The 55991-nt window shown below is 69.2% G+C and carries 52 protein-coding genes (2 of these 52 only partly in view); 25 read left to right on the top strand and 27 right to left on the bottom strand.

The genetic code is table 11. The annotated features are described in order from the left end of the window. Positions 1-1200 carry the 5' portion of a sugar ABC transporter ATP-binding protein gene (locus PARN5_RS0118030; protein WP_018001173.1) on the bottom strand. The gene continues 324 nt to the left of window position 1, outside the view, so the window shows 1200 of its 1524 coding nt (coding positions 1-1200); the start codon lies at positions 1198-1200; the stop codon falls past the left edge of the window. Next, the gene (locus PARN5_RS0118025; RefSeq protein WP_026155549.1) at positions 1197-1862 is read right to left on the bottom strand and encodes a DUF2291 domain-containing protein; all 666 of its coding nucleotides are present in this window, start codon (positions 1860-1862) and stop codon (positions 1197-1199) included. Before PARN5_RS0118025 ends, PARN5_RS0118030 begins: the two co-directional genes overlap by 4 nt. A 371-nt stretch (positions 1863-2233) precedes the next feature. Between PARN5_RS0118025 and PARN5_RS0118020 the strand changes: the two genes are divergently transcribed. From PARN5_RS0118020 to PARN5_RS0118005, 4 genes are read left to right on the top strand one after another with little or no spacing between them, the layout of a single operon-like run. Then, on the top strand, positions 2234-3790 hold the full coding sequence (locus tag PARN5_RS0118020; RefSeq protein ID WP_018001171.1) for an FGGY-family carbohydrate kinase: 1557 nt from the start codon (positions 2234-2236) through the stop codon (positions 3788-3790). Between the two features lie 3 nt (positions 3791-3793). Beyond that, positions 3794-5311: a glycerol-3-phosphate dehydrogenase gene (locus tag PARN5_RS0118015; RefSeq protein ID WP_018001170.1), complete on the top strand. Its 1518-nt coding sequence runs from the start codon at positions 3794-3796 to the stop codon at positions 5309-5311. Between the two features lie 7 nt (positions 5312-5318). Beyond that, positions 5319-6251, top strand: coding sequence for a TIM barrel protein (locus tag PARN5_RS0118010; RefSeq protein WP_018001169.1), 933 nt, complete (start codon positions 5319-5321; stop codon positions 6249-6251). Between the two features lie 60 nt (positions 6252-6311). Further along, a complete protein-coding gene (locus tag PARN5_RS0118005; protein WP_018001168.1) occupies positions 6312-7262 on the top strand; it encodes a sugar-binding transcriptional regulator in 951 nt (316 codons plus the stop codon). A gap of 94 nt (positions 7263-7356) precedes the next feature. Here the strand turns inward: PARN5_RS0118005 and fba are convergent, their stop codons facing one another. Genes fba through PARN5_RS0117980 form a run of 5 tightly spaced genes read right to left on the bottom strand, consistent with a single transcriptional unit; the run spans position 7357 to position 11425 of the window. Further along, positions 7357-8397, bottom strand: coding sequence for a class II fructose-bisphosphate aldolase (gene fba, locus PARN5_RS0118000; protein WP_018001167.1), 1041 nt, complete (start codon positions 8395-8397; stop codon positions 7357-7359). Between the two features lie 7 nt (positions 8398-8404). Further along, positions 8405-9382 (bottom strand): class 1 fructose-bisphosphatase, encoded by a 978-nt coding sequence (locus PARN5_RS0117995; protein WP_018001166.1) that lies wholly within the window; start codon positions 9380-9382, stop codon positions 8405-8407. A gap of 25 nt (positions 9383-9407) precedes the next feature. Further along, the gene (locus PARN5_RS0117990) at positions 9408-9872 is read right to left on the bottom strand and encodes an RpiB/LacA/LacB family sugar-phosphate isomerase (protein WP_018001165.1); all 465 of its coding nucleotides are present in this window, start codon (positions 9870-9872) and stop codon (positions 9408-9410) included. After that, a complete protein-coding gene (locus PARN5_RS0117985; protein ID WP_018001164.1) occupies positions 9869-10642 on the bottom strand; it encodes a triose-phosphate isomerase in 774 nt (257 codons plus the stop codon). The genes PARN5_RS0117990 and PARN5_RS0117985 overlap by 4 nt, the downstream gene beginning before the upstream one ends. 9 nt (positions 10643-10651) lie before the next feature. Then, complete coding sequence (locus PARN5_RS0117980) at positions 10652-11425, bottom strand: DeoR/GlpR family DNA-binding transcription regulator (RefSeq protein WP_018001163.1); 774 nt, start codon at positions 11423-11425, stop codon at positions 10652-10654. A gap of 149 nt (positions 11426-11574) precedes the next feature. Here PARN5_RS0117980 and tkt point away from each other — a divergent pair, with 149 nt between their 5' ends. Then, the gene (gene tkt / locus PARN5_RS0117975) at positions 11575-13605 is read left to right on the top strand and encodes a transketolase (RefSeq protein WP_018001162.1); all 2031 of its coding nucleotides are present in this window, start codon (positions 11575-11577) and stop codon (positions 13603-13605) included. 33 nt (positions 13606-13638) lie between these two features. Here tkt and PARN5_RS0117970 read toward each other — a convergent pair whose 3' ends face one another. After that, positions 13639-14544, bottom strand: coding sequence for a LysR family transcriptional regulator (locus PARN5_RS0117970; protein WP_018001161.1), 906 nt, complete (start codon positions 14542-14544; stop codon positions 13639-13641). Positions 14545-14634: 90 nt separating this feature from the next. Here PARN5_RS0117970 and PARN5_RS0117965 point away from each other — a divergent pair, with 90 nt between their 5' ends. Next, positions 14635-15078 (top strand): PACE efflux transporter, encoded by a 444-nt coding sequence (locus PARN5_RS0117965; RefSeq protein ID WP_018001160.1) that lies wholly within the window; start codon positions 14635-14637, stop codon positions 15076-15078. Here PARN5_RS0117965 and PARN5_RS0117960 read toward each other — a convergent pair. Beyond that, positions 15075-15959 (bottom strand): LysR substrate-binding domain-containing protein, encoded by an 885-nt coding sequence (locus tag PARN5_RS0117960; protein ID WP_018001159.1) that lies wholly within the window; start codon positions 15957-15959, stop codon positions 15075-15077. The two genes, PARN5_RS0117965 and PARN5_RS0117960, sit on opposite strands and share 4 nt — an antisense overlap. Before the next feature lie 103 nt (positions 15960-16062). On the opposite strand from PARN5_RS0117960, the gene PARN5_RS0117955 reads away from it, so the two are divergent. After that, on the top strand, positions 16063-16323 hold the full coding sequence (locus tag PARN5_RS0117955; protein WP_018001158.1) for a hypothetical protein: 261 nt from the start codon (positions 16063-16065) through the stop codon (positions 16321-16323). A gap of 3 nt (positions 16324-16326) precedes the next feature. Here the strand turns inward: PARN5_RS0117955 and PARN5_RS0117950 are convergent, their stop codons facing one another. Further along, complete coding sequence (locus PARN5_RS0117950; protein ID WP_018001157.1) at positions 16327-17334, bottom strand: glycosyltransferase; 1008 nt, start codon at positions 17332-17334, stop codon at positions 16327-16329. 256 nt (positions 17335-17590) lie between these two features. On the opposite strand from PARN5_RS0117950, the gene PARN5_RS0117945 reads away from it, so the two are divergent. From PARN5_RS0117945 to PARN5_RS0117935, 3 genes are all read left to right on the top strand, one after another. After that, positions 17591-18646 carry a DUF475 domain-containing protein gene (locus tag PARN5_RS0117945; protein WP_026155548.1) on the top strand — a complete coding sequence of 352 codons (1056 nt, stop codon included), beginning with the start codon at positions 17591-17593 and terminating at the stop codon, positions 18644-18646. 98 nt (positions 18647-18744) lie between these two features. After that, the gene (locus tag PARN5_RS0117940) at positions 18745-19683 is read left to right on the top strand and encodes a hypothetical protein (RefSeq protein ID WP_018001155.1); all 939 of its coding nucleotides are present in this window, start codon (positions 18745-18747) and stop codon (positions 19681-19683) included. A gap of 97 nt (positions 19684-19780) precedes the next feature. After that, positions 19781-20293, top strand: coding sequence for an AmiS/UreI family transporter (locus PARN5_RS0117935; RefSeq protein ID WP_018001154.1), 513 nt, complete (start codon positions 19781-19783; stop codon positions 20291-20293). Here the strand turns inward: PARN5_RS0117935 and PARN5_RS0117930 are convergent, their stop codons facing one another. From PARN5_RS0117930 to PARN5_RS0117920, 3 genes are all read right to left on the bottom strand, one after another. After that, positions 20294-22378 carry a Gfo/Idh/MocA family oxidoreductase gene (locus PARN5_RS0117930; RefSeq protein ID WP_018001153.1) on the bottom strand — a complete coding sequence of 695 codons (2085 nt, stop codon included), beginning with the start codon at positions 22376-22378 and terminating at the stop codon, positions 20294-20296. It lies immediately after the preceding gene. 9 nt (positions 22379-22387) lie between these two features. Next, the gene (locus tag PARN5_RS0117925) at positions 22388-23350 is read right to left on the bottom strand and encodes a glycosyltransferase (protein WP_018001152.1); all 963 of its coding nucleotides are present in this window, start codon (positions 23348-23350) and stop codon (positions 22388-22390) included. 90 nt (positions 23351-23440) lie between these two features. Beyond that, the gene (locus PARN5_RS0117920; RefSeq protein WP_018001151.1) at positions 23441-24622 is read right to left on the bottom strand and encodes an HPP family protein; all 1182 of its coding nucleotides are present in this window, start codon (positions 24620-24622) and stop codon (positions 23441-23443) included. Positions 24623-24798: 176 nt separating this feature from the next. Between PARN5_RS0117920 and PARN5_RS0117915 the strand changes: the two genes are divergently transcribed. From PARN5_RS0117915 to PARN5_RS0117900, 4 genes are read left to right on the top strand one after another with little or no spacing between them, the layout of a single operon-like run. Then, entirely contained in the window at positions 24799-25566 is a 768-nt protein-coding gene (locus tag PARN5_RS0117915; protein ID WP_018001150.1) for a 5-oxoprolinase subunit PxpA, read from the top strand. Further along, positions 25563-26354: a putative hydro-lyase gene (locus PARN5_RS0117910; RefSeq protein WP_018001149.1), complete on the top strand. Its 792-nt coding sequence runs from the start codon at positions 25563-25565 to the stop codon at positions 26352-26354. Before PARN5_RS0117915 ends, PARN5_RS0117910 begins: the two co-directional genes overlap by 4 nt. 2 nt (positions 26355-26356) lie before the next feature. Then, on the top strand, positions 26357-27910 hold the full coding sequence (locus PARN5_RS0117905; protein ID WP_018001148.1) for an urea amidolyase family protein: 1554 nt from the start codon (positions 26357-26359) through the stop codon (positions 27908-27910). Beyond that, positions 27907-29679, top strand: coding sequence for a biotin carboxylase N-terminal domain-containing protein (locus PARN5_RS0117900; protein ID WP_018001147.1), 1773 nt, complete (start codon positions 27907-27909; stop codon positions 29677-29679). Before PARN5_RS0117905 ends, PARN5_RS0117900 begins: the two co-directional genes overlap by 4 nt. Here the strand turns inward: PARN5_RS0117900 and PARN5_RS0117895 are convergent. Continuing rightward, positions 29676-31577, bottom strand: a complete 1902-nt coding sequence (locus PARN5_RS0117895; RefSeq protein WP_232419456.1) for a potassium transporter Kup — start codon at positions 31575-31577, stop codon at positions 29676-29678. The genes PARN5_RS0117900 and PARN5_RS0117895 overlap by 4 nt on opposite strands. A gap of 150 nt (positions 31578-31727) precedes the next feature. Here PARN5_RS0117895 and PARN5_RS0117890 point away from each other — a divergent pair, with 150 nt between their 5' ends. The 7 genes from PARN5_RS0117890 to PARN5_RS0117860 all read left to right on the top strand — a co-directional run bounded on the left by PARN5_RS0117890 (position 31728) and on the right by PARN5_RS0117860 (position 38866). Beyond that, positions 31728-33242, top strand: coding sequence for a DUF4118 domain-containing protein (locus PARN5_RS0117890; RefSeq protein ID WP_018001145.1), 1515 nt, complete (start codon positions 31728-31730; stop codon positions 33240-33242). 8 nt (positions 33243-33250) lie between these two features. Continuing rightward, a complete protein-coding gene (locus PARN5_RS0117885; protein WP_018001144.1) occupies positions 33251-33967 on the top strand; it encodes a response regulator transcription factor in 717 nt (238 codons plus the stop codon). After that, on the top strand, positions 33964-34533 hold the full coding sequence (locus PARN5_RS0117880; protein ID WP_018001143.1) for a HutD family protein: 570 nt from the start codon (positions 33964-33966) through the stop codon (positions 34531-34533). The genes PARN5_RS0117885 and PARN5_RS0117880 overlap by 4 nt, the downstream gene beginning before the upstream one ends. Before the next feature lie 108 nt (positions 34534-34641). Then, positions 34642-36426 (top strand): alkaline phosphatase, encoded by a 1785-nt coding sequence (locus tag PARN5_RS0117875; protein WP_036744993.1) that lies wholly within the window; start codon positions 34642-34644, stop codon positions 36424-36426. 57 nt (positions 36427-36483) lie between these two features. Continuing rightward, positions 36484-36930, top strand: a complete 447-nt coding sequence (locus tag PARN5_RS0117870) for a hypothetical protein (RefSeq protein ID WP_018001141.1) — start codon at positions 36484-36486, stop codon at positions 36928-36930. Continuing rightward, positions 36927-37616, top strand: coding sequence for an ATP-binding cassette domain-containing protein (locus tag PARN5_RS0117865; protein WP_036744992.1), 690 nt, complete (start codon positions 36927-36929; stop codon positions 37614-37616). The genes PARN5_RS0117870 and PARN5_RS0117865 overlap by 4 nt, the downstream gene beginning before the upstream one ends. After that, the gene (locus PARN5_RS0117860; protein ID WP_018001139.1) at positions 37616-38866 is read left to right on the top strand and encodes an ABC transporter permease; all 1251 of its coding nucleotides are present in this window, start codon (positions 37616-37618) and stop codon (positions 38864-38866) included. Before PARN5_RS0117865 ends, PARN5_RS0117860 begins: the two co-directional genes overlap by 1 nt. Here the strand turns inward: PARN5_RS0117860 and PARN5_RS0117855 are convergent. From PARN5_RS0117855 to PARN5_RS0117845, 3 genes are all read right to left on the bottom strand, one after another. Further along, the gene (locus PARN5_RS0117855) at positions 38863-40629 is read right to left on the bottom strand and encodes a monovalent cation:proton antiporter-2 (CPA2) family protein (RefSeq protein ID WP_018001138.1); all 1767 of its coding nucleotides are present in this window, start codon (positions 40627-40629) and stop codon (positions 38863-38865) included. The genes PARN5_RS0117860 and PARN5_RS0117855 overlap by 4 nt on opposite strands. 72 nt (positions 40630-40701) lie before the next feature. Beyond that, positions 40702-41721 carry an LLM class flavin-dependent oxidoreductase gene (locus PARN5_RS0117850; protein WP_018001137.1) on the bottom strand — a complete coding sequence of 340 codons (1020 nt, stop codon included), beginning with the start codon at positions 41719-41721 and terminating at the stop codon, positions 40702-40704. Further along, on the bottom strand, positions 41718-42785 hold the full coding sequence (locus PARN5_RS0117845) for a LysR family transcriptional regulator (protein WP_232419455.1): 1068 nt from the start codon (positions 42783-42785) through the stop codon (positions 41718-41720). The genes PARN5_RS0117850 and PARN5_RS0117845 overlap by 4 nt, the downstream gene beginning before the upstream one ends. On the opposite strand from PARN5_RS0117845, the gene PARN5_RS0117840 reads away from it, so the two are divergent. Then, entirely contained in the window at positions 42784-43728 is a 945-nt protein-coding gene (locus PARN5_RS0117840) for a ring-cleaving dioxygenase (RefSeq protein ID WP_018001135.1), read from the top strand. The two genes, PARN5_RS0117845 and PARN5_RS0117840, sit on opposite strands and share 2 nt — an antisense overlap. A gap of 55 nt (positions 43729-43783) precedes the next feature. Here the strand turns inward: PARN5_RS0117840 and PARN5_RS23685 are convergent, their stop codons facing one another. The 5 genes from PARN5_RS23685 to trpA form a co-directional block, all read right to left on the bottom strand. Continuing rightward, the gene (locus tag PARN5_RS23685; RefSeq protein ID WP_232419452.1) at positions 43784-44908 is read right to left on the bottom strand and encodes a Hint domain-containing protein; all 1125 of its coding nucleotides are present in this window, start codon (positions 44906-44908) and stop codon (positions 43784-43786) included. A gap of 269 nt (positions 44909-45177) precedes the next feature. Beyond that, a complete protein-coding gene (locus tag PARN5_RS0117830; protein ID WP_018001133.1) occupies positions 45178-45768 on the bottom strand; it encodes an NAD(P)H-dependent oxidoreductase in 591 nt (196 codons plus the stop codon). Between the two features lie 154 nt (positions 45769-45922). Next, positions 45923-47452, bottom strand: a complete 1530-nt coding sequence (locus PARN5_RS0117825; protein WP_018001132.1) for a VOC family protein — start codon at positions 47450-47452, stop codon at positions 45923-45925. Positions 47453-47462: 10 nt separating this feature from the next. Next, the gene (locus PARN5_RS0117820) at positions 47463-48080 is read right to left on the bottom strand and encodes a glutathione S-transferase family protein (protein WP_018001131.1); all 618 of its coding nucleotides are present in this window, start codon (positions 48078-48080) and stop codon (positions 47463-47465) included. Between the two features lie 102 nt (positions 48081-48182). Further along, positions 48183-48980, bottom strand: coding sequence for a tryptophan synthase subunit alpha (gene trpA / locus PARN5_RS0117815; RefSeq protein ID WP_018001130.1), 798 nt, complete (start codon positions 48978-48980; stop codon positions 48183-48185). 124 nt (positions 48981-49104) lie between these two features. On the opposite strand from trpA, the gene ychF reads away from it, so the two are divergent. Further along, positions 49105-50202 (top strand): redox-regulated ATPase YchF, encoded by a 1098-nt coding sequence (ychF, locus tag PARN5_RS0117810; protein WP_018001129.1) that lies wholly within the window; start codon positions 49105-49107, stop codon positions 50200-50202. Between the two features lie 44 nt (positions 50203-50246). Here ychF and PARN5_RS22565 read toward each other — a convergent pair whose 3' ends face one another. Beyond that, complete coding sequence (locus tag PARN5_RS22565; protein WP_018001128.1) at positions 50247-50687, bottom strand: hypothetical protein; 441 nt, start codon at positions 50685-50687, stop codon at positions 50247-50249. Between the two features lie 110 nt (positions 50688-50797). Then, positions 50798-51484 carry a GntR family transcriptional regulator gene (locus PARN5_RS22560; RefSeq protein ID WP_018001127.1) on the bottom strand — a complete coding sequence of 229 codons (687 nt, stop codon included), beginning with the start codon at positions 51482-51484 and terminating at the stop codon, positions 50798-50800. Between the two features lie 133 nt (positions 51485-51617). Between PARN5_RS22560 and PARN5_RS0117790 the strand changes: the two genes are divergently transcribed. Next, complete coding sequence (locus tag PARN5_RS0117790; RefSeq protein ID WP_018001126.1) at positions 51618-52967, top strand: glutamine synthetase family protein; 1350 nt, start codon at positions 51618-51620, stop codon at positions 52965-52967. Beyond that, positions 52964-54283 (top strand): FAD-binding oxidoreductase, encoded by a 1320-nt coding sequence (locus PARN5_RS0117785; protein WP_018001125.1) that lies wholly within the window; start codon positions 52964-52966, stop codon positions 54281-54283. The genes PARN5_RS0117790 and PARN5_RS0117785 overlap by 4 nt, the downstream gene beginning before the upstream one ends. Here the strand turns inward: PARN5_RS0117785 and cbbX are convergent. The 3 genes from cbbX to PARN5_RS0117770 all read right to left on the bottom strand — a co-directional run. Continuing rightward, positions 54280-55188: a CbbX protein gene (gene cbbX, locus PARN5_RS0117780; RefSeq protein WP_018001124.1), complete on the bottom strand. Its 909-nt coding sequence runs from the start codon at positions 55186-55188 to the stop codon at positions 54280-54282. The genes PARN5_RS0117785 and cbbX overlap by 4 nt on opposite strands. Before the next feature lie 69 nt (positions 55189-55257). Next, positions 55258-55647, bottom strand: a complete 390-nt coding sequence (locus PARN5_RS0117775) for a ribulose bisphosphate carboxylase small subunit (protein ID WP_018001123.1) — start codon at positions 55645-55647, stop codon at positions 55258-55260. An 11-nt stretch (positions 55648-55658) separates the two neighbouring features. Further along, on the bottom strand, positions 55659-55991 hold the final stretch of the coding sequence (locus PARN5_RS0117770) for a form I ribulose bisphosphate carboxylase large subunit (protein WP_198289632.1). Its footprint extends 1122 nt past the window's final position; the window shows 333 of its 1455 coding nt (coding positions 1123-1455); the start codon falls outside the window, past its right edge; its stop codon occupies positions 55659-55661.

The raw sequence follows: 55991 nt of genomic DNA, 5'->3' as shown, positions 1-55991 counted from the left end.
GCCGCCCGAGGTCTTGACGGTGACCTCGCGGATGCTGTCCTGGATCAGCTTCTTCTCGGCGCCGCGGCTGGTGAACAGCCCGCGGGTGAAGCGGCCGATCGAGGCCAGCGACAGGTTCTCGCCCACGGTCATGGTCTGCACCAGCCCGTCGCGCTGCCGGTCCTCGGGCACCAGCGCGAGGCCGCGCGCGATGCGCTCGGCGATCGACAGATGCGAGATCTCGCGGCCTTCCAGCACGATCTCGCCGCCCGAGGGCCGCAGCCGCCCGGCGCAGGTCTCCAGCAGCTCGGTGCGGCCGGCGCCCATGAGGCCGTAGATGCAGACGATCTCGCCCGCGCGCACGTCGAGCGACAGCTTGTCCACCAGGTTGAAGCCGGCCGGGTCGGGCACCGAGAGATTGCGGATCGACAGCGCCACCTCGCCGAAGCGGGTCGCGGGCGGCGCGCCCAGGTCGTAATTGTCGCCGACCATGTTGCGCACGATCCACTCCAGGTCGATCTCGGCGCGCGGCGCATAAGCCGTCATGTTGCCGTCGCGCAGCACCACGGCATGGTCGGTGATCGTCAGCGCCTCTTCCAGGTGGTGCGAGATATAGACGATGCTGACGCCCTTGGCGGTCAGGTCGCGGATGACCTTGAACAGCACCTCGACCTCGCCGGCCGAAAGCGCGCTGGTCGGCTCGTCCATGATCAGGATGCGGCTGTCCACCGACAGCGCGCGGGCGATCTCGACGATCTGCTGCTGGCCCAGGCGCAGTTCCTCGACCGGGGTCAGCGGGTCGATGTTTTCCTCCAGCTCCTCCATCAGGCGGCGGACCTGGCGTTCCTCTTCGGCGAAATCGACGCCGGTCGGGCCCATGATCTCGCGGCCCATGAAGATATTGTCGCGCACCGACAGGTTCGGGGCCAGGCTCAGCTCCTGGTGGATGATCGAGATGCCGCGGTCGCGCGCCTCGTTGGCGCTGGCAAAGGCCACGGGCTGGCCGTCCAGGATGATCTCGCCGCTGGTGGGCTGGATGACGCCCGACAGGATCTTCATCAGCGTGGACTTGCCGGCGCCGTTCTCGCCGAACAAGGTCGTTACCTGGCCGCGATGGATGTCGAAATTCACGCCCTTCAGCGCATGGACGCTGCCATAGGACTTGGCGACGTTGCGGGCGGCCAGGACGACCTCGCCGCGGGGGCTTGCGGCGCGGGTCATTTCACCACCACCTCGACCGGGGTGATCAGCCAGTTCTTGGGATTGATGAGGCGGAAGGCGCCCACGACTTCGACGGTCTTGCCGGTCAGGTTCGCGGCGTCGATCTTGTCCAGCACCTCGGCCTTCATGGCGCGGTTGATGCCCGAGCCGGCGTTCTGGTATTCGATCTGGTTCTTGAAGCTGCCGAAGGCGATGTCGCCGGGCGCGTCGCGCAGGTCGGTGCCGTTGATCGCCGGGCCGGTCTGGACGCGGACGGCGACGCCTTCGGGCAGGCCCTCGACCGCCAGCGGATAGATCCCGGCCTTGGGCTCGCCCGCCGTGCCGGTCACGCGCACCGAGAGGATCGCCCCGGTCGAGGCCGGGGTGCCGTATTTGGCGATGGCCGCGTCCTTGTCGGCGGCGATGGCGGCGGCGACCTCGGGCGCCTCGCCCGCCTTGGCCTTCACGGCGTCGCGGATACGGGGGAACTCCGTCTGGCCGTAGCCGTCGGGCGAGAAGGCCTGCTGACGCACGTCGGCTTCCGAGCCGATATGCACGATCTTGGTGTCAAGCGCGATGCCGGCCAGCACGACGGCCGCCGCGGCGATGCTCAGGAAAAGCCCGCGCCGCGATGCCGCGGGGGCCTTGGGGGCTTGGCCGGTCGGGGCAGTGCTCTGGACCATGTTCATGCCTCGGATCTGGTGAATGTTGCGCGGGCGGATACGAATCAGGCCGCCGGGCGGCGGGCATCCCGCGGGGAATATCTGGGATTTCCTTGCATTGTCCGGCCCCTCCTCTGGCTGGTCATGCCTGGCAGTCTCCTCCTGCCGGCGGGTGCGGGGCATCGCCCGAATCCTGCCGTCCGGATGACAGTAACTGAAATTTTTTGCTATGTCCGTAAAAAAATGCATTCCCGCGACGGGTAATCTGCGGTATGAAAATGACCGAGGAGTTCGCCACGCCCGTCCGGGCTGGCTTGCCGCCGCGGCCGTGGTCCGGGCGGAGGAGGGCACCATGCATCACCACCCCACCGACCCCCGCAGGACGGCGCGCCATGGCCGGGGCTGACATCCTGATCGGCATCGACGCCGGCACCTCGGTCATCAAGGCGGTGGCCTTCGACCTGGGCGGGCGGCAGATCGCCGCGGCCTCGGTGCCGAACCGCTATCAGGCCGGCGGCGACGGCTCGGCCACGCAACCCTTGGCGCAGACCTGGGACGACTGCGCCGCCGCGCTGCGGGGCCTGGGCGAGAAACTGCCCGATCTTGCCGCCCGCACCGCCGCGCTCTCGGTCACGGCGCAGGGCGACGGCACCTGGCTGGTCGGCCGCGACGGGCCAGTGGGCGACGCTTGGCTGTGGCTCGACGCCCGCGCCGCGCCGACGGTGGCGCGGCTGGCCGCCGGTCCGGCGAATCGCGCCCGGTTCGAGGCGACCGGCACCGGGCTCAACACCTGCCAGCAGGGCAGCCAGATGGCGCATATGGACGCGCATTGCCCGGAACTGCTGGACCGGGCCGAGGTGGCGCTGCATTGCAAGGACTGGCTTTATCTGAACCTGACCGGGGTGCGGGCGACCGACCCGTCCGAGGCCAGCTTCACCTTCGGCAATTTCCGCGACCGGCGCTATGACGACACGGTGATCGCCGCGCTGGGGCTGGAGCATCGCCGCGCCCTGCTGCCCGAGATCGTCGATGGCTCGCAGCTTACCCATCCGCTGACGCCCGAGGCCGCCCGCGCCACCGGCCTGCGCGCTGGCACGCCGGTCAGCCTGGGCTATGTGGACATGGTAATGACCGCGCTGGGTGCCGGGGTTTATGGCGGGGCGGGCGATGTCGCCTGCTCGACCGTCGGCTCGACCGGCGTGCATCTGCGGGCGGTGCGCGCGCAGGACGTGCATCTGAACGCGCAGGGCACCGGCTATGTCATCTGCCTGCCGATCCCCGGCGTCGTGACCCAGGTGCAGACCAATATGGCGGCGACGCTGAACCTGGACTGGATCCTGGGCATCGCGGCGGGGATCATGTCCGACCTGGGCCAGCCGGTCACGCATCGCGACCTGGTCGACCGGATCGAGGGCTGGCTGGCGCAGTCGAAGCCGGGCCAGATCGTCTATCACCCCTATATCTCCGAGGCGGGCGAGCGTGGCCCCTTCGTCAATGCCGATGCCCGCGCGGGCTTCGTCGGCCTGTCGGCCGGGCATCGCTATCCCGACCTGATCCGCGCCGTGGCCGAGGGGCTGGGCATGGCGATGCGCGACTGCTACGCCGCCATGGGTCCGCTGCCGGCCGAGCTGCGGCTGACCGGCGGCGCCGCGCGCTCGCGCGGCTTGCGCGGCATCCTCTCGGCCGCGCTCGACGCCCCGGTGCGGGTGTCCGGGCGCGACGAGGCCGGCGCGGCCGGCGCTGCGATGATGGCCGCCGTCGCCATCGGCGCCTATCCCGACATGGAATCCTGCATCGCCGAATGGGTCACGCCGCTTCTGGGCGCGGCCGAGGCGCCCGATCCCGAACTCGCCGCCGCCTATGCGCGGCTTTTCCCCGCATTTTCCGCCTCGCGGCAGGCGCTGCCGCCCGCATGGGACGCGCTGGCCCGCACCCGGACAGGAGATTGAGACATGGCCCAGGATCAAGAGATGATCGACCTTTTCGTCATCGGCGGCGGCATCAACGGCGCCGGCGTCGCGCGCGATGCCGCCGGGCGGGGCCTGAAGGTGGTGCTTTGCGAAAAGGACGACCTGGCGCAGGGCACCTCGTCGCGCTCGGGCAAGCTGGTGCATGGCGGGCTGCGCTACCTGGAATATTACGAGTTCCGCCTGGTGCGCGAGGCGCTGATCGAGCGCGAGGTGCTGCTGAACGCCGCCCCGCATATCATCTGGCCGATGCGCTTCGTGCTGCCGCATTCGCCGCAGGACCGGCCCGCTTGGCTGGTGCGGCTGGGGCTGTTCCTTTACGACCATCTGGGCGGGCGGCAGAAGCTGCCCGGCACCCGCACGCTGGACCTGCGTCGCGACCCCGAGGGCGCGCCGCTGCTGGACGAATACGTCAAGGGTTTCGAATATTCCGATTGCTGGGTCGATGACGCCCGCCTCGTGGTGCTGAACGCCGTCGATGCCGCCGAGCGCGGCGCCGAGGTGCTGACCCGCAGCCCCTGCATTTCGGCCCGGCGCGAGGACGGCGCCTGGACCGTGCAGACCCGCAGCGAGATCACCGGAGAACTGCGGACTTTCCGCGCCCGCTGCGTGGTGAACTGCGCCGGGCCGTGGGTGTCGGACGTGATCGGCCGGGTGGCGGGCGCGCAGTCCAGCCGCAACGTGCGGCTGGTCAAGGGCAGCCATATCATCGTGCCGAAATGGTGGGCGGGCGCCAATGCCTATCTGGTGCAGAACCACGACAAGCGGGTGATCTTCATCAACCCCTATGAGGGCGACAAGGCGCTGATCGGCACCACCGACATCGCCTATGACGGCCGGGCCGAGGACGTCACGGCCGACGAATCCGAGATCGAATACCTGATCGCCGCCGTGAACCGCTATTTCAAGCAGAAGCTGCGGCGCGACGACGTGCTGCACAGCTTTTCGGGCGTGCGGCCGCTGTTCGACGATGGCAAGGGCAACCCTTCGGCGGTGACGCGGGACTATGTCTTCGATCTGGACCAGACCGGCGGCGCGCCGCTGCTGAACGTCTTCGGCGGCAAGATCACCACCTTCCGCGAGCTGGCCGAGCGCGGCATGCATCGGCTGCGCGAGGTGTTCCCGGCCATGGGTCCGGACTGGACCGAAAGCGCGCCCTTGCCCGGCGGCGACATGGCCAATGCCGATTACGAAAGCTATGCGGAACTGCTGCGCGAGCTGAACCCCTGGATGCCGCGCGGGCTGCTGCACCACTATGGCCGGCTTTACGGCACCCGGACCCGCGACGTGGTGGCGGGGGCGCTGTCGCTTTCCGACCTGGGCCGGCATTTCGGCGGCAATCTCTACGAGGCCGAGGCGCGCTATCTGGTCGCGCGCGAATGGGCGCAAACGCCCGAGGACATCCTCTATCGCCGCACCAAGCATTACCTGCACCTGACCGAGGACCAGCGCCGCGCCTTTGCCGACTGGTTCGCCGGCTCGGACCTCGCCCAAGCCGCCTGAGGACACCATGGCCCTGACGCTGTCGCTGAACACCAATCCGCTGGTCAACCGCTTCGCCGAACCGGACGACCTGATCGACACCGTGGCGCGCGATCTGAAGATCCGCGACTTGCAACTGACGCATGAGTTCATCAACCCGAGCTGGCCCGCCCCGGTGATCCGCCGCCTGACCCGAACCATGGGCGCGGCGCTGGCCCGCACCGGCGTGCGCGTCACCAGCGGCATGACCGGGCCCTATGGGCGGCTCAACCACTTCGGCCATCCCGACCGCGAGGTGCGGCGCTATTACGTCGACTGGTTCAAGACATTCGCCGACATCATCGGCGACCTGGGCGGGCATTCCGTCGGCACGCAATTCGCGATCTTCACCTATCGCGACTATGACGACCCGGCCCGGCGCGAGGAGCTGATCCGCATCGCCATCGACGCTTGGGCCGAGGTGGCCGAGCACGCCAGGGCGGCGGGCCTGGCCTACGTTTTCTGGGAGCCGATGAGCATCGGGCGCGAATTCGGCGAGACCATCGCGGCCTGCATGGCCTTGCAGGACCGGCTGACGGCGGCCGGCATGGCGGTGCCGATGTGGATGATGGCCGACATCGACCATGGCGACGTGACCAGCCCCAACCCCGACGACACCGACCCCTATGCCTGGGCGCGGGCGGTGCCGAAGGTCAGCCCCATCATCCACATCAAGCAGTCGATGATGGACAAGTCCGGCCACCGGCCCTTCACCGCCGAATACAATGCCAAGGGGGCGATCCAGCCCGAGCCGCTGCTGGCGGCCCTGGCCGAGGGCGGGGCGAAGGACAACGAGATCTGCCTGGAACTCAGCTTCAAGGAACGCGAGCCGAACGACCGCCAGGTGATCGCGCAGATCGCCGAAAGCGTCGCCTTCTGGGCGCCGCATATCGACAGCGGCGCGGATAAGTTGAATATCTAGAACCGGATAGCAAAGGACGCCCGCGATGAGACGCCAGCCCCCCGCCTATCGGATCGCGTGATGGCCTCGCGCGGTGCGATGGACCCCGAACAAAGCCTCGCCATCCGCGCGGCCTGGCTGCATTATGCCGGCGGCCTGACCCAGGCGGCGGTGGCGAAGCGCCTGGGCGTGCCCTCGGTCAAGGCGCATCGGCTGATCGCGCGGGCGGTGGCCGAGGGCGTGGTCAAGGTCTCGATCGACGGCGAGATCGTCGAATGCGCCGCGCTTGAGGACCGGCTTTGCGCCCGCTATGGCCTGGATTACTGCGAGGTCGCGCCGGAACTGGGCGAGGAAGGGTTGCCCTTGCGCGCCCTGGGCCTGGCCGGCGCCGGATTCCTGCGCCGCGAGATCGAGCGCGGCGAGGATGCGGTGATCGGTCTGGGTCATGGCCGCACGCTGGCGGCGGCGGTGCAGCAATTGCCGCGCTTCGACGCGCATGGCGTGCGCTTCGTGTCGCTGCTGGGCGGCTTTACCCGGCATTACGCCACCAACCCGCATGACGTGATGTATGCCCTGGCGCAGAAGACCGGGGCGCAGGGCTATGTCCTGCCGGTGCCGTTCTTTGCCAATTCCGAGGCGGATCTGGCGGTGCTGCTGGCCCAGCCCGGCGTGCGCGAGCTGTTCGACCTGTCGAACGGCGCCGGCCTGAAGGTGGTGGGGATCGGCACCGCGGATGCCGGGGCGCAGCTTGTCGCCTCGGGCATGATCGAGCCGCATGAGATCGCCGAGATCAATGCCGCCGGCGCGCGGGGCGAGATGCTGGGGCATTTCTTCGATGCGCAGGGCCGGGTGCTGGAAACCACGCTGAGCGCGCGCACGCTGTCGGTCAGCCTGGACGGCCCGGAAGGCAGCCGCATCGTGGCCATTGCCGGCGGTGCCGAGAAGGTCGGCGCGGTGCGGGCGGTGCTGCAAAGCGGCCGGCTTTCGGGGCTGATCACCGACGAGGCGACGGCGCGGCTGCTGGCCGACTGAAGCCTGTCCGCAAACGAGGGCGGGGCGAGCAGAGCTCGCCCCGGACGCTGCCGCTGGGCCGGGGGTGGCGCGGCTGGCGCCGCGCGCGCCCGGATCAGGCGGCGTAGCGTTTCGCCATCGCCGCCAGCGGAAGCGGGCGGATCTTCGCGGCGTTGCCGGCGGTGCCGAAGGCCTCGAAACGCGCCTTGCAGACCTCGGACATCATCGCCATGGCGGGTTTCAGATAGCCGCGCGGATCGAATTCCGCAGGCTCTTCGCTGAGCTTCTTGCGGATCGCGGCGGTCATCGCCAGCCGGTTGTCGGTGTCGATGTTGACCTTGCGCACGCCCGACTTGATGCCGCGCTGGATCTCTTCGACCGGGACGCCCCAAGTCGGCTTGATGTCGCCGCCATAGGCGTTGATGACCTGCTGCAGGTCCTCGGGCACCGAGCTTGAGCCGTGCATGACCAGATGCGTGTTCGGCAGGCGGCGGTGGATCTCCTCGATCACATGCATGGCCAGGATGGCGCCGTCGGGCTTGCGGGTGAACTTGTAGGCGCCGTGGCTGGTGCCCATGGCGATGGCCAGGGCATCGACCTGGGTGTCGTTCACGAAGCGCACCGCTTCGTCGGGATCGGTCAGCAGCTGATCCTCGGACAGCCGGCCCTCGGCGCCGTGGCCGTCCTCCTGGTCGCCCATGCCGGTTTCCAGGCTGCCGAGCACGCCCAGCTCGCCCTCGACCGAGACGCCGCAGGCATGGGCCATCTCGACCACGCGGGCGGTGATGTCGCGGTTATAGGCGTAATCGGCGGGGGTCTTGCCGTCGGCCTGCAGCGAGCCGTCCATCATCACGCTGGTAAAGCCGTTCTGGATCGCCGTGGCGCAGGTCGCAAGCCCGTTGCCATGGTCCAGATGCATGCACAGCGGAATGTCGGGAAAGGCCCGCGACAGGCCCTGGATCAGCCCGGCCAGCACGGCATCGTTGGCATAGGCGCGCGCGCCGCGGCTGGCCTGCAGGATCACCGGGCTGTCGGTCGCCGCGGCGGCGTTCATCACCGCGAGCCCCTGCTCCATGTTGTTGATGTTGAAGGCGGGGACGGCATAGCCGTTCTCGGCCGCATGGTCGAGAAGCTGGCGCAGCGTGATCATGGCCATGGGCTGTTTATCCTTTGCTGATGGCGAGATGGGACAGGATGGTTTCGACTTCCTCGCGCGCGCCGAAGAACAGCGGCACCATCTCGTGCAGCCCCTGCGGTTGGCGGTCGAGGATCGGTTGGCGGCCGTCCGAGGCGATGCCGCCGGCCTGCTCGATCAGGAAGGCGATGGGGCAGCATTCGTAGATCAGCCGCAGCCGGCCGTTCTCATAGCCCGGTCGGCGGTCGGCGGGATAGAGGAAGGCGCCGCCCTTCAGCAGGATGCGGTGCAATTCGCCCACGGCGGCGGCGAGCCAGCGCATGTTGAAGTCGCGCCCGCGCGGGCCGTCCTTGCCCTGGCGCAGCTCCTGCACCCAGGCTTGCAGGCCCGGCGGCCAGTGGCGTTCGTTCGAGGCGTTGTAGGCGATGGTCGAGGCGGTGGGTTTCAGCTGCACGCGCTCGCGGGTCAGGCGGAACTGCCCCGCCTCGGCATCATAGCCGGCGACATGGGTGCCATCGCCCAGCGACCAGCCGAAATCCAGTGAATGGCCGAAGCTGGCGTAGCCGGCGGCGACCACGGCCCGGCCGGGGCGCAGGAAGCCTTCGGGCGCGGCGGGCAGGATGCTGAACAGCATGCCCAGCGGCGCGCCGATGCCGATGCTGCCCGAGCCGTCGATCGGGTCCATCGCCACGTCCCAGGCGCCGCCCGGGTTCAGGGTGACGACCGCCTCGGCCTCCTCGGACAGCACCCGGCCGACGCCTGCTGCGGCCAGCGCGTCCAGCATGTGGTGATGGGCGGCGACATCCAGCGCCTTCTGCCTGTCGCCGCTGTCATTGGTGCCGACCACGGCTTCGGGGTCGCCATGCAGCCGGCCGGCGGCCAGCCGCGCGGCCAACGCCGGCTGGGCCCGGGCAATCGCCAGGGTGATGGCGGCGGGGCCGTCGCCCGCCAGCACGTCGGAAAGCGGGCGGCCGGTGGCGGGGCCGTCGTTCGGCAGTTTCAGCATGGCGGGCCTTTGCGTGCGGGCGGACTCAGCCGGCCTTGTTGTATTTCGCGTCCACTTCGTCAATGGCGCAGACGTTCCCGGCCGAGCGGCCGTTCGGGTCGAAGTTCATCGTCTCGGCCAGCCAAGCGTCGGCGATGGCCTTGGCGAGCTCGGTGCCGATCACCCGCGCGCCCATGGTGATGATCTGGGCGTTGTTCGACAGCGCGGCGCGTTCGGCCGAATAGGTGTCATGGGTCAGGGCGGCGCGGATGCCCGGAACCTTGTTCGCGGCGATGCAGACGCCGATGCCGGTGCCGCAGACCAGGATGGCGCGGTCATAGGTGCCGGCCGCGACCTCGCTTGCCACCCGGTCCGAGAGATTGGCATAGAAGGCATCCGCGCCCGCCTCGGTGCGGCTGATTTCGGAAACCTCGTGCTTGTCCTTCAGGTGGTCGGCCAGCAGCTTGGCCAGACCTTCACCCGCGCTGTCGCCTGCGATTGCCAGTTTCATTTCACGTCTCCGATGGTTGCGGCGCAGCGCGCCAGGATGTCCAGATAGCCCTCGACACTCCAGGCCGAGCGGCCGATGAAAAGCCCGTCGATATGCGGGCAGGCGATCAGCTCGGCGCAATTGCCGGGGTTGACCGAGCCGCCGTAGAGGCAGGGGATGCGCCGGCCCAGCACCTCCTGCGCCACGGCGATAATCTCGGCCTGTCGCGCATCGGCATAGTCCGATGTCGCGGGGATGCCGTTCACGCCGATGGCCCAGACCGGCTCATAGGCCAGCAGGATCGGCGCGAATTTCTGCTCGGCCGAGAGCTTGGCCAGCGCGCCGCGCACCTGGGTCTCCAGCACTTCCTGCGCCCGGCCGGATTCGCGTTCGGCCAGGGTCTCGCCGATGCAGATCAGCGGGATCAGGCCGTGGCGCACCGCGGCCTCGGTCTTGAGGCCCACGGTCTCGTCCGTCTCGCCGAAATGCTCGCGGCGTTCGCTGTGCCCCAGCTCGACGATGTCGAGATTGCAGTCGCGCAGCATCAGGGGCGAGATCTCGCCGGTCCAGGCGCCCGCGTCGGCCCAATGCATGTTCTGCGCGCCGACCTTGACCGAGGTGTCGGCCAGCAGCGCCTTGACCTCGCGCACCGCGGTGAAGGGCGGGATCACGAAGCGCTGGATGCGCGGGTCGCGGGCGGTATCGGCGGCGGCCAGCCCCTCGGCAAAGGCGCGGGCCTCGGCCAGGGTCTTGTTCATCTTCCAGCTGGTGCCGATCCAGAATTCGGTCATGTCGTCGTCCTAACGGTCAGAATGCTTGGCAATGGTCAGGGGGATGCCGGCGCGGTCCAGCGCGGCGCGATCCTCGGGCGCAGGGGCGGCGTCGGTGATGATGGCGTCGAATTCCGCCAGGTCGGCCAGGCTGTGCAGCGCGGTCTGGCCGAAGCGGCGGTGGTTGACCAGCAGCACGCTGCGCTCGGCCGCGGCCATCATGGCGCGCTTGGCCCGGATCACCGCATCGTCCATGTGAAAGGCCTGCAAGCCGCTGACCGCCGGGGCCGAGATGAAGGCCAGGTCGGCCCGCAGCCGCGCCAGGGCGTTTTCGGTCAGCTGGCCGAAATAGGCGTTGAACTTGGCGGAGAACACGCCGCCAAGCGCGATCAGCGTGATGCGCGAGACCTCCTTCAGCGGCTCGATCACCGCCGCGTTGTTGGTGATGACGGTCAGCGGCGCCTTCTCGACCAGCCGCGCCCCCAGCAGCGCCGCCATCGAGCCGTCGTTGACCATGACGCTCATCCCCGGCTCGACCAGGTCCAGCGCGGCGCGGGCCATGCGGGCCTTGGCCTCGTTGTCCTGCAATTCGCGGATGCGGAAATCGCTTTCGAACTGCTTGCCGGCCTCGATGGTGGCGCCGCCGCGCACCTTGCGCAAGAGCCCCGCCTGTTCCAGGTCGTCGAGGTCGCGGTGGATGGTCATCTTCGAGACCGCGAAACGCTCGGCCAGATCATCGAGGTCGACGGCGCGCGCCGCGACCAGCAGATCCATGATGGCTTGCCTGCGTTCCTCGCGCTTCACGACATCCCTCCTTGCGCGGGAATCGCCCGGCCCGATACCTTTCTAACAATCCGCTGCGCAATTTCAACATGAATTTTGTGATGTTGTGATTTGACGTTGTTATTTTTATGCGGCGCGTGTATGGGATTGCGTCAAAAGGAGGACCGACCATGCCTTTAGATTCGCCCAAAGACCCCGCGATCGCGGCGAAGGCCGCGCTTGATCCGCAGAACTTCGCGCTGGCGAACTGCATCCGCGCGCTCAGCATCGACGCGGTGAACGCCGCCAATTCCGGCCATCCCGGCGCGCCCATGGGCATGGCCGATGCCGCCGCGGTGCTGTTCGGCAAGCACCTGAAATTCGACGCGAAAAACCCCGACTGGCCGGATCGCGACCGCTTCGTGCTGTCGAACGGCCATGCCTCGATGCTGCTTTACAGCGTGCTGCACCTGGCCGGCTACGAGGACATGACCATCGAGCAGATCCGCAATTTCCGGCAATGGGGCGCGATCACGGCGGGCCACCCGGAATACGGCCATGCCAAGGGCATCGAGACCACCACCGGCCCGCTGGGGCAGGGGCTGGCCACCGCCGTCGGCATGGCCCTGGCCGAGCGCCGGCTGGCCACCGAGTTCGGCAGCGATCTGGTCGATCATCACACTTACGTCATGCTTGGCGACGGCTGCCTGCAAGAGGGCATCGGGCAAGAGGCCGCCAGCCTTGCCGGCCATCTGGGCCTGGGCAAGATGATCGTGCTTTACGACGACAACGCGATCACCATCGACGGGCCGACCTCGGTGTCCTTCTCGGAAAACATCCCGGCGCGGTTCGAGGCGATGGGCTGGCATGTGCAAAGCTGCGACGGCCATGACGGCCGCGCGCTGGACGCCGCCATCACCGCCGCCAAGGCGGAGACCGGCAAACCCTCGCTGATCGCGATGAAAACGGTGATCGGTTTCGGCTCGCCCAACAAGGCCGGTTCCTATGCCGTCCACGGCTCGCCCTTGGGCAAGGACGAGGCGGCGCTGACGAAAGAGGCCATCGGCTGGTCGGCCGAGCCCTTCGCCATCCCCGAGGACCTGGCCGCCGCGTGGCGCGAGATCGGCCAACGCGGCGCCAAGGCCCGCGCCGACTGGGAAGCGCGCCTGGCCGCGAAACCCGAGGATCTGCGCGCCGAGTTCGACCGCCGCCAGGCCGGCACCTTGCCCGGCGATTACGAGCCGACCTTGCAGGACGCCCGCGCCCGGCTTTTCGCCGCGCCGAAAAAGGCCGCGACCCGCAAGGCGAGCCAGATGGCGCTGGAGGCGCTGGCCCCGGCGCTGCCCGAGATGATCGGGGGTTCCGCCGACCTGACCGGCTCGAACCTGACCCGGGTTCCGGCGGTGGACAGCCAGTATTCGCGCGAGGCGGCGGGCCGCTACATCGGCTATGGCGTGCGCGAATTCGGCATGGCCGCGGCGATGAACGGCATCAACCTGCATGGCGGCTTCATCGCCTATGGCGGCACCTTCCTGGTGTTCTCGGACTATGCCCGCAACGCCATCCGGCTGTCGGCGCTGATGGGGGTGGGCACGATCTATGTCATGACCCATGACAGCATCGGGTTGGGCGAGGATGGCCCGACCCACCAGCCGATCGAGCATCTGGCGTCCTTGCGCGCGATCCCCAACCTGACCGTCCTGCGCCCGGCCGATACGGTCGAGACGCTGGAGGCCTGGGACATCGCCATCCGCAACCGGCACGTGCCCTCGCTGCTGGCGCTGTCGCGGCAGGATGTGCCGCAGCTGCGGCTGGAGGCGGGGACCGAGAACCTGACCGCCAGGGGCGCCTATGTGCTGCGCCAGTTCGGGGAGGGGCGCGACGTGACCCTGATCGCCACCGGCACCGAGGTCGCCATCGCCGTCGAGGCCGCCGAGGCGCTGCACGCCGAAGGGCTGTCGGTCGCCGTGGTCTCGATGCCAAGCTGGGAGCTGTTCGACGCCCAACCGGAAGCCTATCGCACGGAAACGCTGGGCGACGCGCCCCGCATCGCCGTCGAGGCGGCGGGCAAGTTCGGCTGGACCCGCTATGTCGCCAGCGAGGACGACGTGATCGGCATGACCGGCTTCGGCGCCTCGGCCCCCATCGACCGGCTCTATCAGGAGTTCGGCATCACGAAAGACGCCATCGTCGCGCGGGCGAAGACGCTCGCCGGCAAGTGACAGCGGCCGCGCCCGGAGCCGATCCGGGCGCGGTCATCCGCCGATGGGACCGGGCCAGTCGCTGATCCGCCGGGCGGTGAAGCGTTCGCGCAGCCAGCGGGCGGCCGGGCCGCTGGGGCGCTGCTTGTGCCAGACCAGTTCCAGCGCCACCGGCCAGTCGGCGCCGTCGAAGCGCAGCGGCGGAATCGCCAGATCCTCGCGCACCGTCGATTCGCGGATGATGTGGTCGGGCACCAGCGCCCAGCCGATGCCGCGGCGCACCAGTTGCAGGATCACCCAGTGGCTTTCGACCCACCAGACCTCGGCGGCGGTGCGCAGCCGCTGCTTTTCCGGCCCTTCGCTGCGCACCGCGACCATCAGCTGGCGGTGGCGCTTCAGATCCTCCCATTCGACCACGCCCTCGGCCAGCGGATGGTGCTTGCCGCAGACCAGTTGCAAGGGCACCCAGCCCAGGGTGTGAAAGCCGATCTCGGGCGGCAGCACCTCCTGGCGCCACATCACGCCGATGTCGGCCTTGCCGTCCATGACCAGGCGGCTGACATCCTCCATCATCGGGAACAGCAGCTCCAGCTCGACATGCGGGAAATGCGAGGCGAATTCGGCGAAAAGCGCGGCCTGCACCGCTTCGGGGTAAAGCTCGTCGATGGCAACGACCAGGCGGCTCTCGACATGGGCCTCGAAACTGGCGGCGACGCCGATCAGATGCGCGCGCCGGTCCAGCACCACCCGCGCCTCGCGCAGCAGCCGGTCGCCGGCGGGCGTCAGCACCGGATACCGACCCTCGCGGCTGAAGAGCACCACGCCCAGATCGGTTTCCAGGTTCGCGACCTGGGTGCTGACCGCCGACTGCGCCTTGCGCAAGGCCCGGCCGGCGGCCGAGAACGAGCCATGCTCGGCGCTTGCGACAAAGGCTTCCAGCTGTTCCAGCGATACGGTCATCGGTCTATCTGATTTTCAGATGGATGCTAACTTTCGCTCTGGCAGAATCAAGATAGAAAGCGGGCAAGGACGGCTAAAGGAAGACGAAAGATGACCATGCGCACATTCCCCGACCGGGTGCGGCACGCGCTGATGTTCGAAACCATCGGCCTTGCGATCATCACGCCGGCGGCGGCCTGGCTTTACGACAAGCCGCTGTTCGACATGGGCGTGGTGGGCGTCGGCGCCGCCACCCTGGCGACGGTCTGGACCTTCGTCTTCAACCTGGGCTTCGACCATGCGCTGCGCTGGCTGAAAGGCGATGCGCGAAAGGCGCTGCACCACCGGCTGCTGCATACCCTGCTGTTCGAATTCGGCCTGCTGGTCATGCTCTTGCCGCCGATGGCCTGGTATCTGGGCATGACGCTGTGGCAGACCTTCCTGCTGGACCTGTTTATCGTCGCCTTCTACCTGGTCTATAATTTCCTGTTCAACATCGCCTATGACCGGCTGTTCCCGCTGCCGGCGGCGCGGCCCCGCACGGCCGCGGCCTAGCCGGGGTCGGCGGCGATCTCGTCCAGCAGAAAGGCGCGGAACTTGCGGATCGCGGGACGGTTGCGCCGGCCCTTGGGATAGACCAGCCAGAACTTGCGCCCGCTGCGCGAGACCAGCGGAAACGGCTGGATCAGGCTGCCGGTCGCCAGTTCGAAGCGGAAGAAGCGCGGCGTCAGCAGCGCCACGCCATAGCCCTCCAGCGCCGCCCGCGCCTCGTGCAGGTCGGTCGACAGCGTCAGGCCGGGGCGCGGCGCGGTTTCCCAGAAGTCCACCCCGGCCGTGCGCATCCACAGCGCCCAGTTCGGATCGACCCGGTCCAGCAGCGGCAGCTTCAGCAGGTCCGAGGGGCTGTTCAGCGCATGCTTGCGCGCCAGGGCCGGCGACAGCATCGGTGTGTATTCGATGGGCATCAGCTCATGCGCCTCCAGGCCCGGCCAGTCGCCATCCCCGGCCCGGATGGCGACGGTAATGTCCTCGCGCCCGAAATCGACCAGATTGTCGCTGGTCTCCAGCCGCACCGCCAGGTTCGGGTGGTTCATCTGGAACTTGCCCAGCCGCGGCGAGAGCCAGGCCCCGGCAAAGGTCGGCACGGTCGAGATCGACAGCGTCGAGACCGAATCCGCTGAAGGGTCGGCATAGGTCTCGCGCAGCATGTCGAAGGCGTCGATGGTCGGGCGGGCGAACAGCGCCCCGGTCTCGGTCAGCACGATGCCGCGCGGCTTGCGCAGGAACAGCGGCGTGCCCATCCGTTCCTCGAGCAGCCGGATCTGATAGCTGACCGCGGCCTGGGTCATGCCCAGATCCTCGGCCGCGCGGGTGAAGCTCAGGTGACGCGCCACGGCCTCGAAGGCGCGCAGGGCGGCGAGCGGGGGCAGTGCCATAAGTCCACCTTATGCGGGCTTGCCGAGGCTTTGTTGGTCATTCGCGGCGCAGGGTAGCATTGTCGTCCCGTGGATCAAGCACGAGCATCGCAAGGAGGCTGAAATGTCCCACGATCTTGCCAATTCCCGCCCGCAAGGCTGGCTGGGCCGGGGCCTGTTCCGGCTGTTCGGCCTGGGCCCCCGGGATAAGCAGGCCCTATCGCCGTGCCGCGACCGCATGGCGGCGCTGGACGATCCCCGGACTCGCCGCGCCATCGCCGACCTGCCGTCGCATCTGCTGCGCGACATCGGCGTGGTGGAATTGCGTCACGGCCATGCCGGTCCCGGCGTCGAGGGCGAGGCGCTGCGCCGCCACCTGTGGTAGGGGTCAGTCCCGCGGCTCGGCCAGCGCCACGACCTCGGCATGGCTCAGCCCCAGCCGGCGGCGCAGCCCGTCGCGAAAGGCGCGGCGCATGATGCGCCGGTAATGCGCCGCGTCCGGGCCGTAATGCCGGGCGCGGCGGTGCCATTTCAGCGCCAGCAGCGGCAGCAGCGGCCAGAACCACGGCCCCGCCGCCACCCGATAGGCCAGAAGCGTGTTGCGGTGGATGTAATAGACCTTCCACAGCGGCCGCAGCACCATATGCCCGCCGGTATGCACCGCGCCGGTGTCGTGTTCGAAACGCAGCTCGGGCAGGAAGCCGATGCGCAGCCCCTTGCGCCGCATCTCCAGCGTATAGAGCTGGTCGTCGCCATAGATGAACAGCCGCTCGTCCGGATAGCCGACCCGCGAGAAGCAGCCGCGCGACAGGAACAGGCCGACGAAAGAGCTCATGTCGATCTCGACCGGCTCGGCCTCGGCGCCATAGCTGCTGTCGTCGATGTAGAAGCCGCCGCGCCCGCCGGTCAGGGTGCGCAGGAACTCGGGCAGGCGCCAGAACGGGTTGCGATAGGGCCGGTTCATCTCGCAGACCTGGCCCCCCGGGGTCAGCACGGCGGCGCCAAGCGCGTCCCAGCCGTCCAGGGGCAGGGCGCGGAACTGCGCGATGGTGCCGGGAAACGGCCGGCCGTCGTCGTCCATCACCACGATCCAGTCCGGGTCGAGCGCGTCCACCAGATGGCGCATGCCGCGCGCGAAACCGCCGGCGCCGCCAAGATTGTCCATGCTGCGCATATGGGTCAGGCGGTCATCCTCGATGGTTTCGAGGTAATCCGACGTGCCGTCCGTCGAGGCGTTGTCGAAGACCAGCACATGGTCCAGATCCTCGGCCAGAAGCCGCCCGACCGTCACCCGCAGCTTCTCCAGCCGGTTATGCGTCACCACCAGCGCGGCGATGCACTGGCGACGGCTCTGCGGCTGGTCTGGGATCGGGCGCATCTGCGGGTCAATCGTCATGGGGCGCCGCCTGCCTAGCGGATCGCGGCCCCTGCGACAAGCGCCGGGCCGCCGGACCCGCGCAAGGATTTTCTTGCAATCGGACCCGATTTCCGCCATTGCTGGGGGCGTTCACGCGAAAAAGTGAACGCAGTTTGATGTCCGGGCCCCTCTGGCGGACGTGGCGGCACGTTCGTGATGTCGGCATCGATCAGTGACCAGCCGCCTGGAATTTTTCAAAATGACGCAGGGAAGCAATCCTCTTTCGGGGAGCGGCATCGGTGACGGGGCGCGTCGCCCGACCGTGCAATATTTCACTTGGGCCTTCATCGTCACCGTGCTGGGACTGGCGCTTGGCGCCTTCCTGGGCTGGCAGACCACCGGCACGGTCGGCGGCATGCTGTCGGTGTTCTTCATCTGCGCCGTGCTTGCGGTGCTGGAGATCTCGCTGTCCTTCGACAACGCCATCGTCAATGCCAACAAGCTCAAGGACATGACGCCGGTCTGGCAGCGCCGCTTCCTGACCTGGGGAATCGTCATCGCCGTCTTCGGCATGCGGATCATCTTCCCGCTGCTGATCGTGGTCATCGCGGCCAATATCGGCCCGTGGCAAGCCATGGTGCTGGCCGCCACCCAGCCCGACGAATATTCGCGCATCATGCATGACGCGCATCTGCCCATCGCGGCCTTCGGCGGCACCTTCCTGATGATGGTGGGCCTGTCCTTCTTCTTCGACCATGAAAAGGACGTGCATTGGGTCAAATGGCTCGAGGACCGCATGTCGCGCTATGCCACGATCCGCGGCATCGAGGTCGCCATCGTCCTGGTGACGGTGCTGATCTTCTCGCGTTTCCTGGAAGGGGCGGAATCGCAGGTCTTCTTCAGCTCGGCGATCTGGGGCCTGCTGACCTTCCTGCTGGTCGAGGTGCTGGGCGGGCTTCTGGACAGCAGCCAGCAGACCTTGCAGGCCGGTGCCAAGGGCGGGCTGGGCGCCTTCCTGTATCTGGAGGTGCTGGACGCCTCCTTCAGCTTCGACGGGGTGATCGGCGCCTTTGCGTTGACGCATAACCTCTTCGTCATCGCCATCGGCCTGGGCATCGGCGCCATGTATGTGCGCTCGATGACCATCATGCTGGTCGAGCGCGGCACGCTGGCCGAATACCGCTTCCTGGAGCATGGCGCCTTCTATGCCATCATCGCGCTGTCGGTCATCATGTTCGTGCAGCCGCTGGTGCATATCCCCGAGGTCGTCACCGGCCTGGGCGGCGCGACGCTGATCGGCATCTCGCTCTGGTCCTCGATCCGCTGGAACCGTCACAACCACGAGGCGTAAGCCTTCGCCATCGCGGAAGGCCGCTGCCCCGAAAGGGCGGCGGCCTTTTTGCTGCGCGGGATTCCTGCTAGGATTGCCGCGAAAAGAAAGGTCGTTCCTTGCGTTATCTCGTTGCCGTCGTTGTCGCTGCCGTCCTGCTTGCGCTGATCTGGCTCGCCGCCGCTTGGTGGCGCGCGAAAACCCCCGACACCGGCGCGGATGTGCAGGCGCTGTATCAGGCGCCCCGCGCGCTGCCCCGGGGGCCGCTGCGGGTCTATCACCTGGGCCACAGCCTGGTCGGGCGCGACATGCCGGCGATGCTGGCGCAGATGGCCGGGCACGACTACGCGCTGCAACTGGGCTGGGGCGCGGCGCTGAGCGAGCATTGGCGCGGCCCGGATGCGGTCAACGGCTATACCCAGGAAAACGCCACGCCCCATCACCACGAGGCGCATCAGGCGCTGAAAAGCGGCAGCTATGACGCTTTCGTGATGACCGAGATGGTGCGGCTGAAGGACGCCATCGCCTACAAGGACAGCCGCAAGGCGGCGGCGGATTGGGCCGCCGAGGCGGCAGCCGGCAACCGCCAGGGCCAGATCTTCCTGTACGAAAGCTGGCACGCGCTGGACGACCCCGAGGATTGGCTGGCCCGCCTGCCGCAGGATCTGAAGACCATGTGGCAGCCCGACCTGCTGTGGCCCGCCGCCCGCGCTGCCGGCAAGCCGGTCTGGCTGATCCCGGTCGGGCAGGTGCTGCATGCCGTGGTGGCCGAGGCCGAGGCGCAGGGCATCGCCGAACTGACCGCGCGCGAGCAGCTGTTCGCCCGCAACCCAGACGGTTCGCTGGACACGATCCATTCGAATGACCTCGGCATCTATATCGTCGCGCTGACGCATTACGCAGTGCTCTACGGCCGCAGCCCGGTTGGCCTGCCCAACCAGCTGAACAAGGCGGACGGCACACCGGCCAAGGCGCCTTCGCCGGAACTGGCGCGGCGCCTGCAAGAGATCGTCTGGCAGGTGGTGCGCGACCAGCCGCTGACCGGCATTCCGCGCTAGATCCGAAGACTGAATTTCGGATTTCTTGAAAACATTCCCGTTGCACTCGCCGGTGATTTTGCCTTTTTGGCGGGCAGTTGCCAGATCGGAGTGCATCATGCTGACCGGATTCGTGCTGTTCTATGTCGGTGCGGTGCTGTTTCTGAACGGCCTCTGGCTGATGGGCCGCATCGCCGACCGCGAGATCGTGGTCATCAACGTGATCGCCGCGCTGGTCTCGGGCGCGGCGGTGCTGCAGGACGCCTTCGGCGCCGGCGCAACCGCCGCCAGCATCCGCAACGGCGCGCTGAGCCTGCTGTTCTGCACCACCTATCTGTGGGTCGCCTGCAACCGCCTTTCGGGCGCGGACGGGCGCGGCCTCGGCTGGTTCAGCCTGTTCGTCGCCATCACCGCCATCCCCGTGACCCTGCGCGCCTTCGCCGCGGCCGGCTCGGCGACCGAGCTTTGGCTGGCGGCGAATTGGGCGGTCTGGGGCGTCCTGTGGTTCCTGTATTTCCTGCTGCTGGCGCTGGGGCGCCCGATCCAGCGGCAGACCGCCTGGGTCACGCTGCTGGCCGGGATCTTTACCGGCTGGCTGCCCGGCTTCCTGCTGCTGGACGGGCTGATCTGATCACCAGAACAGATGCGCCTCGTCGATGGCGCGGCGCCAGAAGGCATCGCGGTCGGATTCGGGGGCCCAGCCCAGCAGCCGCTTGGGCTTGCCGTTGTCGAAGGGCGACAGGTGCCCGCGCGATTTCCAGTCCGCCAGCGAGGCGGGCCTGGCGCCCTTCTTGCGCAGCGCGTGGCGTTTCAGCCCCTGTTTCATCGCATCCGACAGCCACAGCGCCGTCAGGTTCGAGCCGCTGACCTTCAGCCGCGCGCCGGTGCGGGCATGGATGGCGTCGAAATAATCGCGCCCCGAGAACATCGGATCGCCGATCAGGTTGAAGCTTTCCCCCAGCGCCGCGTCGCTCTCCATCATGGCGATCAGCCCGTCCGAGACATCGTCGGCCAGCACGAAGGGCAGGATGTTGCGGCCATTGCCCCACAGCCGCACCGCGCCGGCGCCATGCCAGCGGCCAATGCCCCAATGCTGCAAGGGCCCGCCGTCGCCCAGCACGATGCCGGGGCGGGCAATGACCAGCCGCAGCCCCTGCGCCTGCATGGCCAGCAGGCGCTTCTCGCCCTCGGCCTTGGAGCGGGCATAGATGTTGCGGGTCTCCATCGCGCCGAACTCGGTGGCCTCGGTGATCGTCCGGCCCGGGTCCGCCATGTCGTAGGAGGCGATGGTGCCGGTATGGATCAGCCGGCCGACGCCGGCGGCGATGGCGGCGCGGCCGATGCGCTCGGTCGTGGCCACGTCGTTTTCCAGCGCGGCCTGCCAGCTCTTGTCGGTGGATTTCGCCAGGTTGAAGACCACGTTCATGCCCTGCATGGCCTGAACCAGCCCGGCCTCGTCGCGCAGCGACACGCCCAGCGTCTCGACCCGGTTGGCAAGGTCGGGGAAGGGCCCGTTCCGCCCGCGCGAGAGCACGCGCACGTCATGGCCGCGCTCCACGAGGCGGCGGGTCAGGTTGCGGCCGATGAAGCCGGTGCCGCCGATCACCATGACGCGCGGCTGCGGCGTGCCGACGGGCCGGGCCGGGACCGGCGGCAGGGCGGGCAGGCGATCCAGCGCGGCCTCGATCCCGGCCATGACCGCATGCGCCGCCTCGGGGGCGAAGCGCGGGTCGGGCCGGCCGCTCTGGATGCCGTCGTAGAACGCCGCGACCGTGGCCCGGAAGCTGAGCCCATAGGGGCTTTTCTGGTTCAGCGACGCGGCCTGTCGCACCGCGTTCCGCGCTCCCTCGCGCAGATGCGCGGTCGAGGCGCCCAGTTCCTTCAGCAGCGGGTTCAGCACCAGGTCGGCGGTATTGTCGCGCCTGACCACCAGCGTATCGGCGGCGAAATCCATCCGCGCCATGCCCGATGAGCCGCGCAGGCTGACCGAGCGGTCGTCGAAGGTCTCGACCAGCGACAGGGCGATGGTCACGTCCACGGGACCGGCGCGACCGATGATGCGCCAGCTTTGCGGCCGCTGCTCGCCGCCGGGCAGGGTGATCCACTGGCCCAGGCTGACATGCTCGATCTCCAGCGGCCCCAGCAGGTCGGTCGCCAGCGAGAAGGGATGCGGGCCAAGCTCCAAGAGCAGGTTCCGCGTCTCGCGCAGCATCCACAGGCTGTAGGGTCCCGACCGCAGCGGCACCAGCGGCAGCGCCCAGTTGATCTGCGCGCTGCTGACCAGGCCCAGATCGCCGGCCTGCTTCGCCGCCTTCAGCCGCTCATAGGACGGCAGGGCCAGGAAGTTGTGGCAGGCGCCCAAGTGGCGGCCGGCGGCGCGGGCGGCCTCGGCCATGTCCGCAACCTCGGCGACCGATAGCGCCACCGGCTTTTCGACCAGCACATGCAGCCCGGCCTGCAGGCATTTCACCGCCAGGTCGCGATGCAGGTTCGGCGGCGTCAGGATATGGACCACGTCGCAAACCCCGGCCGCGATCATCTGGTCGAGATCGGTGAAGGCTGCGATGCCATAGCTCGATGCCAGCGCCTCGGCCGCCTCGCGGGCCGGGTCGCAGACCGCGACCAGCCGCGCGCCAGGCGTCGCGCGCACCGCATCCGCGTGCCACGAGGCGATGTAGCCGGCGCCGATAATGCCGACGCGCAGGTCCGAACTCATGAAAAACTCCTATTTATACTCGATAATCCGCATGGCGTCGCCTTTGCGGCGGCGGCGGTGATAAGTCCACATCCCGAAAAGGTTAGGCAGTTTCGCCAGCGTCAGCAAAGCCGCCTGCTGCAGCGCCATCGGCTTGCCGGCAAGCCCGCGCCAGGTCTTCCAGAAGGACAGCGCGTAAAGCGCCAGCACCGCCGCCGAGAGCCAGAGGCTGGTGAAAAGCCCCAGCAGGAACAGCAGCGGCAGCGCCAGGCCATAGACCCAGACCCGCAGCTTTTCGCGCTTGAAATAAGGCGGATGCAGGGCGCCGACCTGGGCAAAGCCGTGGCCGTTCCGGATGGTGCGCTGCCACCACTGGCCGAACCGCGTCATGGCGGCGTCGTGCCAGGTCATATGCACCGGCAGCCGCTCCAGCCGCCAGCCGGCCTTGCCGATGCGCAGGCAGAATTCGTCGTCCTCGGCCGCGATCACCGTCGGGTCGAAGCCGCCGACCTGCCGGAATGCCGCGACCCGGACCATCATGTCGCCGCCGCAGGCGATGATGGGGCCGGCGGGGCGGCGCCAGTCGACCTCGCACATCTGGTTGTAGACGGTGGCCTCGGGGTGGATCTCGCCGCGCCAGCCGGTCACGATGCCCAGCCGCGGGTCGGCCTGCATGGCGGCGACGCCGGCATCCAGCCAGCCGGCCTCGACCCGGCAGTCGCCATCGACGAATTGCACCAGGTCCAGCGCGCCCCCGGCCAGCAGCGCCTCGGCCCCGGCATTGCGGGCACGGGCGGCGGTGAAGGGGGTCGTCCTGTCCAGTTCCACCACCGCGACGCCGAGCGAGCGGGCGAAAGCCACGGAATCGTCGCGCGAGCCGCTGTCGACATAGACCACGCGGTCGCACAGCGGCACCAGCGAGCGCAGGCAGGCCTTCAGCCTGTCGCCTTCGTTGCGGCCGATGGCCACCGCACCCAGCGTCGGACGGTGCATGATTCCCCCGGATTGACGCAACCGCCGGCAGATTAGCCGTGAGGCGGTTGTTTCTGCAATGCGGCGGCGCCTGTCGTTATGGGCAAGTGCTCAATGCACCGCGCGCTCGCGGCGCAGGCTTTGCCGGGCCAGGGCCGAGATCAGGTCGGTCTGGGTGACGATGCCGACGATGCGCGCGCCGTCCAGCACCGGCACGGCATGGCAGTCGCCCGAGGCGAGCATCGGCAGCAGCGTCGCGATGGGGCTGTCCGGGCCGACATGCGGCGGATCGGTCTGCATGATCTGCCCGGCCCGCGCCGCCGGCCCCGAGCGGCCCAGCAGGTCCGCCATGGCCGAAAGCAGCCGGCGGTTGCGGCGAAAGGCGTCCTCGCGCGCGCGGCGGATCAGGTGGATCTGGAAGATCACGCCGCGGAACTGGTCGCCGTTCTCGACCACCGGGATAGAGGTGAAGTTATGCTCGCGGAAGATGTCGGCGACCACCGACAGGCGGGTCTGCGGCCCGACGGTCACCAGGTCGCGCGACATGACCTCGGCCACGGTCAGCGGCCCGGCCTGGTGGCTGGCGGCCTGCAACTCGGCGGCGCCGATCAGCCGGGCCAGATCCTCGACGCCCAGGTTCAGCGACTGGCGATAGCGTTGCAGGATCTCGGTCAGCTCGGCCTCGGACAGGCCCAGCCGCTCCATGGCCGGATGGTCGGCGGTGCCATGCGGGCCGGGATCCTCGAAATGCCGGAACGGATAGCGCCGGCCGGTCGCCCGGGCGTAGAGCATGGCGATCACCACCAGCGCCAGGGTGCCGGCCATGACCGGCGCCAGCACGAAGCGGAAGCCCAGCTCGCGCACCGCCTCGGGGTTCATGGCGGCGGTCATCGCCACGGCGCCCGCCGGCGGATGCACCGCGCGCAGTGGCACCATGGCGGCGATGGTCGCGCCCACCGCCAGCGCGATGCGCCAGCCCGGGTCGGGCACCAGCAGGCAGGCCAGCACGCCGATGGCCGCCGCGGCGCCATTGCCGACCACCGCCGACCAAGGCTGCGCCAGCGGGCTGTTCGGCACCGCAAAGACCAGAACCGATGTCGCCCCGAAGGGCGCGATCATATAGAGCCCCAGCCGCAGGTCGGCCGAGGGCGACAGCAGCAGCAGCCCCGAGATCCCCAGCCCGACCAGCGCCCCGATTCCCGCCCGCAGCGCCTCGCGCGGCGAGCCGGGGGCGATCGCCGGCCCCAGCGCCAGGGCGATCCGGTGCAGCATGGTCCCGGCCGGTTTGGTCATCGCGCCCCTTTTCCGATCTGCCCCGCAAATGGGCAGCTGATGCGCGTAATTGTCGCATCGACGTCCCGCTGACAAGCCCGCGCGGCCCGGCAAGCGCAGATTTTGCCATGGGAATCATCTATGAATTGATCGACAACCACAGGGATCGCAAAGCGGCCGCAGCTGGAGGAATCGGGATGAAGATCGACCTGAACAGCGACCTGGGCGAGGGCTATGGCGCCTGGAAGATGGGCGACGACGCCACCATGCTGGGCATCGTCAGCTCGGCCAATGTCGCCTGCGGCTTCCATGCCGGCGACCCGCTGACCATCCTCGCCACCGTGCGCGAGGCGGCGGCGCGGGGCGTGGCGGTGGGCGCGCATGTCTCCTATCCCGACCGGGTGGGCTTCGGCCGCCGGCCGATGGACGTGACCCATGCCGAGCTGGTCGCGGACGTGATCTATCAGATCGGCGCGCTGCAAGGCATCTGCGCCAGCGCCGGCACCCGCGTCCGCTATGTCAAGCCGCATGGCGCGCTTTACAACACCATCGCCGTGGACCCGAAACAGGGCGCGGCGGTGATCGAGGGCATCAAGGCGGTCGATCCTGCGCTGGCCATGATGGGCCTGGCCGGGACGCCGATCCTGGCCCAGGCGGCCGAGGCCGGCCTGCCCACCATCGCCGAGGCCTTTGCCGACCGCGCCTATCGCCCCGACGGCCAGCTGGTCTCGCGCCGCGAGCCGGGCGCGGTGCTGCACGACCCCGAGGCCGTCGCCGACCGCATGCTGCGCCTGGCGATCGAGGGCGAGATCGAGGCGGCGGACGGCTCGACCCTGCGCCTTCGGGCCGACAGCATCTGCGTGCATGGCGACAGCCCCGGCGCCGTCGCCATGGCCGGTCGCATCCGCGAGGTGCTGCTGGCGGGCGGCGTCGCCATCGCCCCGGCCACGGGGGGCGCGGCATGACCCTGCTGCCCGATCCGGCCGAGGCCCGCGCCGCCCGCCTGGCCTGCCGCGACGGCGCGCCGCGTCCCACGGCGGGCATGGCGCCGGGCTTCACCCAGTGCAACATGATCGCGCTACCGCAGGACTGGGCCTGGGATTTCCTGCTTTACGCGCAGCGCAACCCCAAGCCCTGCCCGGTGCTGTACGTGACCGACCCCGGCAGCCACCGCACCGCGCTGGCGCCGGAGGCTGACCTGCGCACCGACATCCCGCTTTACCGCATCTGGCGCGACGGCGTGCTGGCCGAAGAAACCCCCGACGCCACCGCCGCCTGGGCCGAGCATCCCGACCTGGTGACCTTCCTGATCGGCTGCTCCTTCACCTTCGAAACGCCCTTGCAGCAGGCGGGGATCGAGATGCGCCACATCGCCCAAGGCTGCAACGTGCCGATGTTCCTGACCGACCGCGACTGCCGGCCGGCGGGGCGGCTGCATGGCAAGATGGTCGTCTCGATGCGACCGATCCCGGCGGGACGGGTGGCCGAGGCGGCGATGATCTCGGGCCGCACGCCCGCGGTCCACGGTGCCCCGGTCCACATCGGCGCGCCCGAAGCCTTGGGCATCGCCGACCTCATGCGCCCCGATTTCGGCGACCCGGTGCCGGTCCGGCCGGGCGAGGTGCCGGTGTTCTGGGCCTGCGGCGTGACCCCGCAAGCGGCGCTGATGGCGTCGAAGCCGCCCTTCGCCATCACCCATGCGCCGGGCCATATGTTCATCACCGACGTGCCCGACACGCATTGGCAGGTGTGACCATGCGCTTCCTGCCCATCGGACCCCGGACCCTGCTGGCCGAACTGGACGACCTCGACCAGACGCTGGCGCTGTTCGACGCGCTGCTGGCCGATCCGGTGCCGGGTGTGGCGGAGATCGTGCCGGCCGCGCGCACGCTGATGATCCGCACCGCGCCCGGCGTCGCCGCCGACGGCCGGCTGGCCGGCGCGGTGCTGACCCGCCAGCCCGCCCCCGGCACGCCGCCCAAGGCGCGCGCCAGCGAGACGGTCGAACTGCCCGTGACCTATGACGGCGAGGATCTGGCCGATGTCGCCGCCCATATGGGCCTGACCGAGGCCGAGGTGGTCGCCGCCCATCAGGAAACCACCTGGCAGGTGGCCTTTTGCGGCTTTGCGCCCGGTTTCGCCTATATGACCTGCGACGATCCGCGCTTCGACCTGCCGCGCCGCCCGGCGCCGCGCACCCGCATCCCGGCGGGGTCGGTGGCGCTGGCCGGACGTTTCTGCGGCGTCTATCCGCAGGAGACCCCGGGCGGCTGGCAGTTGATCGGCCGGACCGAGGTGCCGATGTGGGACCTGACCCGCGACCCGCCGGCGCTGCTGCGCCCTGGCATCCGTTGCCGCTTCGTGGCGCGCCGGGCCGAGGTCCGCGCCTCGGCCGCCATCCCACAGCCGCAGCCCGAACAGGGCCTGCGCGTGCTGTCCACCGCCTTTCCCATCGTCTTTCAGGACGAGGGGCGGCCGGGACAGGGCGGGCAGGGGGTCTCGGCCTCGGGCGCGCTGGACCTGGGCGCGGCACGCCGGGCCAATCGCGCCGTCGGCAACCCTTCGGACGCGCCGGTGCTGGAGATCACGCTGGGCCCGGTGCGGCTGCGGGCCGACCAGCCGATGACCCTGGCCCTGACCGGCGCGGCGCAGGCCAGCGTCGCCGGCCATGCCGTGCCGCGCGGCGCGGCTTTCGCCGTGGATGCGGGCGACGAGATCGCCATCGACCCGCCCGGCGCGGGCATGCGCAGCTATCTGGCGCTTCGCGGCGGCTTCCGGGTCGCGCCGGTGCTGGGCTCGGCCGCCACCGATACGCTGGCCCATGTCGGCCCCGATCCGGTCGCGGCGGGCGCCGTGCTGGCCGCCGCGAACCGGCTCGCCGCCGCTGCGGCCACGCCGGAGCCCGAACCGGCGCTGCCGAAACCCGGCGATCTGGTGGAATTGCCGGTGACGCTGGGCCCCCGCACCGACTGGTTCACACCCCAGATGGTCCGGCATTTCCTCAATCAGAAATGGCTGGTCACGCCGCAAAGCTCGCGCGTCGGCATCCGCCTGCACGGCGCGCCGGTCACGCGCGAGGACGCGCGCGAACTGCCCTCGGAAGGCACCGAGACCGGCGCCATCCAGATCCCGCATTCCGGCCAGCCGGTGCTGTTTCTGGCCGACCATCCGCTGACCGGCGGCTATCCGGTCATCGCCACTCTGCTGCCTTCGGCGCTGGACCTGGCCGGGCAGATCCCGCCCGGCGCCCGCATCCGCTTTACCGCCAGCGCCGATTTCGCCCCCATCACGCCAGAGAGGCCCGCATGATCATCTTTGCCACCGGCCCCAGCCGTCCGATCCGCCGCCTGCTGATCGCCAACCGCGGCGAGATCGCCGTCCGGGTGATCCGCGCCTGCCGCGACGAGGGCATCGAAAGCGTCGCCGTCTATGCCGATGCCGACCGCGACGCGATCTTCGTGCGCATGGCCGATCAGGCCCATGCGCTGGGGGGCGACAGGCCCTCGGACACCTATCTGGATGCCGGCAAGATCATCGCCATCGCCCGGGCCGCCGGGGCCGATGCCATCCATCCGGGCTATGGCTTCCTGTCCGAGCGCGCCGATTTCGCGCAGGCGGTGCAGGATGCGGGCCTGATCTGGATCGGCCCCGACCCGAAGGTGATCGAGGCGCTTGGCGACAAGATCGAGGCCCGCCGCATCGCCGAGGCCGTGGGCGCGCCGCTGGTCGCCGGCACCCCCGGCCCGGTCGAAAGCGCCGCCGAGGCGCTGGCTTTCGCCGGGCAGCACGGCCTGCCCATCGCCATCAAGGCCGCCTTCGGCGGCGGCGGGCGCGGCATGAAGGTCGCCTGGCGGCTGGAGGAGGTCGAGGAGCTGTTCGAATCCGCCACCCGCGAGGCGCTGACCGCCTTCGGCCGCGGCGAATGCTTCATCGAGCAGTTCCTCGACCGCCCCCGCCATGTCGAGGCGCAGGTGCTGGCCGACCAGCACGGCACCGTCAAGGTGATCGGCACCCGCGACTGTTCGCTGCAACGCCGCAACCAGAAGCTGGTCGAAGAGGCGCCGGCACCTTTCCTTGCCGACGAGCAGCGCGCCCGCATCCACGATTCGGCCCGCGCCATCTGCGCCCATGCCGGCTATTCGGGGGCGGGGACGGTGGAATACCTGCTCTCGGCCAACGGCACGATCTCTTTCCTTGAAGTGAACACCCGGCTTCAGGTCGAGCATCCGGTGACCGAGGAAACCACCGGCATCGACCTGGTGCGCGCCATGATCCGCGTGGCGCAAGGGGCGCGGCTGGCCGACGAGACGGTGCCCGAGCCGCGCGGCCATGCCATAGAATTCCGCATCAATGCCGAGGATCCGGGGCGCGGCTTCCTGCCCACGCCCGGGCCGGTCGAGGCCTTCGACGCGCCCTCGGGGCCGGGCATCCGGCTGGATAGCGGCGTCGCCCAGGGCTCGGTGGTGCCGGGCAGCTTCGATTCGCTGATGGCCAAGCTGATCGTGACCGGCGCCACCCGTGCCGAGGCCCTGCAACGCGCCACGCGAGCCCTGCGCGAATTCCGCATCGAGGGCGTCGCCTCGGTCCTGCCCTTCCACCGCGCCGTGGTCGCGGCGCTGGATTTCCGCGCCGAGGACGGGAATTTCCGCGTCCATACCCGCTGGATCGAGACCGATTTCGCCGAGGCGCTGGCCGAGGCCGCCGTCCCCCATGCCCGCGTCGCGCCGCCCGCGCAGGCGCCGCTGCTGCGCGTCGCCATCGAGATCGACGGCAAGCGGCACGAGCTGGGCCTGCCCGCGAACCTGCTGGCGGCGCTGCCCTCGGGCGGCGCCCCCGCGGAGGCTGCGCCCGAGGCGGATGAGGCGGTGCTGACCGCGCCGGTTCCCGGCACGCTGACGCTGTGGCAGGTCGAGGACGGGGCCGCGGTCGAGGCCGGCCAGGTCGTCGCCGTGATCGAGGCGATGAAGATGGAGACCCGCGTCGAGGCGCATCGTGCCGGCCGGCTCGAGCGGCTGGCCGACGCGGGCGCGTCCCTGGCCTTCGGCGCGGTCCTGGCCCGGATCGAAACCGCGTCCTAGATGTTCATCTGCGCCCCGATCTCGACCACGCGCCCGGCCGGGATGCGGAAATAGTCCGAGGCGGCGGCGGCATTGCGCGACAGCGCGATGTAAAGCTTGCCCTGCCAGCTCGGCATGCGCGATCGGGTCGAGATCCGCAGCCGCCGCCGCGACAGGATGAAGCTCGTGGCCATGATGTCGAATTTCCAGCCCTGGCGGCGGCATTGCACCAGCGCCTGCGGCACGTCCGGCTCTTCGGCATAGCCGTAGATCAGCCAGACCCGGCGGAAGCGTTCGTTGATGTCCTCGATCCGCACCCGCTCGGCTGGATCCACGCGCGGCACTTCCGCGGTGGTGATGGTCAGGATCACGTTCTGCTCGTGCAGCGACTTGAAGTGCTTGAGGCTGTGCAGCAGGGCCGAGGGCGCCAGATCCGGCGTCGAGGTCAGGAACACCGCCGTCCCCGGCACCGTGGCGATGGACTCGGACTTCTCGATCTGCGCCAGCAGCGCGCCCAGCGGCAGTTCGGCCTCGCGGTCCTTGGCCAGCACGATGGCGGTGCCGCGCATCCAGCTTGCCATGGTCAGCAGCATGGCGGCGGCGATGCCCAGCGGCACATAGCCGCCCTCGTGCAGCTTGATCAGGTTCGCGCCCAGGAAGGTCAGGTCCAGCACCAGGAAGGGCAGCATGATCGCCACCGCCAGCCACAGGGGCAGCTTCCAGTGCTTCCAGATCACGATCATCGCCAGCAGCGCGGTCACGACCATGGTCCCGGTCACGCTGATGCCATAGGCCGAAGCGAGGCTCGAGGACGAGCCGAAGATCATCACCAGCGCCAGCACGGCGAGCATCAGCCAGCGGTTGACGCCGGGCATGTAGATCTGGCCCTGATGCTCGTCCGAGGTGTGGCGGATCTTCATCCGCGGCAGCATGCGCAGCTGCACCGCCTGCTGGGTCAGCGAATAGGCGCCGGTGATGACGGCCTGGCTGGCGATGATCGTGGCCATGGTGGCCAAGATGACGACCGGCAGCAGCGCCCAGTCGGGGAACATCAGGAAGAACGGGTTCTCCATCGCCTCAGGCCGCGACAGCAAGAGCGCGCCCTGGCCGAAATAGGTCAGCAGAAGCGCGGGGAAGGCCACGAACAGCCAGGCCATCTGGATCGGCTTGCGGCCGAAATGGCCCATGTCGGCATAAAGCGCCTCGGCCCCGGTCACGGCCAGGAAGACCGCGCCCAGGACGACAAGGCCAAGCCGGCCGTTGTCGAGCAGGAAGCGCAGGGCGTGGACCGGGTTCAGCGCCGCCAGCACCTCGGGGTCCTGCAAGGTCCAGTGGATGCCGCCCGCCGCCATGACCATGAACCAGATCAGCGTGATCGGGCCGAAGAACCGGGCCACAGCCTCGGTGCCGCGGTTCTGGACCAGGAACAGGGCGATGATGATGGCGATGGCGATGGGCTCGATATAGGGATCGACCTGCGGGGTGACGAGCTTCATCCCCTCGATGGCCGACAGGACCGAGATCGCCGGGGTGATCGCCGCATCGCCGTAAAACAGCGCCGCGCCGATCATGCCCAGGACCAGCACGACCCGGTTCGGCCGGCCCATGGCGCGCTGCGCCAAGGCCAGCAGCGACAGCGTGCCGCCCTCGCCCTGGTTGTCGGCGCGCAAGAGGATCAGGACGTATTTCACCGTCACGATCAGCACCAGCGCCCAGACGATCAGCGACAGCACCCCCAGCACGTCCTCGCGCAGCACCTGGCCATGGGTGGCGCCGGCGGCATGCATCGCCTCGCGGAAGGCATAAAGCGGCGAGGTGCCGATGTCGCCATAGACGACCCCGATCGCGGCCAGGGACAGCGACAGCAGTCCCGCGCGGCGCGGCTGGGCATCGGACATATGGGTATCCAGACTTGCCATGTATTCATTCCCCTGCGCCGGAATCGCGCCGGCCCGAGCGGGCAGATTGCGCCGGGCGCGCATAAGGGATCGACAGGGATTCCGTTAACCGGCGTAAGGAAATCGTAAAGACCATGGACAAGGCCGGCCCCATCGCGCCAGATCCGGGATATGGACCGTTTCGAACCCTCGCGCCTGCCGCCCGACGACCGCCGCTGGAGCACCGTGCCCCGCCTGGGCGGTTTCCTGGGCGCGGCGCTGCTGCTGGCGCTGGTCACGCTGGCCGCCGACCGGCTGCACGAGTTGCTGCCGGAAAACGTCTCGATCCTGCTGTTCCTGACGGCGGTGCTGATCAGCGCGGCGGCCTTCGGCTTCTGGGTCGGGATCGCCAGCGCGGTGGGGGCCATCGCCGCCTTCAACTTCCTGTTCGTCGAGCCGCATTTCACCCTGCATATCGCCCAGCCGCAGGACCTGATCACGCTGGCGGTGTTCTTGCTGGCCGCCAGCCTGACCGGGCTTCTGGCCGGGCGCTTGCGCGAGCAGGTCGATGCCGCCAAGGGCCGGGCGGCCGCGCTGGAGGTGGTGTCGCGGGTCAGCGGCGACCTGGCCGGTGCCGCCAGCGCCGAGGACGTGGCCCGTATCGCGCTGCGCCACCTGCACGAGCTGGCGCAGGGCCCCGCGGTGGCGCTGGTGCCCGAAAGGGACGGGCTGCGCCTGCTTGCGGCGCTGCCGCAGGGCTATGCGCCGGTGGCAAGCGATCTGGACGCCGCCGACATCGCCTTTCGCCGCCGCCGCGCCGAATTCGCCGCCGCGCGGGGCTGGGCCGGCTCGCGGCTGAGCTTCTATCCGCTGCACGCCGATGGCGGCGGCACGGTGCTGGGCCATGCCCGACTGGACCCCGACCGCCGCGACCGCGAATGGCGCGAAACCGGCATCGAGGTCGTGCTGCGCCAGTCCGAACAGGCGCTGCAACGGCTGGCCCTGGCCGAGGCCGCCGAGGCCGAGCGCCGCCGCGCCGTCTCCGAGGAGACCCGGGCCGCGCTGCTTGCTTCGCTGTCGCATGACCTGCGGACGCCGCTGGCGACCATCCTCGGCGCGGTGACGACGCTGCGCGAACTGGGCGCGACCCTGCCGCCGGCCGCGCAGGCCGACCTGCTGGCCGCCATCGAGGAAGAGACCGGCCGCCTGGCGCGCTATGTCGAAAAGCTGCTGCAACTGACCCGCCTGCAAGCCGGCATCGCGGCGCAGATGGCCTGGGTCGATGCCGGCGACGCCATGCAGGCGGCGGTGGCGCGGGCGCGGCGCAGCTGGCCCAAGGCCCGCATCACCGCCGAAGCCGGCCCCCTGCCGATGATCCGGGCCGAGGCCGGGCTGCTGGAACAGGCGATCTTCAACCTGGTCGAGAATGCGGTGAAATATTCGCAAGGGCCGATCCGCGTCACCGGCGCGGTCGAGGGGCAGGAACTGGTGCTGACCGTGCTGGACAGCGGCCGCGGCCTGCCGCCCGCCATCGCGGAATGGCTGGCCTCGGACGAGGCGGTGGGCGCGCCGCCGGGCGCCGGGCTGGGCCTGCCGATCTGCAAGGGCATCACCCGGGCGCTTGGCGGGCGGATGACGGCGCAGCGCGGCAGCGCGGGCGGGGCGGCGCTGGCGATCCGCCTGCCGATCCCGAAGCCCCGCACCTGAGTCCGGCCATGGGAGAGCGCCGCCTGATCCTGATCGTCGACGACGAGCCGCAGATCCAGCGTTTCCTGGGCCACGCCCTGGTCGCGGCCGGTTACGACACCTGCCTGGCCGGCAACGGGGCCGAGGCGCTGGCCCAGGCCGTGGCGCAGGAGCCCGACCTGATGATCCTGGACCTCGGCCTGCCCGACATGAACGGCAAGGAGGTGATCGAGCGGCTGCGCCTGCGCTCGGACATTCCGGTGATCGTGCTTTCGGCCCATGACCAGGAGATGGAAAAGATCATGGCGCTGGACCTGGGCGCCGACGATTTCGTGGCCAAGCCCTTCGGCATCGGCGAGTTGCTGGCCCGGCTGCGCGCCAGCCTGCGCCCGCGCCGCGCCGCCCGCAGCGAGCAGGTGCGCCAGGGCGGGCTGGTCATCGACCTGGCCGCCCACCAGGTCAGCCGCGACGGCGAGGTCCTGCGGCTGACGCCCAAGGAATTCGACCTGCTGGCGGCGCTGGTCGGCAATGCCGGCCGGGTGATGACGCATCACAAGCTGTTGCAGCTGGTCTGGGGCCCGGCGCATGTCGACGACGTGCCCTATCTGCGGGTCTTCATCGGCCAGCTGCGCCAGAAGCTGGAACGCGACCCGGCCCGGCCGGAACTGATCCTGACCGAGCCCGGCGTCGGCTATCGCTGGGCCGCAACCGAAGGAGGCCCGGCCGAGCCGGGAAAGCAGCCATGAGCCATCGCATCCTGCGCAGCCCCGACCACCGCCGCATGCCCTGGAAGAACGGCCGCGGCGAGACCGTCGAGGTCGCGGTCCATCCCGAGGGCGCCGGCCTTGCCGATTTCGGCTGGCGCGTCAGCATGGCCGGCGTGACCGAGGACGGCGATTTCTCGCTGTTTCCCGGCATCGACCGGACGCTTGCCGTGCTGACCGGCGCGGGCATCGAGTTGCAGGTGCAAGGGCAGGGGCTGCGCCGGCTGACGCCGCGGTCCGAGCCGCTGGCTTTTCCCGCCGACGTGCCAAGCGCGGCGCGGCTGATCGGCGGGCCGATCACCGACCTGAACGTGATGACCCGGCGCGGCGCCTTCCGGCATCGGCTGGCGGCGCTGGACGCATCGCCGGTCCCGGGGCCGGCGCCCGACTGGCGGCTGTGGCTTGCGACCGACCACGCCACGCTGGAATTCGCCGGCGAGACGCTGGCGCTGGCGCCGCATGACGCCATGCTCTGCGACGGGCCCGAGGCGGCGCTGCCGCTGCCCCCCGCGCCGGACCTGTGGCTGATCGAGATCTTTCGCGCCTGAGAAATCGTCACACAGACGTCACCGTCCCGCCGTATCCTCGTCACCTGAACCGCCTAAGGCAGCCCGCGTGGGGCTTTGAAGCCCGACCCAATTCAGAACGAGGCATCCATGCGCAAACTCTCTGCCGCCCTTGCGGCCAGCACCATGCTGACCGGCTTCGCCCTGTCGGCCACGGCTGCGGAAATCTATCCGCTGGACCGGGCGACGATCCTGGCCGGCTCGCCCTTCGACTTCAAGGTCGAGCTGGAGGGCGTCGCGCCCCAGGATGCGGTCTCGGTGCTGGTCAATGGCAAGCCCTATGCGGAAGCCTTCGGCAAGCCGGCCGAATATGTCGCCGAGGAAAAGGACGAGGACGGCGCCGTCATGGGCTCGGCCCTGATCCTGCGCGGCGTCACCCTGGCCGAGCCGGGCAGCTATACCGTCGAGGTCAAGGCCGGCGACCAGAGCCGCAGCGCCACCTGGGAGGTCTATGGCACCGCCACCGCGCCCAAGGCCAGGAACGTGATCTTCATCGTCGGCGACGGGCTTTCGGTCGCGCATCGCACCGCGGCGCGGATCATGTCCAAGGGCATGACCGGCGGCAAGGCCAACGGCCGGCTGGCGATGGACGACCTGGACCACATGGCCTTCGTCGGCACCTCGTCCACCCATTCCATCGCCACCGACTCGGCCAATACCATGTCGGCCTATATGACCGGGCACAAGGCCCGGGTGAACGCGCTTGGCGTCTATGCCGACCGCACGCCCGACAGTCTGGACGACCCGCGCGTCGAGACCATCGCCGAGGCGCTGCGCCGCACCACCGACAAGTCGATCGGCATCGTCTCGACCGCCGAGCTTGAGGACGCGACCCCGGCCGCCCTTGTCGCCCATACCCGCAAGCGCGGCGACAAGGAGGAAATCGTCGGCATGATCCACGACGTGCAGCCCGAGGTGATCCTGGGCGGCGGCTCGGCCTATTTCCTGAAATCCGACGTGCCGGGCTCCAAGCGCAAGGACGACAAGGATTACGTCCAGATGTTCCGCGACGCGGGCTTTGCCGTGGCTTCGACGGGCGCCGAACTGAAGGCCGCCGCCGGCAGCAACAGCGGCAAGGTCCTGGGCCTGTTCCACACCGGCAACATGGATACCTGGCTGGACCGCAACCAGCTGAAGAAGGGCACGGTCGAGAAGTTCCCCGACCAGCCCGGCCTCGTGGACATGACCCGGGCGGCGCTGGACCAGCTGTCGAAGAACCCCGAGGGTTTCTTCCTGATGGTCGAGGGCGCCAGCATCGACAAGATGTCGCATCCGCTGGACTGGGACCGCGCCGTGGTCGAGACCATCGAGCTGGATCACGCCGTGGCGCTGGCCCGCGACTTTGCCGCCAAGAACCCGGACACGCTGGTCGTGGTGACGGGCGACCATACCCATGGCGTGTCGCTGATCGGCACTTTCGACCGCTCGACCGCGCCCGATGCCGACATGCGCGAGCGGGTCAGGGTCTATGACGACGCGGGCTTCCCCGACTATGCCGACGCCGACCGGGACGGCTATCCGGACAGCGTGGACGTCCAGCATCCGCTGGCGATCTTCGCCTCGAACTACCCGGATTACTACGAGACCTTCGGGCCCAAGCTCGACAACCCGTTCACCCCGGCGATCCAGGCGCAGGACGGCGTCTATGTCGCGAACGAGGCCTATAAGGACGTGCCCGGCGCCGTGCTGCGCCAGGGCAACCTGCCGCGCGAGAACGACACCGCGGTCCATGCCGTCGACGACATCGTGCTGCAGGCGACCGGCCCGGGCGCCGAGGCCTTCAAGGGCTACATGGAGCAATCCGACGTCTACAAGGTCTTGGCCGACGCCTTTGCCCTGGGCACGGTGCAAAAGCAGCAGGCGGCGCAGAACTGACGCCTTTCGGCCTGTCCCCGCGGGGGCAGGCCAGTCCCTAACCAGAAGGGGTCGCGCATGACCTATCCGCTTTCCCGCAGGGCCTGCCTCGCCGGCGGCCTGTCGCTGTCGCTCTTGCGGCCCGCCCATGCCGCGCCCGCCACGCTGAGTTTCGACGAGCTCTACGCCTCGTTCAGCGCGTTGGGGCTGGTCTATTCCGACAAGGTCAAGGCGCTGACCGGGCAGGGGGTCCGCATGCAGGGCTTCATGGCGCCGCCGCTGAAGGCCGAGGCGCAGTTCTTCGTCCTGACCGAGATCCCGATGGCGCTGTGCCCGTTCTGCTCGACCGACGCGGATTGGCCGGACAATATCCTGGTGGTCTATCTGGACCGCAAGCGCACCTTCACGCCGCCGAACCAGCGGATCGAGGCGCGGGGCGTGCTGGAGCGCGGCTCCTGGACCGATCCCGAGACCGGATTCGTCAGCCAGTTGCGGCTGCGCGGCGCGCGTTACGACATCGCATGACCGCGCCCGCCTTGCACATGACGGGGGTCGAGGTGCGGTTTCCCGGCCTTGGCAGCCCGGCGCTGGCCGTGCCGGAGCTGCGCATCGCCGCCGGCGCCATGGTCGCGGTGGCCGGGCCCTCGGGGTCCGGGAAATCGACGCTGGTCAATGTCCTGACCGGGCTGGAACGGCCCGCGCACGGCGCGGTGCGCTGGGGCGGGACCGACATCGCCGCCCTGTCCGAAGGCGCGCGCGACCGCTGGCGCGGCGCCCATGTCGGGCTGGTGATGCAGGATTTCCACCTGTTCCCGGGCCTTTCGGCGCTGGACAACGTGCTTCTGCCGGCGCGCATGGCGCGGGCCGCCGACCGGGCGCTGGTCGCGCGCGCCGCCGACCTTCTGGCCGGCATGGGGCTGGACCGGCCGCGCCAGCGCATCGAGACCATGTCGCGCGGCGAGATGCAGCGCGTGGCCATCGCCCGCGCCCTGCTGCGCCGCCCGGGCATCATCGTCGCGGACGAGCCGACCGCCAGCCTCGACGCCACCACCGGCGAGGTCATCGCCGGGCTGCTGATCGGCTTGGCGCGCGACAGCGGCGCGACACTGATCGTCGTCACCCACGACCCGGCGCTGGTCCAGCGTCTGCCGCGCCGCATCGCGCTGGCGCGGGGCCGCGTCGTGGCCGCCGACCTGGCCGAGGCCGCGTGATGGGCCGCTTCATCTGGGCCGACCTGCGGCGGATCTGGCCGGGTGCGCTGGTCATGGTGGCGCTGGTGGCGCTGGCCGTGGCCTTGGGCACTGGCGTCACCTTGCAGGAACGCGCCCTGCGGCTGGGCAGCGCCCGCGCCGCCTCGGCCTTTGACCTGGTGATCGGCGCGCCGGGCAGCGAGACGCAGCTGGCGCTGTCCACCGTCTTCCTGCAAGCGGCGGCGCTGCCCTTGATGCCGGGCGAGGTGCTGGCCGAACTGGAAGCCGACCCGCGCGTGGCCTGGGCAGCGCCGGTGGGATTCGGCGACTATTACGGCGACATTCCCCTGGTCGGCACCACCACCCGGCTGGTCGAGGAAATCGTGCCCGCCTTTGCCGGCGGCCGCATGTTCGTAAACCAGGGCGAGGCGGTGATCGGCGCCCGCGTGCCGCTGCAGATCGGCGCCCGCATCACCCCCTCGCATGGCGCGGTCTCGCATGGCGGCGCGGCGCATCAGGATGTCGCCTATGACGTCGTCGGCCGCTTGCAGCCCACCGGCACGGCCTGGGACCGCGCCATCCTGGTGCCCATCCGCTCGGTCTGGGCCGTGCATGGCATGGCGGACGGGCAGGAGCACGAGCACGGGGCCCAGCCCGGGCAGGACGACTCCGACCATGCGCGTGACGTCGATGCCTCGGCGCCGCTGGACGAGCGCTGGCATGGGGCCGAGACGCCGGGCCTGCCGGCGGTGCTGGTCAAGCCCGCCAGCATCGCCGACGCCTACAAGCTGCGGCAGGAATACCGCGCCCGCCCGGATACGCTGGCGGTGTTCCCGGCCGAGGTGCTGACCGGGCTTTACGGGCTGATGGGCGATGCGCGGCAGGTGCTGGCGGCGGTGGCCATCGGCGCGCAGGCGCTGGTCGCGGCGGCGCTGGTCATGGTGACGGTGATCCATGTCGGCCAGCGCCGGCGCCAGGTCGCGGCGCTGCGCGCCTTCGGCGCCCCGCGCGGCGCGATCTTCGTGCTGGTCTGGTCGCAGATGCTGGTGCTGCTGGCCGCGGGCATCCTGCTGGGCCATGCCGCGGGCTGGCTGGCGGCGGTGCAGCTGTCGCGCCTGGTCGCGGCGCGGCAGGGGTTCGCGCTGCCGGTGGAATGGGCGGCCGGTGACGCGGGCGCCTTCGCGCTGCTTCTGGGCGTCGGCGCGGTCCTGGCGGCGCTGCCGGCCTGGATCGCCTATCGCCAGCCGGCGGTCGCCAGCCTGCGCGGCTAGCGGTTGCTCAAGAGCAGGTCGCGGCCGGCGAAGAGCCCGCCCGCGACCTCCATGGCAAAGCGTCGGGCGTCGCGCTCGCGGATCTCGGCCAGCAGTTCGTCGGCCTCTTCCTCGCTGTCGCCAAGCTGCATCAGCGCCTCGCGGCCGATGGCGAAGCCGCTTTCCAGCGTCTCGCGCAGCTGGAAATCCGCGCCGGCATGGACCAGTTCCATTGCATGCTCGCGGTCGAAGGCGCGGGCGATCACCGGCACCAGCGGGAATTCCTGCTTGACCAGCTCGACGATGCGGGTGGTGGCGTGCCGGTCGCCGGGCAGGGCGAGGATCAGGCTGGCCTCACCCGCGCCGGCGGCATGCAGCACATCCAGCCGCGCGCCGTCGCCATACCAGATCTTGAAGCCGAATTCGTCGGCGTCGCGGATGGTCTGCGGGTCGCTTTCGATGATCGAGATCGAATGGCCGCGCGCGATCAGCGGCTGGCTGACGATCTGGCCCATGCGGCCGAAACCGATCATCAGCACCCGCGCATTCAGCCCGTCGGCCGCCTCGACCCCGTCGAGCGAGGGCACGGGCTTCGGCATCAGCCGGTCGTGCAGGATGATCATCAGGGGCGTGAGCACCATCGAGACGATGACGATGGCGGTCAGCGTGGCGTTTTCCTGGCCGTCGATGATGCGGAACTGCATGGCGGTGGAATAGAGCACGAAGGCGAATTCGCCGCCCTGGGCCATCAGCACGGCGCGCTCGAGCGCCTCGGCGTGGCCGGCGCGGAACAGCCGGGCCACGGCATAGATCACCAGCATCTTCAGGATCATGTAGGCCGGCACGCAGATCGCGATCAGCGCCCAGTTCCGCGCGATCACCTCAAGGTCCAGCGCCATGCCGACGCCCAGGAAGAACAGGCCCAGCAGCAAGCCGCGGAAGGGCTCGATGTCGGCCTCGAGTTGGTGGCGGAAGCTCGATTCCGACAAGAGTACCCCGGCCAGGAAGGCCCCCATCGCCATCGAGAGCCCGCCCCATTGCATCAGCAGCGCCGCGCCCAGCACGACGAGCAGCGCGGCGGCGGTCATGATCTCGCGCCCGCCGAAGCGCGCGAGCAAACCGAACATCGGGTTCAGCAGATAGCGCCCGGCCAGCACCAGCGCGGCGATGCACCCGAGCCCGATGCCGATGCCCGTGAACCGCTGCGCCAGCGTCACCGCCTCGGCGCCGGGGGCCAGAAAGGCGACCAGCGCCAGCAGCGGCACGATGGCGAGGTCCTCCAGCAGCAGGATCGAGATGATGCGCCGGCCCTTGGGCAGCGCCATCTGGTTTCGCTCGCTGAGCATCTGCATGACGATGGCGGTCGAGGTCAGCACGAAGCCGGTGCCGGAAACGAAGCTGGCCGCGACCGGGAAACCCAGCGCCAGCCCGACGCAGGTCAGCACCGCGATGGCCAGCGCCACCTGTGCCAGGCCCAGCCCGAAGATCTCGCCCCGCATCGCCCACAGGCGCGAGGGCTGCATCTCGAGCCCGATGATGAACAGGAACAGCACCACGCCCAGCTCGGCGACGGCGATGATGCCCTCGGGGTCGTGAAAGAAGCCAAGGCCGAAGGGACCGACCGCCAGCCCCGCCGCCAGATAGCCCAGCACCGAGCCCAGGCCCGCCTTGCGAAAGATCGGCACCGCGATCACGGCGGCCGCCAGCAGCACCACCACCGGGCCGATATCGGCACCATGCGCGCCGTGCTGGGCGGCCTCGGCTGCGACTTCTGTAACGGCCATCGCTGTCTCCTGTTCGCGCAGGGCCAGCTTAGCGTGCGCCGCCGGGCTGTGAAGCCCCGGCGGCGCCTTGCGTCAACGCCAGCCGAGCGCCGGGGCGACGTGCTTGAGGATGTTCTCGATCACATGGGCATTGTATTCGACGCCCAGCGTGTTCGGCACGGTCAGAAGCAGCGTGTCGGCCTCGGCGATGCCTTCGTCCCGGCGCAACTCCTCGATCAGCCGGTCCGGCTCGCCGGTATAGCCGCGGCCGAAGATCGAGCGGGTCTGGTCGATGAAGCCGATCTGGTCGGACTCTTTCCCGCCGCGGCTGAAATACATCCAGTCGCGTTCGTCGGTCAGCGCAAAGATCGAGCGGCTGACTGAGACGCGCGGCGTGCCTTCGTGCCCCGCCTCCTTCCAGGCCTCGCGATAGATGCGGATCTGCTCGGCCTGCTGGACGTGGAAGGGCTTGCCGTTCTCGTCATCCTTCAGCGTCGAGCTTTGCAGGTTCATGCCAAGCTGCGCCGCCCATTTCGCCGTGGCGTTCGAGGCCGCGCCCCACCAGATGCGGTTGCGCAGGCCCGGGCTGTGCGGTTCCAGCCGCAAGAGGCCGGGCGGGTTCGGAAACATCGGCCGCGGATTCGGCTGGGCGAAGCCCTTGCCTTCGAGCAGGTTCAGGAACACCTCGGCGTGGCGCCGCGCCATGTCGGCATCGCTTTCGCCCTCGGCGGGCTGGTAGCCGAAATATTTCCAGCCGTCGATCACCTGCTCGGGCGAGCCGCGCGAGATCCCCAGTTGCAGCCGTCCCTGCGCGATCAGGTCGGCGGCACCGGCATCCTCGGCCATATACAGCGGGTTTTCATAGCGCATGTCGATGACGGCGGTGCCGATCTCGATCTTTTTCGTGCGCGCGCCGACCGCCGCCAGCAGCGGGAAGGGCGAGGCGAGCTGGCGGGCGAAATGATGCACGCGGAAATAGGCGCCATCCGCGCCCAGCTCCTCGGCCGCGACGGCGAGGTCAATGGATTGCAGCAGCGTGTCCTGGGCGCTGCGGGTGGCGGCGGCCGGTTCGTCCGACCAATGGCCAAAGGACAGGAATCCGATCTTCTTCATGGCGTTTCCTTGATGTCCGCCTGCCAGGGCGGGTTTTTCAGCGCGGCGGCCAGGTGGTCGACGAACCGGCGCAGCTTGGCAGGCATGGGAGAGACGGGGGGCCAGACGGCGACGATGGGCAGCCGGCGGGTGGGGTAATCGGGCAGCACGCGCTCCAGCGTGCCATCGGCCAGCGCCGGGGCGACGATGAAGCCGGGCAGGATGGCAAGGCCCAGGCCCTGGATCGCCATGCAGCGGATCGCCTCGCCATTGTTCAGCGAGATCCGCCCGCCGATCATCGGCGAGACGAAGCGGTCGCGCTCCTGGAACTGCCAGAGCTGGCTGTTCGGCACATGGCTGTAGCCGATGCCCTGGAAGTCGCGCAGGTCGGCCAGCGTTCGCGGCCGGCCCATCCGGTCCAGATAGGCGGGGGCGGCGACGGCGACGCTTTGGTCCTCGCAGAGCTTGCGCTGCATCAGCGCCTTGTCGCGCATCTTGCCGACGCGGATGCCGATGTCGAAACCCTCGCGCGCCAGGTCGCGGGTGCGGTCGTCGTAATCGACGCTGATCTCCAGCTCGGGGTTCGCCTCGGCGAAGCTGGCGATGATCGGGCCCAGGTGCAGCACGCCGAAGCTCATCGGCGCGGCGATGGACAGGCTGCCGCGCAGCGGCGCCACGCCGTCCATGTCCCAGGCGGTGCTTTCGGCCGCCGCGACCAGTTCCGACAGCGCCGGGCGCAGCCGTTCGGCCAGGCGCGACGCGGCCTCGGTCGGGATGATGCGGCCGGCGTTGCGGCGAAACAGCGCCGCGCCCAGCGTCGCCTCGAGGTCGGTGATCCGCTTGCTGACCACGGATTTCGACAGGTTCAGCCGCGCGGCGGCGGCGGTCACCGTGCCAAGCTCCATCACGGTCAGGAAGGTTTCGAGGTCGTTCAGGTCATAGCGCATGGCAAGAAGATAGGGTGCGGGCTGGCCTGCGGAAAGCCCCATCCGTTCGATCTGGCCGAACACGAGGTTCGCGACCCGTCCGGTGGCGGAAACGCGCGCCAAGGCCGATATTGGCTGCAACGAAAGGAGGAGCACCATGCAGCTCACCGGAATACACCACCTGACGGCGATCACCGCCGATGCGCCCGGCAACCGGCGCTTCTATACCGACACGCTGGGCCTGCGCCTGGTCAAGAAGACCGTGAACCAGGACGACACCAGCGCCTATCACCTGTTCTATGCCGACGGGCTGGCGCAGCCCGGCACCGACCTGACCTTCTTCGACTGGCCGGCGGCGCGGGAACGGCGCGGCACCCATTCGATCAGCCGCACCGGCTTGCGCATCGCGCGGGACAGTTTCGACTTCTGGGCCGGGCGGCTTGGCGATGCCGGGTTGACCAGGGGCGAGATCGCGACGCTGGACGGCCGCGCCAGCCTCGATTTCGAGGATCCCGAGGGCCAGCGCTTCCGCCTGACCGAGGATGCGCCCGGCGTTGCCGCCGCGCCCTGGGCGAAAAGCCCGGTGCCGGCGCAGCACCAGATCCACGGGCTGGGGCCGATCACCATCTCGGTGCCGGACCTGGCGCCGACCGACATGGTGCTGACCCATGTGATGGCCATGCGCAAGGTGCGCGACTATGCCAGCCCGGACGGGCAGGGCACGGTGCATGTCTATGAAATGAGCGAGGGCGGCCCCTCGGCCGAGCTTCACGTCGCGGTCCAGCCCGGCCTGCCGGTGGCGCGCCAGGGCGCGGGCGGCGTGCATCACGTCGCCTTCCGGGTGCCGGACAAGCCCACGATCCACGCATGGGCCGAGCGGCTGAACCAGATGCGCGTGCCGAGTTCGGGCGAGGTCGAGCGCTATTATTTCCGCTCGCTCTATTTCCGCGAACCGGGCGGCAACCTGTTCGAGATCGCCACCGACGAGCCGGGCTTCGCCGTGGACGAGCCGCTGGAGACCCTGGGCGAAAGCCTGTCGCTGCCGCCCTTCCTGGAAGGGCGCCGGGCGCAGATCGAAGCCGGGCTGCGGCCGCTGGACTGAGCGCCCAAGAAGGCAACAAGGCCGCCGGAGCGATCCGGCGGCCTTTTCCATGCGCTCAGCTCAGCAGCGCCATGCCGTTGCGGGCGTGTCGGTCGGCCATGCGGCGGCCGGGCGCGCCGGCGACCAGCAGCCGGGCCGGGTCGGGCGCGGCCTGCGCCGCGAGTTCGGGAAAGATCTCCAGGATCTCGTTCCGCGCGGCCGGGCCGACGCTTTCCAGCGCCTGCGGGCCGGTGAACAGCGACTCGGTCTGGGCGCCGTTCGACCAGACCACCTGGTGGCGGTCGAACAGGAAATGCACATAGGTCACCCGGTCCAGTTCGGCCGCCAGCGCGATGCCCGGAAGCGACAGCAGCTGCTTGGCGGCGACCAGCACCTCGGCTGCGCCGAACATGCGCTGCGCGATCTTCGAGCGCACCAGTACCCGGTGCTGGGGCGAGACCAACAGGTCCGTCAGCGGCAGGCCGTCGCCAAGCGCGCCCCTGGCGATGCGCACCGGGCGCAGATGCGGGCTCTGCACCAGGTCGATCTCGGCCCGGCCGATCCAGCGGATCGGCTGCGCGCCATGGTCGGCGGTCAGCACCAGCGCCCCCGGCGCCAGCGTCTCGACCGCGACCTCGCCCCCGGGGGTGCGGATCAGCGTGCCTGCGGCGAAGCAGACGAAATCCACCTGCGGCCGGTCGGTCAGCAGGCCGGCCGATTCGCTGCCGCTGGCCACCAGCGAGTTCAGCCGGATCGTGGTGATGGGCGCGCTGGCCAGCACCGCATTGGTCGCCGCACTTTGCGAGGGCGCCAGGAACAGCTCGCCGGTCGTGCTCTGGAACAGGTTCACCGCCACGCTGCGGGTCGAGCCGTCGTCGAAGGTGATGGTGGCGTTATAGGTCGAGACCGCGTCGAAATCATAGGTCTCGGGCGTGCCGTCGCCGTCCAGGTCGGTGCGGAACTGGTCGGTGCCGTTGCGGTTGTCCTGGTTCAGGAACGGCTGGCCCTGGCGGTCGTTCGGACCGTAGCGGTCCACCGTCTCGACCGACTGGATGTGAGCGTAAAGCGGATCGGTGCTGCTGCCGAAGGTGCGGCCGACATAGGAGGACGATCCGGCATTCTCGGCATTGTTGTCGCCTTCGTGCGGATCCATCGCGTGGGCCACGCGGCCCAGATACAGCGCGTTCCAGGTGGTCGGCATTTCATCCTCATCCATGGGGTCAATTCGACCGCAGCATGGGTGCAGATCTGCCGGACGCGCAAGAAAAACCATGCAAATTGGACAAAATAAATATGCGGTTGTGCTGTGATATACATTATCACATTGATAAAACAGAATAATCTATGGGAGGCAAAACCAGCATGCGTGCAATTTTAAGATTTATTGATCGATAATTCGCTTTTCGTTCAGCGCGGACATGCAAAGGGGCGGCCCGCAAGCCGCCCCTGCAAAGATCGTGGTTTCGGGAATCAGGCGGTCTTGGCGCGCTGCGCCATGGTCGCCTCGGCCCACCAGTGCAGCTCGTTCAGCATGGCGTCGAGCGCGGGCTTCAGGTTGCCCTCGACCTCGGACATCGGGCCATTGGCGCCCAGGGGCGAGACCTTGAAAAAGTCGCCGCCGCCCAGATGCACAGCGTTGCGCAGCGGCACCATCTGCAACTCGACGGCGATGCCGCGCAGGTGCTCGATGGCGCGGGCGGCGCCGACGCCGCCATAGCCCATGGCCGCGGCCGGTTTGCGGTTCCATTCCTTATAGGCCTGGTCCAGCGCATTCTTCAGCGAGCCGGTGACCGAATGGTTGTATTCGGCGGTCAGGAAGATGTAGCCGTCGAACTCGGCCAGCTTCTGCTGCCATTTCACCGCGCGCGGGTCCTGCGACGGCATCCACAGGTTCGAGGCGGCCTCGTTGAACAGCGGCAGGTCATAGTCGCGCAGGTCCACCAGCTCGAAGCGCATGTCCTCGCGGGTCGAGACGTTTTCCAGCAGCCAGGCCGCCGGCTTGTCGGCAAAGCGCGTGTCGCGGGTCGAGCCGATGATGATGGCGATATTCGGTTTGGTCATCTGATCTGTCCTTGCTTTCATGGGCCCGAGCGCGCGGGCGCAAATCCTTGTTCCCGCAATCTGGCGGCGGCGGCGCTTTCCGGCAAGCCGGACATATGGAAAAGCCGCGTTCGGATTTTGGAAACAGCCGGGGCGGAACCGCCGCCCCGGCCGGTCAGGCCCGCGCCAGCCAGCCCTGCGCGGCCGCCAGGTCCAGCGGCGACAGCTCGTGCCCGGCGGCAAGCGTCTCGGCCTGCAGATCGGCACCGCCGGCGCGCAGCGCCTGTTCCAGCGCCGGTGCCATCCGGCCGAAGGGGTCGCGCGCGCCGTGAAGCAGCAGCGCCCGGCTGCCGGCCAACGCATCGGGCGCCAGCGCCGGCGGGTCCTCGAGCACCTGGATGCCGCGCAGCAGCACCGCCCGGCGGATCAGCCCGGGGTGCAGTTGCAGGACCGCCCCCAGCAGATTGGCGCCGTTCGAATAGCCCAGATAGGTCAGCGCCTGCGGGTCCAGGGCGTAAGCCCGCGCCGCCTCGGCGATGAAGCCGGCGAAGGCCTCGGATTCGGCACGGATGTCGGCCTGGTCGTAGGTCACGGCGTCGAAGCGGCGAAACCAGCGGTTGATGCCCTCTTCGGTCGAGCGGCCGCGCACGCCCAGAAGGGTCGCGCGGGGCGCCAGCCGGGCGGCCAGCGGCATCAGGTCGGTCTCGTTGCCGCCGGTGCCGTGCAGCAGCACGATGGTGCTGCCGTCGGGATTGTCCGGCCGGTGGAAGCGGTGGATGAAATGCAGTTCGCGCATCGGCGTCCTTTCCTCGCCCGGCAGGGCGAATTGCGGCAGGATCACGCGCAGATCGTCGGCGCGCGCCGCGTCATGGGGGGGCACGAACAGCGTCTCGCCCAGATTCTCCGGCGCCTCGTCGACGGTGAAGCCGGGAGCATCGGTGGCATATTCCAGCAGCGTGCCCGCCGGTTCGCGGACATAGAGCGACAGGAAATACTTCCGGTCGTGCACATGGGTCACGTCGGTGCCCTGCAACGCCTGCTCCATCGCCCGCACCGCGTCGGCATCCACCGCGCGGAAGGCGACGTGATCGAGGGTGCCGGTGCCGGGAATGCCGGGAAAGAAGCCGGTGGCGTCGCGGATGTCGATCGCGTCCCGGTCGGAGACCAGCCGCTGCACCGCGCCCTCGACCGGGCCGGGGCGATAGCCGAAGCGGGCGGCGAAAGCCGCGGTCTCGGCCGGCTTTTCGGTCAGCAGCGTCACCGACCGCAGCCGGGTCGGCGCGATGGGATCGGGCAGGGGGGCGGTGGCCGGCAGGTCCAGGCCCACCAGCTTGACGATGATGCCGTCCGGGTCCTTCAGCCGCAGCACCGTCTCGCCATGTTCGCGCGCCGGGCCCTCGACGGGAATGCGCGCGGTCATGGCGCGGGTCAGCCATTCGCCGATGCTGTAGGGCGGCACGGCCAGGGCGATTTCGGCGACCTGGCGGTGGCCCACCCGGCCCGGCGCGCCGTCTTCCCAGACCAGGAAGGTGACGAGCGAGCCGGGCGAGCCCAGGGCATCGCCATAGAACAGGTGCAACTGCTCGGCATCCTCGAAGCCGCCCGTGCGCTTGACCAGCCGCAGGCCCAGGAAGCCGGCGTAGAAATCGACATTGGCCTGCACCCGGCGGGTGATGCCGGTGACGTGATGGATGCCGGTGGGCATGATGCTCTCCTTATTCGCCCGCCTCGCGGGCCAGGACACGTTGCACGGCGGGATCCGCCGCGATGCGGTCGTGCAGGGCCTGGACATTGGCCCAGGCCCCGGTGCCTTCGGGCAGCAGTTTCGCGGCCCAGCGGATCATCGGGAAGGCATAGGCGTCGATGATCGAGCGGCTGTCGAGGATCCAGTCGCGCCCGGCCAAGTGGTCGTCCAGCAGCCTGAGCTTCTTGCGCACCAGCTTGCGGCCCGCTTCCTGCGCCGCCTCGCGGTCGGCGGGGGCGGTGCCGGTGGTATAGCGCTGCGGCATGAAGATCGGGAAGAAGGCCGGATGCAGGTCGCCGGTCAGGAAGCTGGACCAGCGCTCCAGCTCGGCCTGGCCGCGGATGTCCGGCGCGCCGCCAAGCCCGGCCTGGGGATGCTTTCGCGCCAGGTAATGCAGGATCGCGCCGCATTGCGTCAGGATCCAGCCGTCGTCCTCGATCAGCGCCGGGACCGCGCCCGAGGGGTTGGCGGCCAGAAGCTCGGCCGAGCCGAATTCGACGTTCTGTTCCTCATAGGGCGCGCCGATCCATTCCAGCACGATATGCGGCGCCAGCGAGCAGGCGCCGGTGTGGTAAAGCAGCTTGGGCATGAAATCCTCCGTTCGTTCGGGACCAACATAGCCCGGCCGCGCCGGTTCCCAACCGCAAACGGGCGGAACGCGGCGTTTGGCATGGACGAACGGAGGGGTGGCTCAGCCGCGATGGGCGCCCGCGGCGAGGCTGGCCACGAAGTCGAGGATCTCGGGCACCGGGCGGCCCTCGCCGATCTGCTTGACGATGGCGCTGCCCACGACGCAGCCGTCCGCCACGCCCGCCACCGCCTGCGCCGCCTCGGGGGTCGAGATGCCGAAGCCCACCACGATGGGCAGCCCGGCTGCGGCGCGGATGCGGGCGACCTCCGGCGCGACCTCGGCGGCATTCGCGGCCGGGCCGCCGGTGATGCCGGTGACGCTGACGTAATAGACGAAGCCGCTGGTGTTCCTGACCACGGCGGGCAGGCGGCGGTCGTCGGTGGTGGGGGTCGCCAGGCGGATGAAGCTGATGCCCTTGGCCCGGGCGGGCAGGCACAGCTCGGCATCCTCCTCGGGCGGCAGGTCGACGACGATCAGCCCGTCGACGCCGGCCTCGGCGGCCTCGGTCAGGAAGCGATCGACGCCGCCTGCGCGCGCATAGATCGGGTTGTAATAGCCCATCAGCACGATCGGCGTGGCGTCATCGCCGGCGCGGAAGGCGCGCACCATCTCGAGCACCCGGCTGACGCTGCCGCCGGCGGCCAGGGCGCGCTGGCCGGCGGCCTGGATGGTCGGGCCGTCCGCCATCGGGTCGGTGAAGGGCATGCCCAGCTCGATGATGTCGACCCCGGCGCCGGGCAGGCCGCGCATGATCGCAAGCGACTGGTCGTAATCCGGGTCGCAACCCATCATATAGGCGACGAAAGCCTTGCCGCCGGTCTCGGCCAGCCGGGCAAACGTGTCGTCAATTCTGCTCATGCGCCGGATCTCCCCTGTTCGGCCAAGCCCTAGCCCGCAGCGGGGGCAAGATCAACGCCCCGCCACTGGACTTGCGCGTCACCGCCCCATAATAAGCGCGGAAATCCGGGGAAAGGGATAGATCATGGGCTTTCGCATGGGGATCGTCGGCCTGCCGAACGTGGGCAAATCGACGCTGTTCAACGCGCTGACGAAAACCGCCGCCGCGCAGGCCGCGAACTTTCCCTTCTGCACCATCGAGCCCAATGTGGGCGAGGTCGCCGTGCCCGACCCGCGGCTGGACAAGCTGGCCGAGATCGCGGGCAGCAAGCAGATCATCCCGACCCGCATCACCTTCGTCGACATCGCGGGCCTGGTGAAGGGCGCGAGCAAGGGCGAGGGGCTGGGCAACCAGTTCCTGGCCAATATCCGCGAGGTCGATGCCATCGCCCATGTCCTGCGCTGCTTCGAGGATGGCGACGTGACCCATGTCGAGGGCCGCGTCGATCCCATCGCCGATGCCGAGACCATCGAGACCGAGCTGATGATCGCCGACCTGGAGTCGGTCGAGCGCCGGCTGGCCAACATCGCCCGCAAGCTGAAGGGCGGCGACAAGGAGGCCGTGGCGCAGGAAAGGCTGCTGAAGGCCGCGCAGGCGGCGCTGGAATCCGGCAAGCCCGCCCGCACCGTCAAGGTCGATGACGAGGACCAGAAGGCCTGGGGGATGCTGCAACTGCTGACCGCCAAGCCCGTGCTGTTCGTCTGCAACGTCGAGGAAGACAAGGCCGCCACCGGCAACAGCCAGTCCGAGCGCGTGGCCGAGATGGCGCGGGCGCAGGGCGCCGGCCATGTGGTGATTTCCGCGAAGATCGAGGAGGAGATCAGCCAGCTGCCCGCCGAGGAGGCGACCATGTTCCTCGAGGAGATGGGCCTGCACGAGGCCGGGCTCGACCGGCTGATCCGCGAGGGCTACAAGCTGCTGGGCTTGGAAACCTATTTCACCGTCGGCCCCAAGGAGGCCCGCGCCTGGACCATCCACAAGGGCACGCTCGCCCCGGCGGCGGCGGGCGTGATCCATGGCGATTTCGAGCGCGGCTTCATCCGGGCCGAAACCGTCGCCTATGACGATTACGTCACCTACAAGGGCGAGGCCGGCGCGCGCGAGGCCGGCAAGTTCCGCGTCGAGGGCAAGTCCTACGAGGTGCAGGACGGCGACGTGCTGCACTTCCTGTTCAACGCCTGACGCCCGGCTGCCAGGGGCGGACGCAAGGCCCGCCCCGGCCGGCTTCAGTTCGAGAGGGCCTGGAGCAGCTGCATGACCGCCAGCACCCGCTGGGTCTTGCTGTCCACGCGATAGATCTGGTTGTCGTCGCGATAATAGTTCCAGTTCTGCCCCTGTTGCAGCGCATAGAGCCGCGGGTCGGCGATGCGCTGATATTGCCCCGGGTTGAACACGTCGCCGATGCCCGGGCGGTAGCGGACCAGGCGCTGCACCCGCTCCTTGCGCAGGCATTCGCCGCGATACCAGACCAGCCCGCCGGGACAGCCGCGCCGCGCCTCGTGGCGCTTTCCGTCGCGGCGGTCGTTGCGGTGGTCGTCGTGCTTGTGGTGGTGGCCGTGATGGCGGTTCCACTCGCGATCACGGTCGCGGTCGCGATCGGCCAGCGCCGGGGTGGCGAGGCTGCCGGCCAGCGCAAGCAGCAGGGCAAAGCGGAAGGGGCGATTCATTCCAGGCTCCATGGCGGTTTCCATCACGGCATAGCGCGGCTTTCGGGCGGGTTTTAGCCGTCCGGCAGGCTTGGCCCGCGCCATGCGCGGCAAGCCGCCGATGCCGCACTTCAGCCCCGCGCGGCGCCCTGCAACAACCGCTGCCCGGCGCGGACCGAGCCGTCCTGCACGTCGCGCCCCAGGGCTGCGCAAAGCGCGTCCAGATCGCGCGCCCGCATGGCGGCCAGCATCTCCTTGTGGCGGTCGTCCGGGGCGGCGGCGTCCAGATGCTCGATGGCGCGGCGCTGGAACGGGCCCAGCTGAAGCCAGACGCTCTCGATCAGCGGGATCACCGCCTGGTCCGGGTTCAGCCCGTAGAGCCGCTTGTGGAACTGCTGGTTCAGCCGGGTCAACCCGTCCAGGTCGCGCGCGGCCAGCGCTGCGTCCATCCGGTCGTCGATTCCGGCCAGCCCGGCGATGGCCACGTCCGAAAGCCAGGGAAAGGCGCGCGCGGCGGCATGGGTCTCCAATGCGATGCGCAGGCGCACCAGCTCCTCGAACCGGCCCGGCGTCATCTCGGGGATGCGCAGCCGGCGGTTGCCCAGGACCTCGATGGCGCTTTCGGAACTCAGCCGCCGCACCGCCTCGCGGATCGGCGTCGGGCTGAGGCCGAGCTGCCCGGCCAGGCCGCGAAAGGTCAGCGCCGTGCCCGGCGGCAGCGCGCCCAGCATCACCGCATTGCGCAGCCGCAGATAGGCATATTCCTGCGTCGTCATCGCCGCGTCGCGCGGGATCTCGGGAAGCTCGGGCTGGATCATCGGCGGGCCTTGCGCGGGCTGGGACGGCCAAGGATGCAACGAAGCCCGAGTTGACTCAAGCACGAATTTCGATCACATATGAAGAAATGGTATCACAAAATTCCCAACGTGATCGACAGCAGGAGTGTCCGACATGAGCAGATCCGATCCGATGGCCTGGCTGGCGGACCGCCCCGCCATCGAGACGATCTTTGCCTGCATCTGCGACCTGAACGGGGTGATGCGCGGCAAGCGCGTGCCGGTGGACCAGCTCGGCAAGATCACCTCGGGCGCGCTGCGCATGCCGCTGTCCTTGCTGGGCATGGACATCTGGGGCGAGGATATCGAGGGCAACGAGCTGGTCTGGGACACCGGCGACGCCGACGGCCTGTGCGATTTCACCGGGCGGCCGCTCAGCCCGGTGGACTGGACCTCGCGCCCGGCGGCCTTCGCGCTCTTGTGGATGCGGCAAGAGGACGGCACGCCCTTCATGGGCGACCCGCGCCGGGCGCTGGCGGCGGTGGTCGACCGCTACAAGGCGCTTGGCCTGACCCCGGTGGTGGCGACCGAGCTGGAATTCTATGTCGTCGATCCATCCGGCACGGTGCCGCAGCCGCCACGCTCGCCCGTCACCGGCAAGCGGCTGGATTCGGACGGCGCGCTGTCGCTGGACGAGCTCCAGCATTTCGACGCCTTCCTGAACGAGGTCTATGACGCCTGCGCAAGCCAGGGCATCCCGGCCGACGCGGCGATTTCGGAAAACGGCGCCGGCCAGTTCGAGATCAACCTGCTGCATGTCGCCGACCCGCTGGAGGCGGCCGACGACGCGGTGCTGTTCAAGCGGCTGGTGCGGGGCATCGCCCGCAAGCACGGCTTCGCCGCCACCTTCATGGCCAAGCCCTATGGCGACCGCGCCGGCTCGGGGATGCATGTGCATTTCTCGCTCGAGGACGCCCAGGGCCGTAACGTCTTCGACAATGGCGGTGAGGAGGGCACCGACACCATGCGCCACGCCGTAGCCGGGCTGCTGCGCACCATGCAGGAAAACGCGCTGGTCTTCGCCCCGCACGAGAACAGCTTTCGCCGTCTGCTGCCCGGCGCCCATGCCCCCTCGGCCGTGGCCTGGGGCTATGAAAACCGCACCGCGGCGATCCGCATCCCCGGCGGCAGCCGCAAGGCGCGCCGCATCGAGCATCGCGTCGCCGGCGCCGATGCCAATCCCTATCTGGTGCTGGCCTCGATCCTGGGCGGCGCGCTTCTGGGCATCGAGAACGCCTGGGAGCCGCCGCCGCCCATCGTCGGCGACGCCTATTCGCTGGAGCTGGAAACCCTGCCGCCCGACTGGGCCTCGGCCATCGACGCCTTCGCCAAGGGGCCGCTGATCGAACAGATCTACAGCAAGCGGCTGCGGCGGATGTTCGTGCAATGCAAGTTGCAGGAACTGCGCCGCTTTACCCGCCAGGTCACCGAATTCGAATATCACTCCTACCTGGAGGCCGTATGATGCCCCCGTCCCATGGATCCCCGTCCTATGCCGGCAATGGCGCCCATACCGGCAGCTATTACGCCGCCTCGGCCAACCCGGCGCCGCTGCGCCCGCAATTGCAGGGGCTGCACGAGACCGAGATCTGCGTGCTGGGTGCCGGCTATAGCGGCCTTTCGACCGCGCTGCACCTGGCCGAAAAGGGCCACCAGGTCACGGTGATCGAGGGCGCGCGCATCGGCTGGGGCGCCTCGGGGCGCAATGGCGGCCAGATCGTCAACGGGCTGAACGCCAGCCTGCAGACCATCGCCCGCCGCTACGGCCAGGACACCGCCCGCTTCGTCGCCGGGCTGGTGATGGAGGGCGGCGACATCATCCGCGAGCGCGTCGCGACCTATGGCATCCAATGCGATCTCAAGCCCGGCAATGTCTTCGCCGCCCTGACCGGCGCGCATCTGCGCGAGCTGGAAGAACGCTGGACGCTCTGGCGCGGCTACGGCATCGACAGCCAGCAGATGCTGGACGCCGGCCAGATGCAGGCCCATGTCGCAAGCGACCGCTATGTCGGCGGCATGATCGACCACAAGGGCGGCCACATGCACCCGCTGAACCTGGCCCTGGGCGAGGCGGCGGCGCTGGAAAGCCTGGGCGGCACCGTCTTCGAGATGTCGCCGGTCGTCTCGGTCGATCACCAGGCGCCGCACCCGTCGCTGAAGACGGCGCAGGGCGAGATCCGCGCCAAGGTGCTGGTGCTTTGCGGCAATGCCTATCTGGGCCATGTCGTGCCGGCGCTGGAAAACCGGGTCATGCCGGTCTCGACCCAGATCATGGCGACCGAGCCCCTGGGCGCGGAACGCGCGGCGGCGCTGATGCCCTCGGACGTCTGCATCGAGGATCTGCGCTACATCCTCGACTATTACCGCATGTCGGCGGACAAGCGACTGCTCTTCGGCGGCGGCACGGTCTATGGCGGCGCCGATCCCAGCGACATCAAGGCCAAGCTCTGGGGCAATATGCTGAAGGTGTTCCCGCAGCTCGACAAGGTGCGGATCGACTATGCCTGGTCGGGGAATTTCGCGCTGTCCTTCAGCCGGGTGCCGCAGATGGGGCGGATCGGGACGAATACCTATTTCGCCCATGGCTACTCGGGCCATGGCGTCACCGGCAGCCACACCTTCGGCCGCATCCTGGCCGAGGCGATCCACGGCGACAGCAGCCGCTTCGACAGTTTCGCCGCCGTGCCCTGGATCCCCTTCCCGGGCGGCCGGACCTTCCGCGTGCCCTATTCGGTGATCGGCTCCTGGTGGTACGGCTTGCGCGACCGGCTGGGGATCTAGCCCCGACCGCCGTCCAGCCCGCCCGAGAACACCCGGCTGGGGCGCAGATCGGCCTCGGTGATGGTCGAGAGCGCCGCGGCATCGACCGGGGCCGCGGCCGAGAACAATCGGTTCGCCTGCCGCAGCCGCGCCCGGTCCAGCGCATTGCGGATCGAGCGGGCATTGGCGAAATGCGGCTGCGCGCGGCGCAGCGCGATATATTCGGCCATGGCCGCGCGGGCGCCGGCGTCGAAGCCATAGCCCTGCGCCGCCAGCATCGCCTCCGAGATCCGCGCCAGTTCCGCATCCGCGTAATCGGGGAACGCGATGTGATGGGCGATGCGCGAGCGAAAGCCCGGATTGGCGGCAAAGAAGCGGTCCATCCGGTCGGCATAGCCGGCCATGACGACCACCAGGTCGTCGCGGTTGTTCTCCATCACCTGCAACAGGATCTCGATCGCCTCCTGGCCATAGTCGCGCTCATTGTCGGGCTTGTAGAGGTAATAGGCCTCGTCGATGAACAGCATGCCGCCCATGGCCTTCTTCAGCACCTCCCTGGTCTTGGGCGCGGTATGGCCGATATATTGCCCGACCAGGTCGTCGCGGGTGACGCTGACCAGATGGCCCTTGCGCACATAGCCGAGGCGATGCAGCAGCCCGGCCATCTTCAACGCCACCGTGGTCTTGCCGGTGCCGGGATTGCCGGTAAAGCTCATGTGCAGCGTCGGCGCCTCATGCGCCAGACCCAGCGCGCGCCGCGCCCGCTCCACCAGCAGCAGCGCCGCCGTCTCGCGGATCCTCTGCTTGACCGGCGCCAGCCCGATCAGCTCGCGATCCAGCCCGTCCAGGATCTCGCGCACGCCCGAGGATTCATACTCGGCCGTCAGATCCACCGTGGCGGTCTTTTCACCCACATCGCCACCCATCGGGCTTTCTCCGTTTCCCAAATACCCTCGGGGGTCCGGGGGCAGACAGCCCCCGGCCTGGCAGCGCCATCAGCCGACCAGCTCATGCGTATAGCGGATATGCCGGCCATCGGCCTCCATCCGCCAGGTCTTGAAGCTCGGCTCCGACCCAGGCCGGTTGACGATGAAGGACATCATCACCGTCTCCCATCCCCGGGTGCTGTCGAAGGCGTTGATGCGGATATAGCTGTCGCCCTGCGCCTTGCGGCAGGCGTCCAGCGCCATCATCACGCCCCTGGCGTCCCGAAGGTCGAACATCGGATGGCCCCACATCTCCCAATAGGTGTTGCGGGGATGCGGCTCATCCGTGAACTCGATCCCGACCGCCCAGCCCTTCGACAGCATATATTCCACCTGGTCGCGGATCTGCTCGTCGGTCAGGTCGGGCAGGAAGGAAAAGCAGCCCTGGGTGATGCGCATTTCTCTCTCCCTTAGCTGACGGACGCGGTCGGAACGAAGTCCGAAGTGTCGGTCGAGGTGTAGTCGAAGCTGACGTTGCCCCAGGTATCCAGCGCCGCCTCCAAGGGCTTGCACCACTTGGCGGCGCGGCGCAGGACTTCCGGGCCCTCGGCCCTGATGTCCACGCCCTCGTTGCGCGCCAGCACCATCGCCTCCAGCGCCACGCGGTTGGCGGTCGCGCCGGCCTGGATGCCCATCGGGTGGCCGATGGTGCCGCCGCCGAATTGCAAGACCACGTCGTCGCCGAACAGGTCCAAGAGCTGGTGCATCTGCCCGGCATGGATGCCGCCCGAGGCGACCGGCAT

This window comes from Paracoccus sp. N5 (assembly GCF_000371965.1).
GTDB lineage: Bacteria > Pseudomonadota > Alphaproteobacteria > Rhodobacterales > Rhodobacteraceae > Paracoccus.
The sequence above is the reverse complement of the archived record's forward strand: the minus strand, read 5'-3'. Positions and strand labels throughout refer to the sequence as shown.

Coding starts and splice junctions, on each gene's coding strand:
- PARN5_RS0118025 (WP_026155549.1), bottom strand. CDS start 1,862: ATGGTCCAGAGCACTGCCCCGACCGGCCAAGCCCCCAAGGCCCCCGCG.
- PARN5_RS0118020 (WP_018001171.1), top strand. CDS start 2,234: ATGGCCGGGGCTGACATCCTGATCGGCATCGACGCCGGCACCTCGGTC.
- PARN5_RS0118015 (WP_018001170.1), top strand. CDS start 3,794: ATGGCCCAGGATCAAGAGATGATCGACCTTTTCGTCATCGGCGGCGGC.
- PARN5_RS0118010 (WP_018001169.1), top strand. CDS start 5,319: ATGGCCCTGACGCTGTCGCTGAACACCAATCCGCTGGTCAACCGCTTC.
- PARN5_RS0118005 (WP_018001168.1), top strand. CDS start 6,312: ATGGCCTCGCGCGGTGCGATGGACCCCGAACAAAGCCTCGCCATCCGC.
- fba (WP_018001167.1), bottom strand. CDS start 8,397: ATGGCCATGATCACGCTGCGCCAGCTTCTCGACCATGCGGCCGAGAAC.
- PARN5_RS0117995 (WP_018001166.1), bottom strand. CDS start 9,382: ATGCTGAAACTGCCGAACGACGGCCCCGCCACCGGCCGCCCGCTTTCC.
- PARN5_RS0117990 (WP_018001165.1), bottom strand. CDS start 9,872: ATGAAACTGGCAATCGCAGGCGACAGCGCGGGTGAAGGTCTGGCCAAG.
- PARN5_RS0117985 (WP_018001164.1), bottom strand. CDS start 10,642: ATGACCGAATTCTGGATCGGCACCAGCTGGAAGATGAACAAGACCCTG.
- tkt (WP_018001162.1), top strand. CDS start 11,575: ATGCCTTTAGATTCGCCCAAAGACCCCGCGATCGCGGCGAAGGCCGCG.
- PARN5_RS0117970 (WP_018001161.1), bottom strand. CDS start 14,544: ATGACCGTATCGCTGGAACAGCTGGAAGCCTTTGTCGCAAGCGCCGAG.
- PARN5_RS0117965 (WP_018001160.1), top strand. CDS start 14,635: ATGACCATGCGCACATTCCCCGACCGGGTGCGGCACGCGCTGATGTTC.
- PARN5_RS0117960 (WP_018001159.1), bottom strand. CDS start 15,959: ATGGCACTGCCCCCGCTCGCCGCCCTGCGCGCCTTCGAGGCCGTGGCG.
- PARN5_RS0117955 (WP_018001158.1), top strand. CDS start 16,063: ATGTCCCACGATCTTGCCAATTCCCGCCCGCAAGGCTGGCTGGGCCGG.
- PARN5_RS0117950 (WP_018001157.1), bottom strand. CDS start 17,334: ATGACGATTGACCCGCAGATGCGCCCGATCCCAGACCAGCCGCAGAGC.
- PARN5_RS0117935 (WP_018001154.1), top strand. CDS start 19,781: ATGCTGACCGGATTCGTGCTGTTCTATGTCGGTGCGGTGCTGTTTCTG.
- PARN5_RS0117930 (WP_018001153.1), bottom strand. CDS start 22,378: ATGAGTTCGGACCTGCGCGTCGGCATTATCGGCGCCGGCTACATCGCC.
- PARN5_RS0117925 (WP_018001152.1), bottom strand. CDS start 23,350: ATGCACCGTCCGACGCTGGGTGCGGTGGCCATCGGCCGCAACGAAGGC.
- PARN5_RS0117920 (WP_018001151.1), bottom strand. CDS start 24,622: ATGACCAAACCGGCCGGGACCATGCTGCACCGGATCGCCCTGGCGCTG.
- PARN5_RS0117915 (WP_018001150.1), top strand. CDS start 24,799: ATGAAGATCGACCTGAACAGCGACCTGGGCGAGGGCTATGGCGCCTGG.
- PARN5_RS0117910 (WP_018001149.1), top strand. CDS start 25,563: ATGACCCTGCTGCCCGATCCGGCCGAGGCCCGCGCCGCCCGCCTGGCC.
- PARN5_RS0117905 (WP_018001148.1), top strand. CDS start 26,357: ATGCGCTTCCTGCCCATCGGACCCCGGACCCTGCTGGCCGAACTGGAC.
- PARN5_RS0117900 (WP_018001147.1), top strand. CDS start 27,907: ATGATCATCTTTGCCACCGGCCCCAGCCGTCCGATCCGCCGCCTGCTG.
- PARN5_RS0117895 (WP_232419456.1), bottom strand. CDS start 31,577: ATGGCAAGTCTGGATACCCATATGTCCGATGCCCAGCCGCGCCGCGCG.
- PARN5_RS0117890 (WP_018001145.1), top strand. CDS start 31,728: ATGGACCGTTTCGAACCCTCGCGCCTGCCGCCCGACGACCGCCGCTGG.
- PARN5_RS0117885 (WP_018001144.1), top strand. CDS start 33,251: ATGGGAGAGCGCCGCCTGATCCTGATCGTCGACGACGAGCCGCAGATC.
- PARN5_RS0117880 (WP_018001143.1), top strand. CDS start 33,964: ATGAGCCATCGCATCCTGCGCAGCCCCGACCACCGCCGCATGCCCTGG.
- PARN5_RS0117875 (WP_036744993.1), top strand. CDS start 34,642: ATGCGCAAACTCTCTGCCGCCCTTGCGGCCAGCACCATGCTGACCGGC.
- PARN5_RS0117870 (WP_018001141.1), top strand. CDS start 36,484: ATGACCTATCCGCTTTCCCGCAGGGCCTGCCTCGCCGGCGGCCTGTCG.
- PARN5_RS0117865 (WP_036744992.1), top strand. CDS start 36,927: ATGACCGCGCCCGCCTTGCACATGACGGGGGTCGAGGTGCGGTTTCCC.
- PARN5_RS0117860 (WP_018001139.1), top strand. CDS start 37,616: ATGGGCCGCTTCATCTGGGCCGACCTGCGGCGGATCTGGCCGGGTGCG.
- PARN5_RS0117855 (WP_018001138.1), bottom strand. CDS start 40,629: ATGGCCGTTACAGAAGTCGCAGCCGAGGCCGCCCAGCACGGCGCGCAT.
- PARN5_RS0117850 (WP_018001137.1), bottom strand. CDS start 41,721: ATGAAGAAGATCGGATTCCTGTCCTTTGGCCATTGGTCGGACGAACCG.
- PARN5_RS0117840 (WP_018001135.1), top strand. CDS start 42,784: ATGCAGCTCACCGGAATACACCACCTGACGGCGATCACCGCCGATGCG.
- PARN5_RS0117845 (WP_232419455.1), bottom strand. CDS start 42,785: ATGGTGCTCCTCCTTTCGTTGCAGCCAATATCGGCCTTGGCGCGCGTT.
- PARN5_RS23685 (WP_232419452.1), bottom strand. CDS start 44,908: ATGCCGACCACCTGGAACGCGCTGTATCTGGGCCGCGTGGCCCACGCG.
- PARN5_RS0117830 (WP_018001133.1), bottom strand. CDS start 45,768: ATGACCAAACCGAATATCGCCATCATCATCGGCTCGACCCGCGACACG.
- PARN5_RS0117825 (WP_018001132.1), bottom strand. CDS start 47,452: ATGCCCACCGGCATCCATCACGTCACCGGCATCACCCGCCGGGTGCAG.
- PARN5_RS0117820 (WP_018001131.1), bottom strand. CDS start 48,080: ATGCCCAAGCTGCTTTACCACACCGGCGCCTGCTCGCTGGCGCCGCAT.
- trpA (WP_018001130.1), bottom strand. CDS start 48,980: ATGAGCAGAATTGACGACACGTTTGCCCGGCTGGCCGAGACCGGCGGC.
- ychF (WP_018001129.1), top strand. CDS start 49,105: ATGGGCTTTCGCATGGGGATCGTCGGCCTGCCGAACGTGGGCAAATCG.
- PARN5_RS22565 (WP_018001128.1), bottom strand. CDS start 50,687: ATGAATCGCCCCTTCCGCTTTGCCCTGCTGCTTGCGCTGGCCGGCAGC.
- PARN5_RS22560 (WP_018001127.1), bottom strand. CDS start 51,484: ATGATCCAGCCCGAGCTTCCCGAGATCCCGCGCGACGCGGCGATGACG.
- PARN5_RS0117790 (WP_018001126.1), top strand. CDS start 51,618: ATGAGCAGATCCGATCCGATGGCCTGGCTGGCGGACCGCCCCGCCATC.
- PARN5_RS0117785 (WP_018001125.1), top strand. CDS start 52,964: ATGATGCCCCCGTCCCATGGATCCCCGTCCTATGCCGGCAATGGCGCC.
- cbbX (WP_018001124.1), bottom strand. CDS start 55,188: ATGGGTGGCGATGTGGGTGAAAAGACCGCCACGGTGGATCTGACGGCC.
- PARN5_RS0117775 (WP_018001123.1), bottom strand. CDS start 55,647: ATGCGCATCACCCAGGGCTGCTTTTCCTTCCTGCCCGACCTGACCGAC.